Genomic DNA, 55482 nt, shown 5'->3' on the forward strand with positions numbered 1-55482 from the left:
TAAACACTGGTTATGCGACAGGAAATCATCAAAACGGGGTGTTACTGTCGCAAAAGTGCGGCTATGCGACAGTAATGCTTCAAAATCCAGGTTTCTTGTCGCATAAGTGCCGGCTATGCGACAGTAAAGTTTCAAAACCAAAGCTTATTGTCGCATAAGATAGGATATACGACAGTAACGCACAAAATCCGCAACTGAAACGATACCGTTAAAAAAGTTGACCAATGCATTCCCTCGTTTTGTTTCGCCTCCCGAATGAGGCACTGGAACCGTCCCCCTGCCTCAAAAAGTATTTCCTGGGTAGACATACACCGAATTGGGTTTTTGTACATAGACTAGGAAGAGTAGGTGCCTGATGATTATTCGGATTATTGTATACAATTATGGTTTTCGGGCACACTAGGGGTATGGAGGTGGGAGTTGTGGAATCTCAGCCAGTACAACATGAGGAAACGTGTGTTGTATGTGAAGGATTGAAAAAGAGAGGAATACATTTATATACTTCGTTTATTTGCTCGGATTGTGAAAGGGATATGATTTCCACGGAAACAAGTGACCCTAAATATACTTATTATCTGAGGCAGCTTAAAAAAGTGGCTGCGCCAGGAATCTTTTCGTGAAAAGTCCGTAAAGGGCTTTATTTTTTTGCCTAAATTACAAAGAGCAAAGGGATTCTGATAAAATGGATAAGACTCTATTTTTTAAGGGGAAAAAATGAAGCAAAAAATAATTCCTTTATATGATGCATTGATAAACCATTTAGAACATAGACCAATTTCTTTTCACGTTCCGGGTCATAAATACGGAACACTACTGAATCAAGATACAGGAGCTTATTTTGCAAATATAATGAAGTTGGATGCAACGGAGCTTTCTGGCCTTGATGATCTCCATTCACCAGAAGGGCCGATAGCGGAGGCGGAACAGCTTCTCACTGAGCTTTATCAAGTGGAAAAAAGCTTTTTTCTCGTTAATGGCTCTACGGTGGGCAATCTTGCCATGGTATTAGCAACAAGTTCGGAAGGCGGACGGTTTCTTGTTCAGCGGAACTGCCATAAGTCGATTGTAAATGCGCTGCGTTTAGCTAATGCAGAGCCTGTTTTCATAGAGCCTGAATATAACGGTGAATGGAAAGTTGCAGCGGGGCTGACATTGGAAGCTGTACAAGATGCGATAACTGCCTGTCGGGGTGCAAGTGGACTTATCCTTACATATCCAAACTATTATGGAATGGCAGATTCTATTAAAGAAATCATTCAGATAGCTCATGCAAACGGAATTCCAGTCCTGGTGGACGAGGCCCACGGTGCCCACTTTATCGCCGGGCAACCTTTCCCACCTTCAGCAATAACACTCGGGGCGGATCTTGTTGTCCAATCTGCCCATAAAACGCTTCCTGCCATGACGATGGGCTCTTTCCTCCATTTCAATAGTAAGCTTGTTAAGCTTAGTCGGGTAAAAGATAATTTACAGATGCTGCAGTCAAGCAGCCCGTCCTATCCGATTATGGCCTCGCTGGATTTGGCAAGGAGTTATTTAGGGACTTTTTGCAAAAAGGATGTGGATTTCCTTACTGGGCAGATTGACCGTTTCAGGGCAGCGCTTGCACATATTCCCCAGATTCGTGTACTGGAGTATAAAGGAGTCAACGACCCATTAAAAGTAACAATTCAATCAGCGTGTCATTTGAATGGCTTTGAAATTCAGCAGTTGTTGGAGCAGGAAGGAATTTTTTCGGAGCTGGCTGATCCACATAATGTATTGTTTGTTCTCCCGCTACTAAAAGAGGGAATGTCTTACCCATTCAGTGAAGCCGCAGAAAAAATAGCTGCTGCTTTGAAAAAATATCCAGTAAGAGAGACCGACTGTACAGTTTCTTCATCTGGAGGAGGAAGATCGAAGCTTGCCCTTTCCTATCAGGAAATGGATAAGCTTAAGCCAGGCCGGGTACTGGTTGAAAAGGCAGAAGGCTCCATTGCTGCAGAAACAATTATTCCCTATCCGCCTGGGATACCACTTGTGTTAAAAGGAGAGCTTATAACAGCTGAAATGGCTGAAAGCCTAGCAAATTTAAGGAACGCAGGGGCACGCTTTCAGGGCGGAGAGCGGCTTGAAAATGGTGAAATACTTATATACAAAAGAGGCTGATAGCTTCTTCAGGATTTTTTGGAGGTTAGGATGAAAAAGGGACTGTTTATTACAATTGAAGGGCCTGAGGGGGCAGGGAAATCGACCGCTGCCACTCTGATAGCCGAGAAATTAAGGATAGAAGGGTACGATACAATCATTACACGCGAGCCAGGGGGAATTGACATCGCGGAGCAAATCAGAAGAGTGATTCTTGAACCTGGCAATACTGCAATGGACCCTCGTACGGAAGCACTGCTGTACGCAGCAGCCAGGAGGCAGCATCTTGTTGAAAAGGTTAGGCCGGCACTGAAGGACGGCAGCATTGTTCTGTGCGACCGTTTTGTGGACAGTTCACTTGCCTATCAAGGCTATGCTCGGGGACTCGGGATCGATGAAGTGTATAAAATAAATGAATTTGCGATTGAAACGATGATGCCCGACTTAACGATTTATTTTGATATCGCTCCTGAGGAAGGGCTAGCCAGGATAGAAAAGCATCAGGGACGGGAAATCAACCGGCTCGATTTAGAAGAGCTTGATTTTCATCACCGGGTTAGAGAAGGCTACCAGCTTTTGCTTGGCCGTTTTCCCAATCGAATTCAAAAAATTGATGCTTCCCTGGATCTTAAAGAGGTGGTAGAAGAGGCTTTTTCCAAGATCAAGAAACTCTTGGTATCCAACTAGATGGTTCATTACTGGCACTTATATCAATCTTTTTTCTTTTACAGTAAATTTCCAACTCCTTCGGGCATGTGCGATGGGGGATTTCCTGTTATAATGAGATAAAGTTAGAAGCCGGCTAACGAATAGAGGAGGTTGCGTGATGAAGTTAATCATTGCGGTCGTTCAGGATCAGGACAGCACCAGGCTTTCGAATGCGCTCGTTGAACATAATTTCAGGGCAACAAAGCTTGCGACAACAGGGGGCTTTCTTAAGTCGGGCAATACAACCTTTATGATTGGTACGGAAGATGCGCGGGTTGAAAAGGCCTTGGAGGTCATTAGAATCAACTGCAAATCCAGGAATCAGCTAGTTGCGCCAGTATCTCCAATGGGAGGAAATGCAGACTCTTATGTTCCTTACCCTGTTGAAGTTGAAGTAGGGGGAGCAACGGTATTTGTTTTGCCAATCGAACAGTTTTCGCAATTTTAAAGGATTTCGGTAAACAGGATGGCCCTACCATAAAAGGGCCTTCCCTATATTTTTTTAGAGTGAGAAAAAAGGCAGGTGAGCGTATTTGCCGAAAAAGTGGGACGAGCTTGAAGAGATACAGCCTGCGGCATTGAAAATGATAAAAAACAGCATAGTTAAAGGCCGTGTGGCGCATGCTTATTTGTTTGAAGGCATGCGTGGAACTGGGAAAAGAGATGCAGCCATCCTCCTTTCAAAAGCACTCTTTTGTGAAAGCCCGGTTGATGGGTATAAACCTTGTGAAACGTGTCTGAACTGCAAAAGGATTAACAGCGGCAATCATCCTGATCTTCATGTGGTTGAGCCGGATGGCCTTTCCATAAAGAAACAGCAAATCAAGGATCTCCAGGAAGAGTTCTCCAAGAAAGGGATGGAGTCATCCCGAAAGATTTATGTGATTGTCGATGCGGAAAAAATGTCTACGGGAGCATCAAATTCACTGCTAAAATTTCTTGAGGAACCGGGGGCCCAGACAGTTGCATTGCTGCTGACTGAGAATCCCCAAAAAATGCTTCCGACCATCCTCTCACGATGTCAAATGATTATGTTCAGGCCCTTAGCGCCTGATATTTTTATAAAAAAACTTGTCGAAAATGGGGTTGATCCGGATTCGGCTCCTCTCCTAGCCCAATTGACAAATAATGTTCATGAGGCGTTGGACCTAAATAACCAGGATTGGTTTGCACAAGCCCAAAAAATAGTGGTAAAATTATATGAAGTGCTGAAAAAAGATCCGCTCGAAGCAATGGTTGCTCTTCAAGGGGAATGGTTCACGCACTTTAAGGAAAAAGATCAGATTGACCGCGGATTGGATCTACTGTTACTCGTATTCAAGGACTTATTATATATACAATTGGGTAAACAGGAGCAAATTGTTTTCATAAAGGAAGCCGGACGGCTGCAGCAATTTGCCTTGCAAACCCGAACACGTAGCCTGGCCGGTCAGATGGCTGCGGTACTCGAAGCTAAACGGAGGCTTCATGCGAACATGAATCCTCAGCTCCTGATGGAACAGCTCGTGTTAAAAATGCAGGAGGGATCAGCATTTGTATGATGTAGTTGGGGTCCGCTTTAAAAAAGCGGGAAAGATCTATTACTTTGATCCCGGCGATCTGCCTATAGAAAAAGGTGACTATGCCATTGTCGAAACCGTACGCGGAGTGGAATTCGGCAAGGTGGTCATTGCCCGTAAACAAGTGGACGAACATGATGTTGTCCTTCCTTTAAAAAAGGTTGTACGGATAGCAGATCATAAGGATAAACTTATTGTGGAAGAGAATAAGCTTGCTGCAAGAGAAGCATATGAAGTGTGCTGCGAGAAGGTAAGCGGCCATCAGCTTGATATGAAGCTTGTAGATGTTGAATATACATTTGACAGGAATAAAGTCATTTTTTATTTCACTGCCGATGGACGTGTAGATTTCAGGGAACTTGTAAAAGATCTGGCATCCATATTTAGGACAAGGATTGAATTGAGGCAAATTGGGGTCAGGGATGAAGCGAAGATGCTCGGGGGCATCGGACCGTGCGGCAGAATGCTGTGTTGTTCCACTTTCCTTGGCGACTTTGACCCTGTATCAATTAAAATGGCAAAGGACCAAAACCTATCATTAAATCCTACTAAGATATCCGGTCTTTGCGGGCGCCTGATGTGTTGCCTTAAGTATGAAAATGATGAATATGAGACAGCAAAAGACCTACTTCCAGACCTTGGTGAAATTATTTCCACACCGTTAGGCAGGGGTAAGGTAGTTGGCTTAAACATCCTTGAGCGAATCCTCCAGGTTGATATAAAGGAGCAAGAAAGAGTCCTCGAGTTTACCCTTGATGAAATTCTAAACGAAGGAGCTTTTTCTGTACCATCCACAGATTAATGAGGTGGAAAAAGTGGATAAAAAAGAGATTTTTGAGTCGATCGATACAATGGAAACACAAATCGGCAGTCTTTACCAGCAGCTTGGTGCATTAAAACAGTACCTTACAGAAATACTGGAAGAGAATCATTCTCTTAAGCTCGAAAATAATCTTCTCAGACGCCGCCTTGACGGGGTGGCGGACGAGAAGGACACAGCAGGGAAAAAGGGAAAGAAGACAGGGGCTACCGATACAAAGTCATTTGACATCGGGGAAGGCTATGACAATTTGGCCCGCCTTTACCAGGAAGGTTTCCATATATGCAATTTGCATTTTGGCAGCCTGCGCAAAGAAGGCGATTGTTTATTTTGCCTGTCATTTCTTAATAAAAAATAATGCCTTCCCCAGCCGGGAAGGCATTTTTTCGCTGATTTATGAGAAGCTGCAGAAACCGGAGGAATTTGATAGTGAATTTAATAGGAGATGAACGGCTGGATTATTTACTGGCTGAGAATTTGCGGATTATCCAGAGTCCGTCAGTATTCGCTTTTTCACTTGATGCTGTTTTGTTAGCGAGATTTGTATATGTACCAATCCAAAAGGGCAATATGATTGATTTGTGCAGCGGCAACGGTGTTGTCCCGTTGTTCCTTAGTACTAGAACGAAGGGAACGATTACGGGGGTAGAAATTCAAGAACGGCTTTATGATATGGCTGTGAGGAGCATTGCCTATAATGGCCTTGAAGACCGGCTGGAGATGATTCAGGGGGATATAAAAGAGATGCCTTCTAGGCTCGGCTATGGAAAATTTGATGTCGTCACTTGCAACCCGCCGTATTTTAAAACGCCGCCAACGAGTGAAATAAACGAAAATGAACATCTGGCGATTGCAAGACACGAGATTTTGTGTACGCTTGAGGATGCAATTCGCGTTTCGAGCGCACTAGTGAGGGCAGGTGGAAAGGTCGCTTTCGTACACAGGCCTGACAGGTTGAATGATATGATTGAACTGATGAGAAAATACCGGCTGGAGCCAAAGAGGATAAAATTTGTTCATTCAAAAGAAGGGAAAGAGGCAAATACAATGCTTGTGGAAGCTGCGAAAAACGGACAGCCCGGGCTGAAAATTCTCCCTCCTCTTGTTGTTTACGACGGGAATAATGAGTATACTCCGGAAGTTAGAGAGATATTATATGGAAACGATTAACCATTATTTTTATGTATTATTATGCGGGGATGGAAGTTATTATGGAGGTTATACAACTGATCTCAAGCGGCGCGTCAGGCTTCATGATGAAGGAAAAGGCGCGAAGTACACGAGGGGGCGTGGGCCGGTGAAACTCATTTTTTCTAGGGCCTATTCGACCAAGACGGAGGCCATGCAGGCGGAGTATCGGTTTAAACAGCTTCCACGCCTGAAGAAGGATGCATTTTTGGCAAGGGAAAGAGGTGAGGGGATTGCAGCAACAGAAAAGTTTTGAAAATGAAGATTGTAAGGGAATTCTCTATCTTGTCCCGACCCCGATCGGCAATTTGGAAGATATGACTTTCCGTGCGATTCGGATTCTGAAGGAAGCGGATTTCATTGCAGCTGAGGATACAAGAAATACGAAAAAACTTAGCAATTATTTTGAAATAGAAACCCCTATTGTCAGTTATCATGAACATAATAAGGAAGCAAGTGGCATGAAGCTCCTGGAAAAGATGAAAGAAGGGGCGAGAATTGCCCTTGTGAGCGATGCTGGCATGCCAGCCATATCAGACCCTGGCTATGAGCTTGTTGTAGAAGCAATAGAGGCTGACATAGCTGTTGTGCCGCTTCCGGGTGCCAATGCAGCCCTCACTGCACTGATTGCGTCTGGACTTCCCTCCCAGCCGTTTTATTTTTATGGATTTTTAAACCGCCAGAAAAAAGACAAAAAGTTAGAGTTGGAATTATTAAAAAAACAATCAGATACGATCATTTTATATGAATCGCCTCACCGGCTTAAAGAAACACTCGGCCTGATACAGGATATTTTGGGAGACCGGAAAATTGTCCTTTGCAGGGAACTGACAAAAAGGTATGAGGAGTTTATACGCGGTACTATTTCAGAGGCAATTGCCTGGTGCAATAGCGGAGAAATTCGTGGAGAGTTCTGCCTCATTCTTGAGGGCCGGGAGGATCAACGTGCGGAAGGACGTCCATGGTGGGAAGAGATGGGTATACATGAACATGTTAACCATTATATTTCAAATGAAGAGCTTTCCTCCAAGGAGGCTATTAAAAAAGTTGCCGCTGACCGCAGCGTGAGCAAACGGGAAATATACCGGGAATACCATGTGGACTAGAAGAATAAAGGCTTCCCCTCGTCGGGGAAGCCTTTGTTGGTTGCTTATTTGCTGAATGCTGCCTGAATTTCTTTAATAAGTTGTTCAGCACCTTCACGGCTGAGGATTAGCTTGCCTTCTGCAAGGGAAATGTTGTCATCGGAAACTTCACCTGTCACCTGGCAAGTCATGTTTGGTTTGTATTTTTTTAGAATGATGCGCTCGTCGTCCACATAGATTTCCAGAGCATCTTTTTCAGCGATGCCAAGTGTGCGTCTTAATTCGATTGGAATAACCACCCGGCCGAGTTCATCAACTTTACGGACAATACCTGTAGATTTCATTACAAAATTTCTCCTCTCATATTGAAAAGTAGTACAATTTTCGTCATTATTCGACAAATTTTTAATAACTTTATAATACCAGTGTTTCCCAAATTCGTCAATCCATTTTTCGTTAAAAAAGGTTAAAAAAGTTTTGTTACTCTGACAAACCTTATCATACCAGTCATTCAAGAGCTATATGATGTTTACTGGCAATAAAGGGAGCCTATGCCAATTGTTTTACTAGAATAATAAATCATCAACTATTTTACGTAATTCGACAAAAGCAGACGTATAGAGTGCCGGCGAACACAACTATATTATACGGCAAAGGTTTTTGTTTTGTAGGGATAGAAATAAAACAAACTCACCAGTCAGGAGCATTATATTGCAGAATAGTTGGTTTTTCGGTATATTTTGGTGATAGAAGCTGAAAAGAAAAGGCAATAATGACGATATCAGCCTTTATGAATAAGCATTAATTAAGGAGGGATCTGGATGGGAAATAAAGAAAAAACATTTTATCTGACAACCCCTATTTACTACCCGAGTGGAAATTTGCATATAGGGCATGCATATACGACAGTGGCGGGTGACGCGATGGCCCGGTATAAACGCCTTCGCGGATACGATGTGATGTATTTGACTGGAACGGATGAACATGGCCAGAAAATTCAGCGAAAAGCAGCTGAGGAAGGCTTGACTCCACAGCAATATGTAGATGGCATTGTAGAAGGAATCAAGGAACTTTGGGAAAAATTAGATATTTCCTATGATGATTTTATCAGAACTACCGAGGACAGGCACAAAAAATCGGTCGACAAGCTTTTTGCACAGCTTGTCGAACAGGGGGATATTTACCTTGACCTGTATGAGGGCTGGTATTGTACCCCTTGTGAATCCTTTTATACGGACAGACAGCTTGTCGAAGGAAATTGTCCCGATTGTCACCGTCCCGTTGAAAAAGTGAAGGAAGAGTCTTATTTTTTCAAGATGAGCAAATATGCTGACAGGCTATTGGCTTTTTATGAAGAAAACCCTGAATTCATCCAACCTGAATCTCGGAAAAATGAAATGATTAATAATTTTATTAAGCCGGGGCTTGAGGATCTTGCTGTCTCCAGAACGACATTTGATTGGGGAATTAAGGTTCCTGGCAATCCGAAACACGTGATCTATGTGTGGATCGATGCATTGTCGAACTATATTACTGCACTTGGATACGGAAGCGATGATGATTCAAAGTACCAGAAATATTGGCCTGCTGATGTCCATCTTGTAGGAAAGGAAATTGTCCGCTTCCATACGATTTACTGGCCAATCATGTTAATGGCGCTGGGGCTCCCTTTACCTAAAAAGGTTTTTGCACACGGCTGGCTTTTGATGAAGGACGGTAAGATGTCCAAGTCAAAAGGGAATGTTGTCAATCCGGTAACGCTTATTGACAGGTACGGCCTTGACGCCCTTCGTTATTATTTGCTCAGGGAAGTGCCTTTTGGGTCGGACGGTGTCTTTACTCCAGAAGGATTTGTCGAACGAATTAATTTTGATTTGGCCAATGACCTCGGAAACCTGCTGAATCGTACTGTTGCAATGATTGACAGGTACTTCGATGGAGAGATTCCAGTTTATAGCGGTTCCGTTACTGAATTTGATGATTCCCTCTTGAACATGAATAAAGATACCGTTGCAAAATATGAGAATGCAATGGAAAAGATGGAGTTTTCGGTCGCGCTTTCGAGTGTTTGGCAGCTTGTCAGCCGGTCAAATAAGTATATTGATGAAACGCAGCCCTGGGTACTTGCAAAAGATGAAGAACGGAGAGCTGAGCTCGGATCCGTCATGGCTCACCTTGCTGAATCGCTCCGCATGATTGCTGTCCTTCTTCAGCCATTCCTGACCCGCTCGCCACAAAAGATTTTTACGCAGCTTGGCGTTGAGAGCAGCTCTTTAAGGGCTTGGGAAAGCCTGGAGGAATTTGGCGTGATTCCTGAGGGGACAAAAGTATCCAAGGGTGATCCGTTGTTCCCGCGTCTTGAAATTGCTGAAGAAGTAGAGTTCATTAAAGGGGAAATGCAAGGAACGGCTGTACCCGCTGCAGACACAAAGCAGGAAGAAAAACAAGCAGAAAAACCCGAAACCGAAGAGATTTCCATTGATGAATTCATGAAAGTTGATTTGCGGATTGCGGAAGTACTTCATGCCGAGCCAGTTAAGAAGGCAGATAAGCTTTTGAAGCTCCAACTTGACCTCGGGTATGAAAAGCGTCAGGTTGTCTCTGGCATTGCCGAATATTACAAGCCTGAGGAACTCATTGGCCGAAAGGTTATTTGTGTAACAAATCTGAAACCGGTAAAATTGCGCGGCGAGCTTTCCCAAGGAATGATTCTAGCCGGGAAGGCTGAAGGGACCTTGTCACTTGCGTCTGTTGATCAAACCTTGCCAAATGGTACGCAAATTAAATAAAGATGAATCAGGAAGGAGGAGGGAATGCCCGCAGCACAACAATCTGCGGCGCATTCCTTTTTCCGTACTAAGACGAAGGGAAGTGGTAATCATGCTGATTGATACACATGCGCATTTAAACGCGGAGCAATATAGTGAAGATGTGGAAGAAGTCATGGCCCGGGCAAAGGAAAATGGAGTGGAAACCATCGTCGTGGTTGGATTTGACCGCCCGACAATTGAAAAGGCAATGGAGCTGGCAAAAGCTAATGATTTCATCTATGCCTGTATTGGCTGGCATCCAGTAGATGCCATTGATATGACGGATGAAGATCTTGCCTGGATAGAGGAGCTGTCCGCCCATCCAAAGGTTGTCGCGCTTGGAGAAATGGGACTTGATTACCATTGGGACAAATCACCCAAGGAAATCCAAAAAGAGGTATTCAGGAAGCAAATCAGGCTGGCAAAAAAAATTAAGCTGCCAATCGTGATTCATAATCGGGAAGCAACAGCTGATATCGTTGAGATATTGAAAGAGGAAAATGCATCTGAAGTTGGGGGAATCATGCACTGCTTTAGTGGGAGTGTTGAAACTGCTAAGCAATGTATAGATATGAACTTTTATATTTCTCTAGGAGGGCCAGTCACTTTTAAGAATGCAAAAAAGCCAAAGGAAGTGGCAGTCGAGATTCCACTCGAATGGCTGCTGGTGGAGACGGATTGTCCTTATCTAACTCCCCATCCTCATAGGGGAAAGCGGAATGAACCAGGCTATGTAAGGCTGGTGGCCGAGGAGATTGCCATTATTAAAGGGGTTTCTTTTGAAGAAGTGGCAAATGTGACAACCGCAAATGCAAAAAAATTATTCGGCATAAGCTGATACGGAAACCTGTCGAATAAGCAGACAAGTTGTCCACTTTTTTCCTAAAAACAAAAAGTTCTACAAGTCTCCTTTTCTTCATAGGATAACCATGTCGATAAGTTATTCTTTGCAATTCAGGGAGGGATGTGCATAATTAGAACTACCGTCGGAAAAGTACCTAAGTTGACAGTCGGCAATATAGTTCTATATAATCACTCCAAGAAAAGGAGGCGTTTTTCATCGGGTCTATTCACATGAAAAGCCTGTTTCCAACGTCTTTGAGTAAAAAGCAATATATTATTTTTTTTGCCAGTTTCCTAGTTTTCGCAACTACTCTTGGAATCCTCTTTTATGAAGGGACCAAAAAAACGGTCGCCTTGACCCTAGATGGCAAGGAAAAGGTGGTCGAGACCAGGGCAGAAACTGTTGAAGATCTATTAATGGAACAGCAAATCACTGTAAACTCAAATGACTATTTGTTTCCCAAGATCAACACCAAAGTGAAAAATAACCTGGAAGTCGTCTGGGAGAAAGCTAGACAGGTTGAAATTGTAAAAGATGGCGAGAAGAAAACGATATGGACAACTGCTGATACGGTTGCGGAGCTCCTTCATGAGCAGAAGATCACTCTGATTGAACATGATCATATCTCTGCCCGGCCAAAGACTCCAATTAGCGACAACATGCGTTTAGAAATTAAAAAAGCATTGAATGTAAGTTATATCGACGGTACGAAGAATGAACAAAAAGCGTGGTCCACTTCGGCTACGGTCGCTGACTTTTTGACACAACAAGGCATTGTATTGAACACATTGGACCGAGTTGAGCCTTCCCTCAATGAAAATATTCAGGAGGATGGCGTGATAAAAATCATTCGGGTAGAAAAAGTCACCGATGTAGTGGAAGAACCAATCAATTTTGCCGTAGTAACAAAGAAGGATGCAAAGCTGGACAAAGGAAAACAGAAAGTTGTGACCGAAGGGAAAGAAGGGCTACTTTCTAGGAAGTTTGAAGTAATCCGGGAAAATGGCACAGAGGTTTCACGGAAATTAATCAGTGAGAAAACGGTTAGTGCAAAACAGGATAAGGTTGTTGCTGTAGGCACCAAAGTCCTCGTGGCACAGGTATCGCGCGGCGCGGCTCCTGCAGGCGGCAAGGAATTCTACGTTTCCTCAACTGCCTACACGGCCGGATGCAATGGCTGTTCTGGTACAACAGCCACAGGAATCAATTTGCGCGCAAACCCTAATGTAAAGGTTATTGCTGTAGACCCAAGGGTTATTCCGCTTGGATCGAAGGTATATGTTGAAGGATATGGATACGCAATAGCAGCCGATAAAGGGTCTGCAATCAAAGGATATAAAATAGACGTCTTTTTTCCCAATTTGTCGGATGCATACAGATGGGGGACGAAGAGAGTAAAAATTAAGGTATTAAACTAGCTGTCTGATGCAGAGGAGTGATCCTCTGCATTTTGTTTTGCCCGCTTTTTCCCCTATACTAATATTTATCCTTGTTATCTACTATTTAGACGGATAACATTACAAAAAGGTTTCAAAACTTTTGCAAAAAGATTAATTTTTAATTTTGTGTTTTTCATTGGAGGAAATATGAAGATAAAAGAAATCATCGTCGTTGAAGGAAAAGATGATACAACCGCCATCAAAAGGGCAATTGATGCAGACACAATCGAAACAAACGGTTCTGCTCTTAATGAGGAAACGATTGGAAAAATCATTCTGGCAAAAGAAAAACGAGGGGTCATCATTTTTACCGACCCTGATTTCCCTGGGGAAAAAATCCGCAGTGAAATAACCAGGAGAGTTCCGGGCTGCAAGCATGCCTTTTTGCCGAAAGAAGCGGCCATGGAAAAGCTGGGTCGTGGTCTAGGTGTCGAGCATGCTCATCCGGAGGCTATTCGAGCGGCATTGAAAGATGCCCAGTTTATGAATGAAGAAGCAGCCGAGGAAATTACGCAGGATGATCTCATTGACGCGGGACTAATCGGCGGCCATGGCTCGAGTGAAAAAAGGGCCAGGTTAGGGAAGATATTAAAAATTGGCTATACAAATGGCAAGCAGCTTCATAAACGGCTGAAAATGTTCCAAATCAGCAGCCGGCAATTTGCCGAGGCCTTAAATGCCATTCAGCAGGAGGATCAAAATGAATAAAGAAATCGCAACACCTATACGGACGAAAGCAATTCTTGACAAATACGGCTTTTCATTTAAAAAAAGCCTGGGGCAAAATTTCCTAATTGATACGAACATATTAAGAAAGATCGTTGAGGCGGCCGGCATCACTGGCGAAACAGGCACAATCGAAATAGGGCCAGGTATTGGGGCGCTGACAGAACAGCTCGCGAAGGTGAGCAGGAAGACGGTGGCCTTTGAAATCGACCAGCGCCTTCTGCCGATTCTTGCCGATACTCTTTCACCCTACCAGAACGTAAAGGTCATTCATCATGATTTTTTAAAAGCCAATGTACCGGCGGTCATTGAGGAGGAGTTCGGGCCGGATACAGATCTCGTTGTTGCGGCCAACTTGCCTTACTATATCACCACGCCCATTATTATGAAAATCCTTGAAGAACGCCTTCCTGTCAGGGCGATTGTTGTCATGCTGCAAAAAGAAGTCGCAGACCGGATATCGGCAAAACCCGGATCCAAGGATTATGGCTCCTTGTCGATTGCCATTCAATATTATACGAGGGCAGAAACGGTCATGATTGTCCCGAAAACAGTTTTTGTTCCACAACCGAACGTTGATTCAGCTGTCATCCGCCTATCTGTACGAAAGGAGCCGGCTGTCAGTGTCATGGATGAGCAATTTTTCTTTGAAGTGACCCGGGCGAGTTTTGCACAGCGACGTAAAACGATTCTCAATAACCTGACAAGCCAATTGGCAGGCGGAAAGGAAAAGAAGGACAAAATACTGGCAGCGCTAAGAACAGCGGAAATTGAACCGTCAAGAAGGGGAGAAACGCTATCTTTAGAGGAATTCGCTCGCTTGAGTAATGCACTCATGCCTTCCTTTCGTTAACCTTGGATTTACCGGCTCCTGTCACCTGTTTTCGTAAACCCGCATAGCTTATGGAAGAAACCTATTGGGGTGAATTCTGTGGCTATAAAAAAGATGGATATCGTCGGCAGGCGTTCGTATAACTGTGATATTCTTTTCAGAGTTATTGACATCATTGAAAAGGATGGGCAGCAAATAGCCTATCTTTATGGAGAGTACATCCGGCTCGCGGCAGATGCTCCTTGTGATGACCTCGTCATCATGGGCAAGGCAGAGAGGCAAAAGCTGACAAATGAATACCGCTCAAAGGAAGAGCAATCACTTGAGCTATTCCGCCAAGATGTATCCTTATTAAAGCAGCGTCAGGAATACGATGCGACAGGCGGATATGCAAAACAGGCCAATTTTTTTCAAATACCCGGCAAGGTTCTCCATCTTGACGGAGATCAATCCTATTTAAAAAAGTGTCTCGCACTTTATGAGAAAATCGGCATCCCTGTCTACGGAATTCATTGCAATGAAAAGGAAATGCCAGGAAAAATAGGTGGGCTTCTAGACTATTACCGCCCGGATATCCTCGTTGTTACCGGGCATGATGCTTATTCAAAATCAAAAGGTAAAATGAGTGATGTGAATGCGTACCGGCATTCAAGGCATTTTGCCCAGACGGTTAGGGAAGCCAGGAAAAAGGTTCCTCACCTCGACCAGCTTGTCATTTTTGCTGGAGCATGCCAGTCACATTTTGAGTCGCTCATCACGGCGGGAGCGAATTTTGCGAGCTCACCCTCGAGAATTAACATTCACGCACTCGATCCTGTTTATATCGTGGCAAAAATAAGCTTCACTCCCTTCATGGAACGAATTCATGTCTGGGATGTTCTGAGAAATACGTTAACAGGTGAAAAAGGTCTTGGAGGCATTGAAACAAGGGGTGTGCTGCGGACGGGAATGCCATACAGGCCGGAATATGCAGGAGAAGGGGAATAAGCCTTTTAGACAGGGCTTATTTTTCTTTTGGCCCTCGAAAAATGCCTCTACATAGAAACGGGATGCAAGGGCATTCTAATAAATGTTGAATTTTAAAAGAAAAAGTAGAACGAAAAGGATTGACAATCTTTTTACTCGACTGATATAATTTATAGTTTTTATTTGACAGAATTATGTCAGTGTGTTATACTTTACACAGTGAGGTGGACCGAATGCCAAAAAAACTTGCCGATATTAAGAAGGCTCTAGATTCAAATTTGGGTAAAAGGCTCTTGCTTAAGGCCAATGGAGGGCGCAGGAAAACGATTGAGCGTTCAGGAATCCTAGCCGAGACATACCCATCTGTATTTGTTATTGAACTGGATCAGGAAGAAAATGCATTTGAACGTGTTTCTTACAGCTATGCAGATGTACTGACAGAAACAGTAGAAATCACCTTTTACGAAGAAGCAGCAGGACGAGCAGCATTAAGTTAGATACAATATGCAGGGCAGCGGCCATAGGGTCCGCTGTTTTTGCGTTTATAGGACTTCCTTCTCCTCCTAACGATAACTCAACCTCGAATCACTTCGTTCATCGTATTTCCTTTATCTCGTTCAGAGCCCTCCAGTCCATACGACGCTAAACGGCCGCTTCCGCTTTTCTAGTGTCCAGCTGCAGCGGCTAGGGGCTCGGGTCTTAAGTCAATCCGTCAAGAAGGCAAAGAACGCCTTCTGGCCGACTTGTCTTAAGCCTGTCGCCCCTGAACGAGCCGCTTCCGCTTTTCTGTCAGGATTTAGGCATTATCAAAAGTAGGCGTTACTTGCATACTAAGAATGCCGCGTCCGCAAAAAGGGGTTGTTTTAACTTGGCAAGGAGACGGGGTATTATGTCGGACCGTTTTAAAGAAGAACTTGCAAAGGATCTTGGTTTCTATGATGTCGTCGAGAGAGAAGGATGGGGCGGCATCAAGGCTAGGGATGCGGGGAATATGGTGAAACGCGCCATCGAGCTTGCCGAACAGCAGCTCTTACAGGGACGAAAAGAGTGAAACCGCTTCAATTGCGCAGGTTGGGAATTGTCCTTCTTGCGAGCGGTTTTGTCTATAAAAAAATTAGCAGGCTTGCTGCGGGGGACGCTTTTTCTCTGAAAAAGGAAGAGCACCTTGAAGAGCCGGGGACAGCCTGGTTTTTGATACAATCAGCGCGGCACTGAACGGCAAACCATTCCAATAAAATAACACAAGCGGCGCGGCAGGGCGGGGATTTCCCCGCCCTTTTGGTTTAGCTGTTATAGATACACCTAAATTTTTGTGCATAGTTCAATAAACAGGAGTCTTATCCTTTTCGATTTGTGGTAAAATAGGACAAAACTGGCCAACCCGGCCGAGAAAACCATCCGGGCCATGGCAACGTTAATTAACTTAGAAAGCGCGTCTTGCGTTTTTTATATACAAAAGTAGGTGTACCTCAGTGAAGCTTTTAGTAAAAGCCCCAGCAAAGATAAATCTGTCGCTTGATGTACTGCATAAACGGCCCGATGGCTATCATGAAGTTGAGATGATCATGACGACTATTGACTTGGCCGACCGCCTTGAACTGTCACACTCGGATGATGGGCAAATTAGGATCGTTTCCCAGAACCGTTACGTTCCAGATGATCAGCGCAATCTTGCCTATCAAGCTGCACAGTTATTAAAGGACCGTTTTCAAGTCAAAGAGGGCGTAACGATTGCAATTGAGAAGACGATTCCCGTTGCCGCCGGCCTTGCTGGTGGAAGCAGTGATGCGGCAGCCGCGTTGAGGGGGTTGAATAAATTATGGAACCTTGGTCTTTCCCTTGATGAGCTTGCCGGTTTGGGAGCTGAAATTGGCTCCGATGTCTCTTTTTGCGTGTATGGCGGCACAGCCCTTGCAACAGGAAGGGGAGAACAGATTGAGAAACTGCCGGCACCTCCTACATGTTGGGTCATATTGGCCAAGCCTTTTATTGGCGTCTCAACAGCAGATGTCTATCGGAAACTAGAGCTGCCAGCAGCCAATCGCCCAGATATCCAAAGAATGATTGAAGCGATCAGCAGCAATGACTATCATGCTGTTTGCAGGAATGTAGGCAATGTACTGGAGGATGTGACGCTGAAACATCATCCAGAAGTTGCCCAAATTAAGGACCAAATGAAAAGGTTCGGTGCTGATGCTGTTTTGATGAGCGGCAGCGGTCCGACGGTTTTCGGGCTGGTCAGGCATGATTCGCGGCTAAACAGGATATACAATGGATTAAGAGGCTTCTGCGACCAGGTTTTCGCTGTCAGGATGCTTGGAGAACGCCACCTTGAATAAAACCGTACAATTATGATACATTAAAGGAAAATATTCGGCATTTGGAGGTTTCCATGAAATTTCGGCGCAGCGAACGCTTAATTGATATGACCAATTATTTGCTTGAACGGCCCCGAGAACTGATCCCGCTCACATTTTTTGCGGACAGATATTCTTCTGCCAAATCATCGATTAGCGAAGATCTTGGGATTATTAAAGAAATATTCGAAAATAGAGGAGTCGGAACCTTGCAGACAGTACCAGGAGCAGCAGGCGGGGTCAGATACCTTGTTAAAATTGGCGACGAACAAGCAAAGGCTTATATCCAAAAACTTTGTGAGCTTATTGCAAGGCCGGACAGGCTGCTCCCTGGAGGCTATTTGTATTTGGCTGATATCCTCGGAGATCCTTCCATTGTCCAGACAGCGGGGAAAATCATTGCTTCTTCCTATGCTTCGGCAAAAATTGATGTGGTCATGACGATTGCAACGAAAGGCATTCCGTTAGCCTATGCGGTCGCTGCTCATCTCAATGTCCCTGTTGTTATTGTTAGACGGGACAACAAAGTAACCGAAGGCCCGCAAGTAAGCATTAATTACGTTTCGGGATCGGCAAAAAGGATTCAGACAATGGTCCTATCGAAACGGAGCCTTGCTGAAGGTTCCAAAGTTCTGATCGTCGATGACTTCATGAAGGCTGGTGGGACAGTAACTGGAATGGTCAGCCTGCTTGAAGAATTTAATGCGACAGTTGCCGGAATAGCTGTACTGGTCGAATCGGAAGAAATAGAAGAACGACTCGTTGATGAGTATATCTCGCTTGTCAAGCTGGCAGATGTCGATGTCAAGGAGAAGCAGATAAAAGTTCTAGAAGGAAATTATTTCAGCAAAAAATGAACAGAGGGGGGACCAACTTGAAAAGCGTCCATACAGACAATGCGCCTGCGGCAATCGGGCCATATTCGCAGGGTATTATTGTGAATAATATGTTTTACAGCTCGGGGCAGATTCCATTGACGCCTGATGGAACCTTAGTTAAAGGGGGCATCGCGGTGCAGGCTCGCCAGGTTTTTAAAAACCTTGATGCAGTCCTGCAGGCGGCGGGCGCCTCTTTTGAAACCGTGGTCAAAACGGTCGTTTTCGTTAAAAACATGGACGACTTCGCTGTCTTGAATGAAGTGTACGCAGAATACTTCCCAGTACATAAACCGGCACGGTCAACAGTCGAAGTTTCCAGACTGCCAAAAGACGTTTTGGTCGAAATAGAAGTGATTGCTCTTGTTAAGTGAATGGTTCTCCGCTGAATGGATTGATGCGGAAATCTGACAGCTAGAGTAATCGTTTCTTGCAAAATAATATCAATCTAATTTATTCCATTTTTATCAAAAGTTCACTATTTTGCCCTAATTTTTCAAAAAAGTCTCAAAATGAAGAAGGAAAAACAAAACTTGTGACGAATATAGTACTAAGCATTTATAATTTTCACGAGAAAAGGGTGTGAACAAATGGAAGTGACAGACGTAAGATTGCGCCGCGTAAACACAGAAGGAAGAATGAGAGCGATTGCATCGATTACGCTTGACAATGAATTTGTCGTCCACGATATCCGTGTGATCGATGGAAACAATGGCTTGTTTGTTGCAATGCCAAGCAAGCGGACTCCGGATGGGGAATTCCGGGACATTGCCCATCCCATCAATTCCGGTACCCGAGGAAAAATTCAGGATGCAGTTCTGGCTGAGTACCACCGCCTTGGGGAATTAGAAGTTGAATTTGAAGAAGCCGGAGCTTCCTAGGAATATCGCATCAAGGGCCTACTTCGAAAGTCAGGCTCTTTTTTTGTTTCTAGGGAAATTTCCTTTATGCACCGCGTAAATCCTCCGTCTGCCTCCTAATAATTCGAACAAATCTTTACCAATAGCCCGTATCCTTGAAAAAGAAGCCCATTTACGTTATTATTTTTAATTGGGTATAGTTTAGTCGCTTTCAGTTTGGGTATGATCGCTTGAAGCAGATAACCATTCTGTAAGATATAAGGATTTGGAGGCATGGCCATGTCAAACCGTTTTGCTATCATCCTGGCCGCGGGCCAAGGAACACGTATGAAATCAAAGCTATATAAAGTGCTGCATCCCGTTTGCGGCAAGCCGATGGTACAGCACGTAGTCGATGAGATTTCGAAACTTTCCATCAGTGACATTGTAACAATCGTCGGCCATGGAGCTGAAAAAGTACAGGCGCACCTTGGTGAAAAAAGCAAATATGCTCTTCAGGAGCAGCAGCTTGGAACCGCGCATGCCGTCATGCAGGCGGCTGGTGAGCTCGCTGGCTTAGAAGGCGTCACCCTTGTGGTGTGCGGCGACACCCCGCTTATTAAAGCCGAAACAATGGAGGCACTGTTCCGGCACCATTCCGAACAATCTGCAAAAGCAACAATCCTCACCGCCCGAATGGATAACCCCGCCGGTTACGGGCGTGTTGTCCGCGATTCAGCAGGGCACGTTGAAAAAATCGTAGAACACAAAGATGCCAGTGATGCAGAACGGGCCATAACTGAAATAAATACCGGCACATACTGTTTCGATAACAAGGCACTTTTCTCCGCGCTTAAAAACGTCTCCAATGAAAACTCGCAGGGTGAATATTATCTTCCTGATGTAATCGAGATTCTGAAGAGCCAGGGTGAAGTTGTAACAGCTTACCTTACTGATGATGCAGAGGAAACACTCGGGGTAAACGACCGTGTCGCTCTTTCTGAAGCAGAGCGGATTATGAGAAAGCGGATTAATGAAATGCATATGCGAAACGGCGTTTCATTCATCGATTCCGCCTCAACCTATATTGGCCCTGATGTAGTGATTGGACAGGATACGGTCATTTATCCTGGGACAATCATTAGCGGCACGACTGTTATTGGCGAAGAATGCAAGATAGGGCCGAATACGGAAATTGATTCTTGTGAAGTTGGCAATCATACGGTTATCAGGCAATCAGCAGCTTTTAAAAGTTCAATTGGTTCCCATGTCAAGATTGGGCCGTTCGCGCATATCCGTCCGGACTCTACTCTCGGAGACGATGTAAAAATCGGTAACTTCGTTGAAATCAAAAAAACTGTTATGGGTCATTCGAGCAAGGCATCACACCTAAGCTACATCGGTGATGCTGAAGTAGGCCGTGATGTGAATATCGGCTGTGGTTCCATAACAGTCAACTATGATGGCAAAAACAAGTTTTTAACTAAAATCGAGGATGGGGTATTTATCGGCTGCAACTCAAACCTTGTTGCACCTGTCACGATTGGAAAAGGCGCCTACGTTGCCGCAGGTTCAACCATTACCGAAAACGTCCCTCCAGAGGCATTGTCCCTTGCAAGGGCCCGTCAAGTAAATAAAGAGAATTACGTTCAAAAACTTAACACAAAGAAATAACCGTATAATTGGAGGCCATCATGTCAAATCAATATCTAGACCCGAAATTAAAGGTGTTCAGTCTGAACTCGAATTTCCCGCTTGCCGCTGAAATTGCCAAATTCATCGGTGTCGAGCTTGGTAAATGTTCGGTCACACGCTTTAGTGACGGCGAAATTCAAATCAATATTGAAGAAAGCATCCGTGGCTGCGATGTCTATATCATCCAGTCGACCGGTGCTCCTGTGAATGAAAATATCATGGAGCTGCTGATCATGATTGATGCATTGAAACGGGCATCTGCTAAGACAATTAATATCGTTATGCCTTACTATGGATACGCCCGCCAGGATCGGAAAGCGCGTGCCCGCGAGCCGATCACAGCAAAGCTCGTCGCAAACCTGCTGGAGACAGCCGGCGCGACTCGCGTCATCACGCTTGATTTGCATGCGCCTCAAATCCAGGGATTCTTTGATATTCCTATTGATCACCTGATGGGTGTGCCGATCCTGTCGGAACATTTCCGGAATAGGGACTTAAATGGCGATATCGTCATTGTTTCCCCTGATCATGGTGGTGTCACACGCGCCCGTAGAATGGCTGAGCGCCTGAAAGCGCCGATTGCCATAATCGACAAGCGCAGGCCTAGGCCGAATGTCGCCGAGGTTATGAATATCGTTGGACACATTGAAGGCAAGGTTGCCATTTTAATTGATGATATTATTGACACTGCAGGCACAATCACCCTAGCTGCGAACGCACTTGCAGAAAACGGCGCTTCGGCAGTCTATGCGTGCTGCACACATCCGGTTTTGTCAGGGCCGGCCATTGAACGCATCCAGAACTCAAATATTAAAGAGCTTGTTGTAACGAACACGATTGAGTTAAAAGATGAAAAGAAAATAGATAAAATCACTGCGCTTTCAGTCGCCCCTCTTATTGGCGAAGCCATCATAAGAGTACATGAGGAACAATCTGTAAGTACATTGTTTGACTAAAAATCTGTTTGTGAGGGTCTCTCTTAAGGGCAGGGCCTTTTCCTCACGTTTTAGCAGGTTTCCGCCTCTTAGATTCATCTAATGCGTTTAGACCTACCTCTTTTAGGGCACTTTTTTATAGAGAACCAAAGAAGAAACAGGAAGGGGATAAATACATGAGTACAGTTTTGCAGGCAAAAAACCGCAGCGGAGAGAAAAAGATTTCTGTGAGGAAGTTACGGAGGGAGGGCAATATCCCAGCTGTCGTGTACGGATCTGATGTTGAAAGTACAGCAATCTATGTCAGCGAGGCTGATTTTGCCAGAACGATCAAGCAAGTCGGAAGGAACGGCGTCATTTCCCTCGATGTAGACGGGAAAAAGTGGGATGTTGTCTTATCCGACTATCAACAAGATGTCATTAAAAATAATATTGTTCACGCAGACTTTCTTGCAGTGGACAAGTCGACGAAGATTAATGCGGACGTTAACATTACGCTAGTTGGAGATGCTTCGGGAGTTAGGGATGGCGGTATTTTGCAGCAGCCGCTGTTTGCAGTCTCCATCACAAGCACCCCGGGCAATATCCCTCCGGTACTTGAAATTGATATTACTTCCATGCAAGTAGGAGATGTTCTTACGGTTGCCGACTTGAACGCGGAAGGCAAATTTGAGATTAACAATGATCCGGACGAGGTTATTGCATCCATCCTGCCGCCGACAGTTGAAGAGGAAATAGATACGGGTGAGCAGCAGGACGGAGGAGTTCCTGAAAATGAAGAAGGCAGGGAAACAAAGCCTTCCGAAGGATAATAAAACCAGACGTAGCCTTAGAAATAAGGTTACGTCTTTTATCATTTATGAACGGGGGAATTAGGAGTGAAGTTGATTGTCGGTTTAGGGAATCCTGGCAGGCAGTATGCGGGTACAAGACATAATATCGGCTTTGCCGTCATTGAACGTCTTGCGGACAAGTTTGGCATTCCGCTTGATCAGGCGAAACATAAAGGGCTATTTGGGTCCGGTTTTTATAAAAGTGAAAAGGTTGCTTTGCTCATGCCCCTTACATATATGAATTTATCGGGTGAATCAATTCGGGCTGCAATGGATTTTTATAAAATGGAGCCTGAGGATATTGTTGTTATTTATGATGATCTTGATTTGCCGGTCGGGAAAATCCGCCTCCGCCAAAAGGGAAGTCCAGGCGGGCATAATGGGATGAAATCAACTATTGCCCATCTTGGAACATCAGAGTTCAACCGGGTGAGGATTGGCATCAGCAGGCCACCGGCCGGGATGGCGGTGACAGATTATGTACTGGGGCGTTTTTGGAAGGAAGAAGAACCGTTGATGGCGGAAGCGGTTGAAAAAAGTGCCGAAGCCTGTGAGGCGTGGCTTGAAAAGCCGTTTTTGCAAGTCATGAATGAATTCAACCAACAGAATTCATAAATGCTTTGTGGATGCCATATGATGAATAAATCATTCCCTGAAAGTCCATACTAGAAATACTGATATTATAGGGAGGGAATGGCGTGGCTATCCGTTATATATGCCGCCATTGCGGCACCAGGATTGGCTCAATTGACATGCTATCAGCCGATTCGGTCATGATGGGTCTGAATTTGCTAAGCGGTGAGGATCGCGCATCGATGGTTTCATATGAGCAAAATGGTGATATACAAATAAAGTCCATATGTGAAGATTGCCAGGAATCGCTTGAAAAGAACCCTAATCTTCATCAATATGATTACTTGATTCATTAAGTAGGCTTTGGAGAGGTCCAAAGCGTTTTTCTGTTTCTATAGGATGGGAGTAACGTCATGAGTGTAAGAGAAAGAGTAAGAACAGACTTGAGAAGCGCAGGAAAGGAGGACATGAAATGGAAGGCCTGACGACATTGTTCCTTAAGCACGAAGACATTCAATCGGTCATTAGCGGAATGGAAGGCGGCTTAAAGGAACAGCTGATTGCAGGATTGTCCGGCTCATCAAGGACGGTACTAGCAGCATCTATTTATAAACAAACGGACAGGCCAATCCTCCTCATTACCCATAACCTGCTGCAGGCGCAAAAGCTTTATGAGGACCTGGCGAGCCTTGTCAACGAAAAAGAAGTTTACTTGTTTCCGGCAAATGAATTAATTGCAGCCGAAATGAGCATTGCGAGTCCCGAACTTAGGGGCCAAAGAATTGAAGTGCTAAATGAATGGAGCAGGAATGGAAAAGGTATATTGATAGCGCCAGTTTCGGGTCTGCGAAAAATTTTGCCGCCAAAAGAAATCTGGGGACGCTATCAGCATTCCATTGAAAAGGATCAGGACATAGACATAGAAGGCACGCTTGAAACCTTAGTGCAAATGGGCTATGTCCGCTCTGAGATGGTGTCGACTCCTGGTGAATTCAGTGTCAGAGGTGGAATTCTAGATATTTTTCCACTCACAGAGGCAAATCCGTTCAGAATTGAACTGTTTGACACTGAAGTTGAATCAATTAGAAGTTTTTCAATTGAGGACCAACGTTCAAAGGAGAGAATCCCGAAAGCGATTATTGGCCCTGCCACTGAAATGCCGCTCGGGGAGGATGATTTTTCACGCCTATCCTCTAATCTCAAGGTGGGGCTAGCGGCCAGCTTGAAGAAAATCAAGGATGAAAAAGCGAAAATGCTCCTCTCCCAAAATATGTCGTTTGAATTGGAGCAACTAAACAATAGGCAACGGCCTGACCAGATTTTCAAGTACGCGTCGATTGCATATGAACATCCCGCTAGTTTGCTAGATTATTTGCCCGAAAACGGCCTTCTTATGATAGATGAAATCAGCAGGGTGCTGGAAATGAGCGAGGCGCTAGATAAGGAAGAGGCAGAATGGTATGCGTCTCTTTTAAGTGAGGGGAAAATCATCCATGGGCTATCACTGTCGCACCATGTACTCGATCTCTTTCAGAAAAGGCGGGTACCGGTATTGTACTTGTCGCTTTTCCTTCGCCATGTTGCCAATACAAACCCGCAAAATATTATCAACATTTCTTCTCGGCAAATGCAGAATTTCCATGGCCAGATGCACCTTCTTAAGGTTGAGATGGATAGATGGAAAAAAGGCGGCTTTACTGTCCTGTTCCTTGGAGCGGATCACGATAGAGTAGAAAAGCTTCAGCGTGTATTAGAAGACTATGACATTGAGGCCGGAGTGACAAAAGAAATTTCCCATCTTGTACCGGGAAAGGCTCAAATCACTCTAGGCACCCTTCAAAGCGGTTTTGAAATGCCAATGCAGAAAATCGCTGTCATCACAGAAGAAGAGCTGTTTAATAAACGGGTAAAAAAGTCGAGGCAGCGCCAAAAACTGTCAAATGCCGAGCGGATTAAAAGTTATTCTGAGCTGAAAATCGGCGATTATGTCGTCCATGTGAACCACGGAATCGGTAAGTACCTGGGAATTGAAACGTTGGTCATTAATGGTCTTCATAAAGATTATCTTCATATCCGCTACCAGGGGACAGATAAACTGTATGTGCCTGTTGAACAGATTGATCTCGTGCAAAAATTTGTCGGTTCTGAAGGGAAAGAGCCGAAAGTCTACAAACTTGGCGGCAGTGACTGGAAGCGGGTTAAGAAAAAAGTCCAATCTTCGGTACAGGATATTGCCGATGATTTGATAAAGCTGTATGCCGAGCGAGAAGCTGCTATTGGGTATGCCTTCAGCCCTGATGGCGAGATGCAGCGAGAGTTCGAGGCTTCCTTTCCATATCAGGAAACAGAGGATCAGCTCAGGTCCATCCATGAAATCAAACGTGATATGGAAAAGTCCCAGCCGATGGATCGCCTTCTCTGCGGCGACGTGGGCTATGGAAAGACTGAAGTCGCCATTCGTGCCGCGTTTAAAGCGATTGCAGATGGAAAACAGGTTGCCTTCCTCGTACCGACAACAATTCTCGCGCAGCAACATTATGAAACAATCCGGGAGAGGTTCCAAGATTATCCTATCAATATCGGGCTCTTAAGTCGGTTCCGTTCTAGAAAACAGCAGACAGAGACGATAAAAGGACTGAAAGCCGGAACGGTAGACATCGTCATCGGTACACATAGGCTTTTATCCAAAGATGTTGTATACCGGGATATCGGGCTGCTCATTATTGATGAGGAGCAGCGGTTTGGTGTGACGCATAAAGAAAAAATAAAGCAATTGAAAACAAATGTCGATGTCCTGACATTAACAGCGACTCCTATTCCGAGGACGCTGCATATGTCAATGCTCGGAGTCCGCGATCTATCTGTTATTGAAACCCCTCCGGAAAACAGGTTCCCAATCCAGACATATGTAATGGAATATAACGGGGTTCTTGTTAAGGAAGCAATCGAACGTGAGCTTGCCCGTGATGGGCAGGTTTATTTCCTCTATAACAGGGTTGAGGATATCGAAAGAAAGGCAGAAGAAATTTCAATGCTCGTCCCGGATGCGCGAGTCACTTTTGCACACGGCCAAATGTCAGAAAATGAACTTGAATCAGTCATGATCGGTTTTCTCGCCGGGGAATTTGATGTCCTGGTGACAACGACGATTATTGAAACAGGTGTAGACATTCCGAACGTCAATACTCTGATTGTGCATGATGCGGACCGGATGGGGCTTTCACAACTTTATCAGCTCCGTGGCCGCGTTGGCCGGTCAAACAGGATTGCCTACGCCTACTTTACGTATAGAAAAGATAAGGTGCTGACAGAGGTTGCCGAAAAACGGCTTCATGCGATTAAGGAATTTACTGAACTCGGCTCTGGATTCAAAATCGCAATGAGGGACTTGTCCATCAGGGGGGCAGGAAATCTGCTCGGTGCGCAGCAGCATGGATTTATTGATTCTGTCGGGTTTGATCTTTATTCTCAAATGCTCAAAGAAGCAATTGAAGAGCGGAGAGGTAAAGTCACGGAAGAAGAAAACCCGACAGTGGAAATCGACCTCGATTTGGATGCTTATATTCCCGATTCCTATATTCGTGATGGCCATCAAAAAATTGAAATGTACAAACGTTTCCGCGGAATTCAGGAGTTGGAGGATATTAAGGAGCTTGAAGACGAGCTGAAGGACCGGTTTGGAGAATACCCTGATGAGGTTTCTTACTTATTCAGTGTAGCTGAAATTAAAATCTATGCACTAAATGCAGGGATTGAGTCCATCAAGCAAGTAAAGAGCAAAATAACCATCCTTTTAAATGAAAAGGCCGTGACAGAAATCCCGGGTGATGCGATTGTAGATGTCACCTATCCTTTTGGTAGAATGGCTGGCTTTGGAATGGAAGGGAAGAAGTTCAAAATTACGCTCGAGGCAAAAGACGGACAAACAGCTAAGTGGCTGCACGCCATATATGAAATAGCCAAAGGGCTTGAAGCTTCCAGAAGAAAACCAAACGGCAGGCATTAAGTCCCGGATTGACCTTTTTTAAAATAAGATAGGCAGTATTTGTTTCAGGACGGAAAAAGTTGGGTAATTCATTCAATGTAGCTTGCCGTTTCAAATTGGTATGTTTATCCTGTTTTGGAAGCTTTATTTCCAGTTATAAAATAATTTCCCCCATGAATAGAACTTTCCATATGAAGGATACTAAGTTCAAACTTGGTGAAGCTATCAGCAATAGGCAGGGTTTCACTAATTTCAATCATCAGATGAAAGTGAGGCAACATTGGATGAAAGCAACTGGTATAGTTCGTCGAATCGATGATTTGGGTCGTGTTGTCATTCCAAAGGAAATCCGCAGAACCCTCCGGATAAGGGAAGGAGATCCGCTCGAAATATTTGTCGACCGTGATGGAGAAGTAATCCTTAAGAAATATTCACCAATCAGTGAATTGAGCGATTTTGCAAAAGAATATGCGGAAGCGCTTTATGACAGCCTTGGCAATCCAGTCCTGATTTGTGACAGGGATGCTTATATTGCTACAGCAGGCGGATCGAAGAAGGATTTCCTTAACAAAAACATTGGTGAGCTTGTTGAAAAAGTGATGGAAGACCGTTCTTCTGTCCTCGTTACCCAGCAGGGACAATTTGCTCTTGTTGATGGTATTGAAGAATCGATTTCTTCCTACACAATCGGTCCAATTATTGCAAATGGAGATCCGATTGGAGCAGTTATTATTTTTTCAAAAGAAGGTACTCTTGGGGAAGTTGAGCAAAAAGCAGTTGAAACGGCAGCCGGCTTCCTAGCTAGGCAAATGGAACAATAGGCCGCACCGTCGGCAAGAGAAGGCTGGCCCCCATTATCGGGACCGGCCTTTTTCTTATTCTATATAGGTAGACCATGATTTTTATCCAAGTAAGGTCAAAGAGCTAGTTGATTGGAACGGAAGGCGCGAAGACTCCTCGAAAATCGTGAATTATGCTATCGCATAATTCCTGCGGGGCCAATTCACAGAGGCTTTCCTTGTACTATCGCATTTCCTTCGTGCAAAGCCTATTCGAGGGAGCTGTTTGTCCTGCGGGATGCGGCGGCAAGGTGGAGACCCCACAGGCGCAAAAGCGCCGAGGAGGCTCCACTGACGCCCCGCGGAAAGCGAAGTGCCTCGCGACAGGCAAAAACCGCCTCGAGACAGGCACAGATCGCCTGTCTCTGCGATGCAAATTCTGGGGAGCTTTCCTTTGTGTCCCTGCGATGATTATTCTCAGAAGCTTTCCTTTGTGAAGCGCAAATCAACGACAACGTTAAAAAGTTTAGTTCGTTTTATATATGTTATAATAATTGTCGAATTCGCATTTGAAGGAGACTGCAATGGAGCCGGTAAAACAGGGGAAAAATCTTTTTAAGGGAGCTTTTATACTAACGGCTGCCGCCTTATTCACAAAATTATTAAGCGCTGGGTACCGAATCCCTTTCCAGAACATTGCCGGGGATATCGGTTTTTATATTTATCAGCAGGTTTACCCCTTTTATGGGGTAGCCATGGCACTTGCGACAACAGGATTCCCTGTTGTTCTTTCGAAATTATATGCTGAGGAAAAGAAGCGCGGGCTCCAGTTGCTCGCGGCTTCCTATTTGTTATTGCAGTTGTTTGGCCTGCTCTGTTTTGGAATCCTGTATGCCGGGTCTGATTTTATTGCCCGCTGGATGGGTGACCCGGGGCTTGCCATCTTAATGAGGACCGTCTCGGTTATTTTCCTGTTGTTTCCGGCAATTTCGGTTATGAGAGGTTACTTTCAGGGAAAGGGTGACATGATCCCAACCGCGTCTTCACAAATTGGCGAACAGTCAATCCGGGTCGTAACCATCCTTGCCATTGCACTCCTTTTTACGAGGCAAGGCTTTTCTCTTTATTATGTAGGTGCAGGCGCGATGTTTGGCTCAGTCACCGGCGGGATTGTATCGCTCATCATCCTTTTACTATTCCTGCGCCATCGGAAGCAAGAGCGAAGGGATTGGAATCCCCGTGATTTTTTCATGCCTGGATTCAAAGAGATGAAACGAATCGCAGGTATCCTCGGGCCGCAGGGGCTGGCCATTTGTATCAGTAGCCTGTTGATGGTTTTCATTCAATTGGGTGATGCCCTCAATCTCTATTCACTTCTAGTCATTAAGGGGATAGCTGCGATGGAAGCAAAGGAGCTAAAGGGAGTATTTGACCGAGGGCAGCCGATAATCCAACTCGGCCTAACGGCGGCCTCGACGATTTCTTTATCGTTAGTTCCGCTGATCGCCAGTATCCGGCTGAAAAAGAATAAACAATTCCTTATTCACAAAATTCGGCTCGCCATGAGGGTAACGGCCGTCATTGGTGCGGGGGCAGCAGTGGGGCTGTGGGCGATTGCGAGGCCGACGAATATTATGCTGTTTGAAAATGGACACGGTACTGACGTGCTGGCTATTTTAAGTGGTGGAATCTTGTTTAGTTCAATCGCCATGACAGCATCATCAATTTTGCAGGGCAGGGGAGTTCTATTTCCTCCTGCGGTAGCCATACTGGCAGCATTTCCATTAAAGTATGCTTTAAACCTCATCCTTGTTCCACGTTATGGGACCATTGGTGCGGCATGGGCAACGGCCACCACCTTGCTGCTGGTAGCCGTTGCGGTTGGCCTTATCCTTAGAAAAAATATTAATGGTAAAGTATTTGACAGGCCATTTTTGAAAAAATTACTGATAGCCGCAGTTTCGATGGTTATCTTTTTGAAACTCTTTCTTTTCGGAACGGAATTTTTATATGAACTTGGAAGCATGCGGTTGGCATCCTCTGTCCAGGCAGTAAGTTCCTGTTTTTTCGGGGCATTTTTATATCTTTTTATCATTGTCAGGGGTGGGGTATTTAAAGAGGATGAACTAGCACTCTTTCCATTCGGAAGTAAATTGGCTTATTTCCTGCCACACGATAGGAGTCGGAAAATATGACAAAAGAAATTGAAGTTGTCGGCCTGGGAGCGGGTGGGTTGGATCAATTGCCACTTGGGGTTTATAGAAAATTAATGGGCGATAGACGGGTCTTCTTAAGGACGAAGGAACACCCGGTTGTCCGGGAACTTGAAGAAGAACATTTTTCCTATACATCTTTTGATTCTATATATGAAAAGTTTGATTCGTTCGAGGCGGTTTACGAAGAGATCTGCCGCTTGCTGGTTGCCGAGGCAGCAGCAGGGCCAATCATCTATGCGGTCCCGGGCCATCCTCTTGTGGCGGAAAGGACTATCCAGCTTCTTTTGGATACTGAAACCAGGCTGGGAAAGGTCAAAATCCGTTTCGGAGGCGGGCAAAGCTTTTTAGATGCATTGTTCCAAACTTTAAAAATAGATCCTGTGGAAGGATTCCAGCTTCTCGATGGCACTGCTTTAAGATCAGAACAGCTGCAACTGGGACAGCATATGTTTATTAGCCAGGTTTACGACAGGATGATCGCATCAGACGTAAAGCTCACACTTATGGAACGACTGCCTGATGAATATGAAGTGTATATCGTAACAGCCGCGGGGAGTTCTGAAGAGAAAATAGTAAAAGTCCCATTGTATGAGCTTGACCATAAAACGGAAATACATAATCTCGTTACTCTATATGTCCCGCCGGTAAAAAAAGAAGAACTGCTCCTCGGGGAATTTTCAAAGCTCCGTGACATTATTGCTGTTCTGCGGGGGCCAGAAGGATGTCCATGGGATCAGGAACAAACCCATGAGTCACTCAAAAAGTACTTAATTGAGGAAACATATGAAGTCATTGAGGCAATTGACAGCGGAGATATCGATCATCTTATCGAGGAGCTCGGCGATGTACTGCTGCAAATCATGCTTCATGCACAAATTGGCGAGGAAGAAGGTTATTTTACAATTAACGATGTCGTTGAATCCATCGCCAGCAAAATGATTAGAAGGCATCCTCATGTTTTCGGGAATAAGAAAGCCGAGACCCCGGATGAGGTAGTCGCAAACTGGCAGGAGATTAAAGCCCGAGAAAAAGGGGCGGAAAAAAGGGATTCTAGACTTGATGGGATACCTAAATCCCTACCAGCTTTGCTGAAAGCCTTCGAATTGCAAAAAAAGGCGGCAAAAGTTGGATTTGACTGGGAGGAAATTGGCCCTGCATTCGAGAAAGTAAAAGAAGAGCTCCGAGAGTTCGAGGCTGAACTAAGTGAAGAACACCTTTCGCAGGCAAAAAAGGAATTCGGTGACCTGTTGTTCGCCTTCGTAAACGTGGCTAGATTTCTTGATATCCATCCGGAAGAGGCGTTAATCGAAACAAACGAAAAATTCATCCGGCGCTTTAAGTATATTGAAGAAAAAGTAAAAGCAAGCGGCCGACCGTTCGAAGACTATTCACTAGAACAACTTGACGATTACTGGAACGAAGCAAAAGAAGAAGGGCTATAGCTGTAAGGGAGGGGGAGAAAAATGAGACTAGATAAGTTTCTGAAAGTATCACGCATCATAAAAAGAAGAACATTGGCAAAAGAAGTATCTGACCAGGGAAGAATCCTTGTAAACGGCAAAGAAGCAAAGGCAAGCACGACCGTAAAAGAAGGCGATGAATTAACAATCCGTTTCGGCCAGCGTATTGTAACGGCAAGAATTGATCGTATCCAGGAAACATCCCGCAAGGATGAAGCCGCTGAAATGTACACAATCATGAAAGAAGAAAGAATCCAGACAGGCGAGTAAACGCAGATAGAAGGGCTTGTTCTATTTCCTGCTCCAATCACATAGTATGTACAAAAATAGTATGTACAAAGTGATTCGGGGGATGAGCGATGAACCAATATTACGATACAACTGGAAACAAAGGGACGTTACCTGAGCACGATATTATCATGAGAGGGCGAAAGCTTCTCGAGATTACAGGCGTCAAGCAAGTTGAAAGTTTCGACAATGAAGAATTCCTTTTGGAGACAACCATGGGTTTTTTATCAATAAAAGGGCAGAATTTGCAAATGAAAAACCTTGATGTCGATAAAGGGGTTGTATCCATTAAAGGAAAAGTATTTGAGCTTGTATACCTTGATGAACAGCACGGAGAAAAAGCTAAAGGATTCTTTAGCAAGTTGTTCCGATGACTCTCACAACACAGTTCATGACGATGGCGGCTATGATTGCCTCAGGTTTTTTCTTTGGGGCGATGCTGGATACGTACCAGCGGTTTTTAAACCGGCCGAAGAGAAAAAGCTGGATTGCTTTTATCAATGATATTTTGTTCTGGGCGGTACAGGCTCTATTGATTTTTTATGTACTGTATCTTGTGAATAAAGGAGAAATACGGTTTTATATCTTTATCGCTTTGCTCTGCGGATTTGCCGCTTACCAGGCATTATTTAAGAAAATCTATCTCTGGATGCTTGAAAAGGTGATCCGGGCGGGGCGTTGGTTGGGCCGTATTTTTGCAAAAACGGTCCGGCTTCTTATTTTTAAGCCGGTAACCGGTCTGATTCAACTGGCAATCATCATTGTTCTGTTTATGGCCAAAGGAGTTCTCGCGCTATTGGCGTTTGCCGGGAAGTCGGTTCTGTTTATAGTACAAATCATTCTTTTTACTCCATTGAAAAAAATATTTTTAATTGTTTGGAAAGTTTTGCCGAAAGGGATTAAAAAAACAGCAGAGAAGTTATATAATAGTGGGACAGGACTTCTGATGAGAATCAGGACCAGTTTGAAGCGGTTATTGAATAGAAAAAAAGAGTAAGGGGGATCAGCCAGTGGGAGCACCGAAAAAACGGAATGTAGCACGAATCCACAATGAATATACAGAATCGAAATATTATACGGAAGAAGCAGCTTCCATCAAACGTAGCCTTTTGGTAAGACGCCTTGCTGCTTTTTCATTATTGGCGGTCCTCTTTGCATTCTTTACGATATCTTCTATCTATTCACGAGCCGAAGTACTGGAAGAGAAGAGAGAGGAAAAGAAAATGCTCGAGCAGAAATTGTCCGGGCTGAACCGCGAACAGGATATTCTAAAAGAAGAAATCCTTAAATTGAATGATGATGAATATATTGTAAAACTTGCGAGAAAAGAATATTTTCTTTCAGATAAGGGAGAAATAATCTTCTCTCTTCCGGAAGACAATAAAAAGGGAAAATGAAACAGTTACAGTCTTATTGCACTCATTCTCAATTTTAGGTATAATATACAGTAAGACTGATTTTTTTTATATTCTTAAGGAGGAAATTTCTTTTTATGTCAATCGAAGTAGGCAGCAAGTTACAAGGAAAGGTAACAGGGATCACTAATTTCGGCGCATTCGTGGAATTGCCGGAAGGCTCAACAGGCCTTGTCCATATCAGTGAGGTAGCTGATAACTATGTAAAGGATATCAATGACCACCTTAAAGTGGGCGATATGGTAGAGGTTAAAGTTATCAATGTTGAAAAAGACGGGAAAATTGGCCTGTCCATCAAAAAAGCTAAGGACAGACCTGAGCCACAAAGATCCTATACACCGCGTCCCCGCCAGGGAAGAGCAAATGATCGGAATGCCAGACCGGAAAATTTTGAAACAAAAATGGCCAAATTTCTAAAAGACAGCGAAGACCGTTTATCCTCCCTGAAGCGAAACACAGAATCAAAACGTGGCGGCCGAGGGGCTAGAAGAGGTTAAACTTGCTGCTGCTTAACAACTGAACTTTCTTTTAACTATACCAGGCAGGCCCCGATTGGCTCTGCCTGTTTTGTTCGCTCTGCATGGCCACATACCATGGTTTATAGACAAGCAAAAAAGAGGTTTTCCCCGAAATGGGAAAGCCTCTTTTGGTTTTTGTCTAGCTCTATCGCCCAGCGCCTAGTGTACTTCGGTCCCCTCGCTACGATAAGTCAACATCGATTCGCTATCGCTCATCGTGTTTCCTTTATCTCCATCGGGGCCCTCCAGTCCTGTCGAGCGCTAAACGGGCGATTCCGCTTTTCTTATATAGCGGCGGAGGGGATCGAACCCCCGACCTTACGGGTATGAACCGTACGCTCTAGCCAGCTGAGCTACACCGCCATTTGAAACACAAACTCTATAATACAGAGTTTTAAAAAGCCTGTCAATACATTTTGTTTATTTATATTGGTTATCTTTTGCACCTTTTGCATTTCTGTGGCGCTTGAGGTGAAATGCGTCGAAGAAATCCAATAATTCGCCGCTTGATTTTGACAATCTTTGGATGCCTTTCCACTTATAATGAGCACTATGATTAATCGACGGGGGAGTGTTTATACTTGGAAAGAGCTGAGCAAAGTATGGTGGAGCCGATGCCGGGCAGGGGGAACAGCGTGAAATGGGATATATCACTGTTTAAAAAGATGCAAGCTCGGGTCGGGGAATTGTTTGTGAAAAAGGGATATTTCCTTTTTTTAGTAGGATTTTTACTTGGACGGGCACTCATATTGTCTAAGCTTACTCCTTTTGGGCTTCCCTTTTTTGCGGCAGTGTTTTTTATCAAAAGGGACCGGGCGCCGCTAGCGCTACTTGGCCTTGTCGCTGGAGCGGCTACTGTATCGATGGGACATGCAGCTTCAACATTTGCGATTGCGTTCCTCTTCCTCGCTATATTCAAAGTGACAAAGCAATGGGTTGGAAATCCGGTTAAGGCGCTCCCATATTATACTGGACTCATTCTTCTTGTGGGAAAGCTTGCGGAAAGATTTATTGTAACCGGCAGCTTAACAATTTATGACGGGGCAATGGCCGGGGTAGAGGGCATTCTTGCATTTATCCTGTCTCTCATTTTTATACAGAGCGTGCCTCTGGTGACCTTAAACAAACGAAAACAGCTCCTTAAAACAGAGGAAATCGTCTCTTTGATTATCCTGCTCGCATCCATCATGACTGGCACGATCGGATGGATAGTATATGGCATCTCAATTGAGCATGTTATGTCCAGGTACCTTGTCCTGCTTTTCTCTCTCATGGCCGGCGCAGCAGTCGGCTCCACAGTCGGTGTCGTTACCGGACTCATATTCAGCCTCGCAAATGTGTCGAGTTTTACCCACATGAGCCTGCTTGCTTTTTCGGGCGTGCTGGGGGGTCTTCTGAAGGAAGGTAAAAAGGCAGGTGTTTCCATTGGCCTGATGGTTGCCACACTACTAATCGGAATGTACGGTGAAACAGGTACTCCCTTGCAGACAACAATGATGGAAACCGCGGCGGCAATCCTCCTGTTGGTGATGACTCCAACCTCTTTAACTGCCAAAATAGCAAAATATATACCAGGTACTCCTGAGCATACAGCAGAACAGCAAAAATATATGAGGAAAATGAGGGATGTTACGGCGAAAAGAGTTGCCCAATTCTCTAATGTATTCGAGGCGCTTTCGAAAAGCTTTTCTCAGCACGACAAGGAAATAGGGACAGAAGAGAAAGAACTGGACTTTTTCCTGAGCAACGTCGCTGAAAAGTCTTGCCAAACGTGTTTTAAAAAGGAACATTGCTGGACAAGGAACTTTTCTACAACATATGGATTAATGGAAGAAATTATGCTTCAAATGGATCAATCAAAGGCATCAATTCCGCCAAAACTTGCGAGGGAATGGGAAAAACACTGTTCCAGGCCCAAAAAGGTGATGGAGGCAATCCATCAGGAGCTGGCTGTGTACCAGGCCAACCAAAAGCTAAAAAAGCAGGTGCAGGAAAGCAGAAGGCTTGTGGCTGAGCAGCTACTAGGCGTTTCAGAGGTAATGGGTGATTTTGCATTGGAAATACAGCGTGAACGAGAAAATCTTCATAAACAGGAAGAGCAAATCATGGAGGCAATCCAGGAATTTGGCCTTCAGATTGAGCAGGTGGACATTTACAGCCTCGAACAAGGGAATGTCGACATCGATATGACAATACCTTTTTGCAATGGGCATGGGGAATGTGAAAAACTAATTGCACCGATGTTATCCGATATTCTTGGCGAAACAATTGTGGTAAATTCGGAAGATTGCGGTGCTTATCCTAATAGTGTCTGCCAGGCAACGTTCCGATCGGCAAAAGCATTTGCGGTTGAGAACGGGGTTGCTTATGCGGCAAAAGACGGCGGCTTCATTTCAGGAGACAGCTTCTCGACCATTGAGCTCGGAAGCGGGAAGTATGCTGTTGCGATAAGTGATGGGATGGGAAATGGTGAGCGGGCCCAGGAGGAAAGCAAGGAAACACTTCAGCTGCTCCGGCAAATTCTCCAATCGGGAATTGAAGAAAAAGTTGCAATCAAGTCGGTTAATTCCGTCCTCTCCCTAAGGACGACAGATGAAATATTCTCTACACTTGACCTGGCAGTCATCGACTTGCAGAATGCTTCGGCAAAATTCCTGAAAATTGGTTCTACCCCGAGCTTTATTAAGCGAGGGAATAAGGTTATTAAGATACAGGCCAGCAATCTGCCAATGGGGATCGTCCAGGAATTTGATATTGATGTTGTCAGTGAGCAGCTTAAAGCCGGAGATTTACTCATTATGATGAGTGATGGAGTTTTTGAAGGGCCGAAGCATGTCGGAAACTATGAAATGTGGATGAAACGCAAGATTCACGACCTTGAAACAGAAGACCCCCAAGAAGTGGCCGACCTGATTATGGAGGAAGTAATCCGTTCAAGATCAAATCAAATTGAAGATGATATGACCGTTTCGGTCACCAAAATCAAACATAATACCCCAAAATGGGCAACCATTCCAGTCCAGTCGATAAAAAAGAAACAGGCTAAGCAGGCGTAATGCTCCAAGCCAGAATGTATAAATCGCCTCCATTGCGTCAAAAATGGTAACATTTGACGATTGGAGGAGAATGGTATGCATGCAGGGAAAATCCGGCAGATGCTGATCATTACAGACGGCTGTTCCAATAAAGGTGAGGATCCTGTTGCAATGGCTGCTTTGGCGAAAGAACAGGAAATTACTGTAAATGTGATTGGTGTAATCGACCAAGACTCGATTGATGAACAAGGAATGCGGGAAATCAATGGAATTGCCATGTCCGGTGGCGGTGTCAGCCAGGTTGTTTATTCAACACAGCTTTCCCAAACAGTTCAAATGGTTACCCGAAAAGCAATGACACAAACGATTCATGCTGTTGTAAACCGGGAATTGCAACAGATTCTAGGAAATAAACTGACCTTGGAGGACCTTCCACCAGAAAAGCGCGGAGAAGTCATTGAGGTGGTAGATGAACTTGGGGAAAAAAGCGATCTTGAGGTCGTGATTCTAGTTGATGCAAGTGCAAGCATGAAGCATAAATTGCAGACGGTTAAGGAGGCACTGATTGATCTTTCAATCAGCCTGAATGCGAGGGTGGGAAAAAACCAGTTCTCTATGTTAGTATTTCCCGGGAAAAGGGACGATACCGAAATCGTACTTGATTGGACCAGTAGACTCGAATCGATTACCGGTATTTTTACAATGCTTTCCCCTGGCGGCATCACGCCTACCGGTCCTGCGATTCGTGAGGCGATTGAAATTTTTAATGAAAAAAGAAATTTAAGGAGCCTTTTACGCCACGATGATGCATCCATCGAAGAATCAATGTAACTTCAAGCCTGGTACTGTAATTGAAGGCAAGTGGCACGGACATCGCTATGTCCTTTTGAAAGAATTGGGAAAAGGCGCAAACGGAACTGTTTACTTGGTTAAAAGAGGGAATTTTAATGTTGCCTTGAAAATAAGCACAAACAGCATGTCGGTCACATCCGAAGCCAATGTATTAAAATCCTTTGCCAAGGTCCAGGGCCCTTTCCTTGGACCTTCTTTGCTTGACGTTGATGATTGGATAACGAAGGATGGACGATATAGTTTTTATGTGATGGAATATATTAAGGGGTCTGGCTTGCAGGAGTTCCTTGGGGCTAAAGGGAAGGACTGGATTCAGCCTCTGTTTCTGCAACTCCTTCATGACCTTGGCGAGCTTCATCGAAATGGCTGGATATTCGGTGACTTAAAGCCTGAAAATTTGATCGTTGCAGGCCCGCCAACCCGAATTCGCTGTATTGATGTTGGCGGTACAACCATTGAGGGAAGGTCTATTAAGGAGTTTACAGAGTTTTTCGACCGGGGATATTGGGGCTTAGGCTCAAGGAAAGCAGAGCCTTCATATGATTTGTTTGCAGTGGCAATGGTGATGATTTCAACTTCGTATCCGGGCCGCTTCCAAAAGCAGGAGGGCGGTCTTACCCAGTTGCTCGGAGCCATTTCAACAAAAGAAGCATTAAGGGATTATAAACCTGTCCTGACCAAAGCACTGCAAGGTAAATACACTGCAGCTATAGAAATGAGAAATGACTTATTAAGTTGTACAAAACAATTTGGTTTTTCGGAAAAAACGCCTCACAGGACAAGGATGGCATTAAGGCAGGCCGTACATCAGACGCAACTAGCCAGGGCTCGAGGAAAAAAAGCGGGCATAGGGGAAACCTTTTATATTGTATCTGTTATGGCAATTCTTTATATTGTATATATTGTGATGTCTGTAACGTAATGATATAGTCCAAATGAGACATGACCAAAAATCTTTTTTAAAAATGAAACCTTTTTAAAATATAGTCGTATAAAGACGGGGAGCAAGATGGACTCACCAAACAGAAATTACTATTTAAGGAAGACTAAAATGCTTGAAGTAAAAGTTGAAGCACTCTTAAAACGGAAATCCACCTCTCTTGAAGGTACAAGCATTCTCGTAGGTGTATCGGGTGGCCCCGATTCAATGGCTCTTCTCCATTATTTGCAGGAGAATAAGGAGAATTGGGGAATAAGGCTCACTGCAGCCCACGTGGACCATATGTTCAGAGGAGAACAATCGCTTCATGATGCACTGTTTGTGAAGGGATACTGCGACAAACATTCCATTCCCTTTGAAATGGCGAGAATTAACGTACCGGACATCATTAAGCGGACCGGAAAAAACGGCCAGGCAGCATCACGCGAAGCCCGATATGATTTTTTTGGGAAGCTGATGGGTAAGTATGGATTTACGTATCTGGCTCTCGCCCACCATGCCGATGATCAAATTGAAACAATCCTTATGCGCCTGACAAGAGGGAGCGCTGGAAAGGGCCGGGCAGGCATTCCTTTCATGAGGCGATTCCACAGCGGCATAATCATCCGCCCTTTTTTGGAGGCAACGAAAGAGGAACTAATCGATTATTGCAAAAGAAAAGGAATCGAGCCGAGGATTGACCCGAGCAACGAGAAAGAAATCTACAGCCGAAACCGGTTCAGAAAAACGGTGCTTCCATTTTTGAAAAATGAAAATCCAAACATTCATGCGCATTTTCAACGCTATAGTGAGGATTTAATCATAGATGAAGAGTATCTCGAGGAATTGGCAGCCGAGAGAATGGTTACAGTAATGAAGAGCAGGGAAAAAGGGAAAATAGAGATCGATATTCTGGCTTTTCTTGGAATGCCAATGCCTTTACAAAGAAGAGGGATTCAACTAATATTAAACTATCTTTACGAAGAAACACCTGATTCTCTTGGAGCTATACATATTGATCAAGTTATTTCCCTGCTAAATCGTCCTCATCCGTCAGGAAGCCTTGATCTGCCGGGGGGACTGACTGTCATCCGTTCCTACCTCCAATGTATTTTCCAATTTGGGCACTCTGAAAAAAAACCGTTCAGAATTGAAGTGTGGGACACCGGGAAAGTTGCATTGCCTAACGGCCGTGTAATCTTGGTGGAGGCTAGCGGACGCCCTGTGGCTGGAGCCGGACCGGATTGTACATATTTAGCGGTTTCCCAAGCGGATTTGCCGCTCATTATCCGGACAAGGGAAAACGGTGACAGAATGTCGCTAAAGGGGATGCATGGCTCGAGAAAGCTGAAGGATATTTTTATTGATCATAAGGTACCGGTTCCTGAGCGTGAATCTTGGCCTGTTGTAACAGATAGCCGAGGGAGGATTCTCTGGCTGCCGGGGCTGAAAAAATCAGCCTTTGATTCTTCTGTTGATTCGGAGGAATCAGTTTGGAGGCTGGTATATAGTAAGGAACCAACATCAGGGGGGCACATGGAAAATGAGAAATGATATTAAGGAAATCCTGATTTCCGAAGAGGAAATCCAAGAGAAAATCAAGGAGCTTGGAAACCGTCTGACTGAGGACTACCAGGACAAATACCCTCTGGCAATCGGCGTTCTAAAAGGAGCAATGCCGTTCATGGGCGATCTTCTTAAAAAGATGGATTGCTACTTGGAAATGGACTTTATGGACGTATCGAGCTATGGGAACAAAATGGTTTCTTCCGGAGAGGTCAAGATTTTGAAAGACCTGGACACGTCAGTGGAAGGACGCAATATTTTAATCATTGAGGACATTATTGACAGTGGTCTGACACTCAGCTATCTCGTTGAACTATTCCGTTACAGAAAAGCAAAGTCGATTAAAATCGTTACTCTGCTTGATAAGCCGACAGGAAGAAAGGTAGATATTGCAGCCGATTACATAGGATTTATAGTACCGGATGCTTTTGTCGTTGGTTATGGCCTGGATTACTTGGAGAAGTACCGGAACCTTCCTTACATTGGTGTTCTGAAGCCTGAGGTTTACAGCGAGGAGGAATAACAGAAAAATATTGTCAATAAATCGGGCTTTCTTAATGCACTTTTGTTGAAGCACTATCATCATCTATGCTACTATTTTATATACTGTTTTCCACCGTGGGAGGAGGTAAGGGATGAATCGGATCTTCCGTAATACCATCTTTTATTTATTAATATTTTTAGTCATCATTGGCGTCGTCAGCTTCTTTAATGGGAACAACGAGCCAACCGATAATATAAGGTACGATGAGTTTATTTCCCATCTTGAGAACAAGGAAATAAAATCTGTTACCCTGCAGCCTGAACGAGGCGTTTTTGAAGTCCGCGGCCAGCTGAAAAATGCGGCGAAGGACAAATTCTTCCTGACATATGTCCCTAACAGTGAGAGGATGCTTGACCGTATTGACGATGCGGTCGGCCAGGCGAATGTTGAAACAATGCCAGCGAAGGAAACAAGCGGCTGGGTAACCTTCTTTACATCGATCATCCCATTTGTCATCATTTTTATTCTGTTTTTCTTCCTTCTTAACCAGGCTCAGGGCGGCGGCAGCCGTGTCATGAACTTCGGGAAGAGCAAGGCAAGATTGTACAGCGAGGATAAGAAAAAAGTCCGTTTTAAAGATGTGGCAGGTGCAGATGAAGAAAAGCAGGAGCTTATTGAAGTAGTTGAATTCCTGAAAGACCCACGGAAGTTTTCCGAGCTTGGGGCGCGTATTCCAAAAGGTGTCCTCCTTGTAGGGCCTCCAGGAACAGGTAAAACACTTCTTGCACGCGCTGTGGCCGGGGAAGCGGGAGTTCCGTTTTTCTCAATCAGCGGTTCCGATTTCGTTGAAATGTTCGTTGGGGTGGGTGCATCCCGTGTACGTGATCTTTTTGAAACAGCAAAGAAAAATGCCCCGTGTATTATTTTCATAGATGAAATTGATGCGGTAGGGCGCCAGCGAGGTGCCGGCCTTGGCGGCGGACACGATGAGCGCGAGCAGACTCTGAACCAGCTTCTTGTGGAAATGGACGGGTTCGGGGCAAATGAAGGAATCATCATAATTGCGGCTACAAACCGCCCTGATATTCTGGATCCGGCTCTTCTCCGCCCGGGACGTTTCGACCGTCAGATTACGGTTGACCGCCCGGATGTAAGGGGACGAGAGGCCGTGCTGAAAGTCCATGCACGCAACAAACCGCTTGATGAATCTGTTAATCTTAAGGCGATTGCCATGAGGACCCCAGGGTTTTCAGGCGCCGACCTTGAGAACCTTTTGAACGAAGCAGCCCTTGTGGCTGCCCGCCGTGACAAGAAGAAAATCGAGATGACGGATATCGATGAAGCAACAGACCGTGTCATTGCAGGCCCGGCGAAGAAAAGTCGAGTCATTTCCGAAAAAGAACGCCGGATTGTCGCATTCCATGAAGCCGGCCATACAGTGATCGGCGTTATGCTTGATGAAGCTGAAATGGTGCATAAGGTTACGATTGTTCCACGAGGACAGGCTGGCGGCTACGCTGTCATGCTGCCTAAGGAAGACCGTTACTTTATGACAAAGCCTGAATTGCTCGATAAGATCACAGGCTTGCTCGGCGGTCGGGTAGCGGAGGAGGTTGTCTTCGGTGAAGTGAGTACCGGAGCGCATAATGACTTCCAAAGAGCAACCGGCATTGCCAGGAAAATGGTCACTGAGTTCGGAATGAGCGACAAGCTCGGCCCGCTTCAGTTCGGCCAGCCGCAGGGAGGCCAGGTTTTCCTTGGACGCGACCTGCACAATGAACAGAATTATTCTGACAAGATCGCTTATGAAATCGACCTTGAAATTCAGAACTTCATTAAGCAATCGTATGAACGGGCTAGGGAGATTCTCACTAAACACCGGGATAAGCTCGATCTGATCGCGAACACGCTTCTTGAAGTAGAAACACTTGATGCCGAAGATATCAAGCACCTCGTTGATCACGGAAGGCTTCCGGATGGCAAGGTCCCAGCCAACTCGACGCCAGAAGAAATCAAGAGTACGCTCGATGATGTCATTATTAACATCTCCGGCAAAAAGGAAGGCGAAAACCATTCCGGATCTTCTGCATCTGATTTGCTAAAGCCTGAAGAAAATCAGGATGAACAAAAATAAGCTAAACTTTTATAAGGGCGCTGCATCCTATGCGGTGCCCTTTTTGCTGTCCAATTCATGAAATTCCTGTTCCTAGAGCACTTGTCTTTTATTTCGGGAAACGGTTTGTGATATGATGTTTTAAGTGAAATAACAGCTGCAATGAGCGGCAGGCTATTGGCAAATTTAAATCTCCGTAAAGTGGTGAGACAATTGATTTTCGTATTTGACGTAGGAAATACTAATATTGTTTTAGGGGTATACAAAGGAGAAGAGCTTCTCCATCATTGGAGGATTGAAACAAACAGAAATAGGTCTGAGGATGAATATGGGATGATCATTAAATCCCTATTCGAGCATTCAGGTCTTTCTTTTGCCGATATTGAAGGAATTATTATCTCTTCCGTCGTTCCGCCAATCATGTTTTCCTTGGAAAAAATGTGTGAGAAGTACTTTGGAGTCAAACCGCTAATTGTCGGCCCTGGCATTAAGACTGGACTGGACATAAAATATGAAAATCCGAGGGAAGTGGGGGCTGACAGAATTGTCAATGCGGTTGCCGCTATCCATGAATATGGGAGCCCGCTTGTGATTGTCGATTTCGGGACTGCCACAACATACTGTTACGTGAATGACCAAAAGCAGTACATGGGCGGGGCGATTGCTCCGGGAGTGGGAATTTCGACTGAGGCGCTTTACTCGAGGGCGGCGAAGCTACCGAGGATTGAGATTGTCCGTCCGGAAGGGGTTATTGGGAAAAACACTGTGGCAGCGATGCAGGCTGGAATCGTATATGGGTATGTCGGCATGGTGGAAGGGATTGTCAAAAGAATGCTCACTATCGGCCAGAAGACCCCTACTGTCATTGCCACGGGCGGTCTTTCCAGCTTAATTGCCGAGGAATCTAAAATCATTGACATAGTTGATCCTTTCCTGACATTAAAAGGGCTCCGGCTGATTTATCGTCGCAATATGGATAACAAACAAGAGTCTTAAATTGAATGAACATCTAGAAAGGAGCGTCACGATGAGTGATTATCTTATAAAGGCAATTGCCTATAACGGCCAAATTAGGGCCTATGCAGTAAAGAGCACAGAAACGACTGCTGAGGCACAGCGGCGCCATTATACATGGCCAACCGCTTCAGCGGCCCTCGGACGGGCAATGACGGGCGGCTTGATGATGGGCGCCATGCTAAAAGGTGATGAAAAGTTAACGATAAAAATCGAAGGGGGAGGGCCGATTGGCAATATTCTTGTCGACAGTAATGCAAAAGGAACTGTCAGGGGATATGTATCCAATCCGCATACCCATTTTGAATTGAATGAAAATGGAAAGCTTGATGTAAGGCGGGCGGTTGGCACAGACGGTACGCTGACTGTTGTTAAAGATCTTGGCCTTCGTGACTTCTTCAGCGGCTCCGTCCCATTAGTCTCCGGGGAATTAGGGGAGGACTTCACTTATTATTTTGCCTCATCTGAACAGGTAAATTCTTCAGTAGGTGTTGGAGTGCTGGTGAACCCGGATAATAGTATCAAAGCGGCTGGCGGCTTTATTCTTCAGTTATTGCCAGGAACAACAGAGGAGACCATCACACGTCTCGAGAGTCGTCTGAAAACGATTGAACCGATTTCGAAGATGATTGAGCGTGGATTGACGCCGGAAGAAATACTAGAGGAGCTATTTGGGAAAGGTGAGGTTACGTTCCTTGAAAAGATGCCGGTTCAGTTTGAATGCACATGTTCAAAAGAACGATTTGCAAATGCGATTGTATCTTTAGGCCAGGAGGAAATTGCCGGAATGATTGAGGAAGATGGAAAAGCTGAGGCCCATTGCCACTTTTGCAATGAGAAATATCAATATTCAATAGAAGAGCTCGAGGAGTTAAAGAAAGAAGCGAAATAAGCTTCATCCGGGAGAGGGAAAATGAAAACGAGGGAATTGTGGTATGTAATCGTCGCGCTTGTGGCATTGAATATTCTTACTGCTCTTTATTTTATGACGAAAAGCGGTACGGCTTCCGGGTTCCCTGTAGACGAAGAAACCGTAGCGACAGTGGGAAAGAGTACCATTACAAGGGAAGAATGGCTGAAGGTATTGGAGTCCCGTTATGGAGAAGATACACTAAGGGAACTGGTTAACCAGGAAGTTATCAGTCATTTGGCAAAAAAGTACGACGTAAAAGTGCCAAAAACAGATGTAGAGCGCGAATTAAGGATTTTCCAGACTACCTATGGCGGTTCGGCGCCTGATCAGCAGAATATGAAGAGCTGGAAAAAGCAAATCGAACTGTCGCTTCTGCTTGAAGAGCTTTTGACAAAAGATGCGGTTGTATCAGAGGCAGAATTAAAAAGTTTTTATGGAAAGAATAAATCGATGTATGAGGTTCCAGCAGCGGTTCACTTGTCCCATATTATCGTAAAAACAAGTGCTGAAGCCAAACGGGCCATCAAGGAACTGAAGGAAGGCTCCGATTTTGCCACTTTGGCGCGGGAACGATCAATAGATGAGTTCACTGCAGCGGAGGGCGGGGAACTCGGGTTTATTCAGGATGGCGATGAGCGGTTTCCGGAGGCATACATCACTGCAGCAGCGAAACTAAAAACGGGCGAGTGGAGCAGTCCGATTGAAACAGAAGAAGGTTATGCTATTATTAAACTTCATGACAGGCTGAATGAAAAAAAATATACCTTCAAGGAAGTAAAACGTGAAATCAGAAGGCAAATTGCGCTAGCGCAGCTTGGGATGCCGCCTACTGCGAGTACCCTTTGGGACGAGGCTGGAGTCGAGTGGTTTTACGGAAAATAAAAGTATCGGCATAATGAAGCACAAATAACATACTTTAAAAGGTCCCGCATACATATAAAGCGGGGCCTTTTCTGTTAATCCAGCTACACAAAGGGAAGCCTCGGAAGCATAAGCATCGCACGAAGGAAAAGCGTTAGCTTTTTCGAGGAGCGCCTAGCCCCTCGAGGTCTTAAGCCGGTTCCCTCCGGAGGGCAGGCCCATCCTCATAAATGCTCGCATTTCCTTCGTGCGCGGGCGAATTCAGGGATGCCATTCAGTGTCCTGCGGGCCCCGTCTTAAGCTTGGCTACGCTTCGCTCGCATTAAGGGCGACTAAGGTTTTGCTAGGGCAAAACCAAGTCTTCCTATATCGGGGCTGACCAGGCGCTTTCGCATTTTGGTTGTTAAAATTTGTTTTTTGTCCGCGGTTAATGGGGAAAGTAATTATATTGACAGTTTTGCTTAAAATTGATAAATTTATATTAAACCAATAAAAATACTCGGAATAAGGAGTGGGACGGATGGTACGCGTCGCAAATTCAATTGCAGACTTAGTTGGCAATACCCCGATTGTAAAATTAAACCGCCTTGTAGATGAAAATAGTGCAGAAGTTTACTTGAAGCTTGAATATATGAACCCCGGCAGCAGTGTAAAGGACCGAATCGCCCTTGCGATGATTGAGGCTGCTGAGGAAAGCGGCAGCTTGAAGAAGGGTGATACAATCATTGAGCCGACAAGCGGAAATACCGGGATCGGTCTTGCGATGGTTGCGGCGGCCAAAGGCTACAAGACTCTTTTAGTCATGCCTGAAACGATGAGCGTGGAACGGCGCAACCTCCTACGAGCCTATGGAGCCGAACTTGTGTTGACTCCCGGACCCGAAGGCATGGGAGGCGCGATTCGCAAAGCGGAAGAGCTGGCAAAGGAAAATGGCTATTTCATGCCGCAGCAATTTAAGAACGAAGCGAATCCGGAAGTACACAGAAGGACAACCGGAAGAGAAATCGTTGAGCAGATGGGCGATCAGCTAGATGGATTTATATCTGGTATTGGAACAGGCGGAACTATCACAGGGGCAGGCGAGGTCTTGCGTGAAGTGTACCCAACGATTAAAATTTATGCAGTCGAGCCATCTGACTCTCCAGTCCTATCAGGCGGAAAACCAGGTCCACATAAAATACAGGGCATTGGGGCCGGGTTCGTACCAGATATCCTTGATACAAAAATGTATGATGAAGTGATTCAGGTCGAAAACGAGCAGGCATTTGAATATGCTCGCCGTGCTGCGAAGGAGGAGGGCATTCTTGGCGGAATCTCCTCTGGGGCAGCCATTTATGCTGCACTTAAGGTTGCGAAGGAGCTCGGAAAAGGGAAGAAGGTCCTTGCAATTATCCCTAGCAACGGTGAACGTTACTTAAGTACCCCGCTTTACCAATTTGAAGATTAGAAAATGTTCTTAAAGCATGAGCTGCAATTTGCGGATCATGCTTTTTTCATTTCCAAACTTCTTGTATGATGGAGAAGATACGGAAAATGGGAGTGAGCTTTTTGGGGGAAAACATTTATAATAAAAAAATCGGCTTATCAGCCGAAACGTTTTTTCAGCAGTATAAAAAGATTGCCGCCACTAGCGGTCATCATGTTCTTCTTGAAAGTGGCCGCGGCGGCAGATATAACCTTGCTGCCTTTGAGCCGCATGCTTTTATTAAATCTGCCGGTGCCAATCGGTTCGAGTTGATTGAAAATGGTGAGCGCTCCGTTATGGAGGGGAACCCGCTTCATGGCCTAAAGAAGTACATGGCAAATTTCAGTAACGAAGCCGGCTCCCCTATTCCTTTAGCTGCAGGCGGGGCAATCGGATACATTAACTATGACTATGCAAGGTATATTGAGTCCCTTCCGGAGCTGGCAACGGATGAACTAAACGTTCCGGATGTTTATTTTATGTTTCATAAAGAATGGTTTGTCTTTGATTTAAAAGAAGAAGTCATGACGATGTTCTTTCGCTTCAGTGAAGAGGAAGAATTGGCTGTGCGTGTCCGTCAATGGGAAGGGCGCTGGACGGATTCAGAACCGGTTCGTGCAGAAAGCCCAGTCACATCGGCCGCTCATCATGAGAGGGAAGTGTCGATCGGGGAAAAGGAGTTTACGGAGGCGGTCGAAAAGGTTCGGGAATACATTGCGGAGGGTGATGTTTTTCAGGTGAACCTATCTGTCAGGCAGACGAAGCCGATTGATGTGTCAGCGTTGGCTGTTTATGAAAAGCTGCGTGCAGTAAATCCATCCCCTTATATGGGCTATTTTCATACCCCGGAATTCCAGCTAGTCAGTGGGTCGCCTGAGTTGCTTGTCAAAAAGTTCGGCCGGGAAATTAGTACAAGGCCGATTGCGGGCACGAGGTCCCGGGGCAGGAATGAAGAAGAGGATTTTAGGCTAGCGAGTGAATTAATTGAAAGCGAGAAAGAACGAGCGGAACATGTGATGCTTGTCGACTTGGAACGAAATGATCTAGGGAAGGTCAGTGCATACGGTACGGTCCAGGTAAATGAATTCATGGCGATTGAAAAATACTCGCATGTGATGCATATTGTTTCAAATATACGTGGTGAGATTTCCCCGGAGAAGGATGGCTTTGATTTAATTGATGCCGTATTTCCTGGAGGTACGATTACAGGCGCCCCGAAAGTCAGGACAATGGAAATCATTGAGGAACTCGAACCTTCAAGAAGAGGTCCGTATACAGGGTCGCTTGGATGGATCGGATTTAACGGTGATTTGGAACTGAACATCATGATCAGAACAATGCTTGTAAAAGATGGACAAGCTCATGTCCAGGCAGGGGCGGGAATCGTCATTGATTCCAATCCGAAACACGAATATGAGGAATCGTTGAAAAAAGCAAGGGCACTCTGGAAGGCGAAAGAGCTTGCGGAAGCGGGTGAGAACGAATGATTTATATGATTGATAACTATGATTCTTTCACCTACAACCTTGTTCAGTATTTGGGGGAAATTGGTGAGGATTTGATTGTAAAACGAAATGATGAGGTTACGCTCGAAGACATTGAAAAGGCGAACCCAACCGTGCTGATGATATCTCCTGGTCCGTGCAGCCCGAATGAAGCGGGAATCAGCCTTGAGGCAATTTCTTATTTTGCTGGTAAGGTCCCAATCTTCGGGGTTTGCCTTGGCCACCAAGCGATTGCCCAAGTGTTTGGCGGAGATGTGGTGCGTGCTGAACGATTGATGCATGGCAAAACATCTCTAATCCATCATGATGGCAAAACGATTTTTAAGAATATTTTCAATCCTTTTGCGGCAGCTCGTTACCATTCACTTATCGTGAAACGTGAAACACTTCCTGATTGCCTGGAAGTGTCTGGCTGGACGGAGCGGGGAGAGATTATGGCGATCCGCCATAAAACGATGGCGATTGAAGGAGTGCAATTCCATCCCGAGTCTATATTGACCGGACCTGGAAAAGAGTTGCTTGCTAATTTTCTCCACATCCATTCGCCTTCTGGGAAAGGGAAGAAACATGTTTATTTGGCAGAACGGTAAACTTCTCAAAAAAGAAGAGGCAGCTATCAGCCCGTTCGACCACGGTTATCTATATGGGGTGGGGCTGTTTGAAACATTCAGGGTTTATCATGGGCACTGCTTTTTGCTCGATGACCATCTCCAAAGATTGAATGCGGGACTTGAACTCTTGGAAATTAAGAAGAGGATTTGCCGCCCCGAAGCGGAGGAGGCAGTTGCGGCCCTTTTAGAGGCGAATGGCAGCAGTGATGCTTACATTCGTTTCAACGTCTCCGCGGGAGCCGGAGAAGTTGGCCTTCGTTCCGAACCATACACGGACCCTGAAATCATCATTTTTTCAAAACCTCTTCCTCCCGCAGGAATTTTGCAGGAAAAGCGGGGGAAGATCCTTTCTTTGAACCGGAATACCCCGGAAGGAGTGGAACGGCTGAAGTCGCACCACTATTTAAATAATATCCTTGCATATCGGGAACTCCGCGATGTTCCCGGAACAGAAGGAATTTTTTTGACCAAGGATGGCCATGTAGCTGAAGGGATTGTTTCGAATGTATTCTGGGCAAGGGGAGGGACTCTTTTTACCCCTTCGCTGGAAACGGGAATCTTAAATGGTATAACGCGCCAGTTTGTCATTGAACTTGCTCTGAGTGCGGGTTTTGAAGTTAGGGAAGGCTTTTTTTCCTCAGAAGAACTTCTTGGTGCGGAGGAAGTCTTATTCACGAACTCCATCCAGGAAATTGTGGTCTGTCCGCAAATTGGAGATACTACGTTTGCAGGCAGGGAAGGGCGTCTGGGGCAGCTTTTGCACGAACAATATGCTGCCTGCCGCAAGAAATATTACAGCAGGAATGAACTCAAAACGGAGGATTTCTCATGAGCAGTGATAATAAAAAAATAACATGTGGCCAATATGTTCTTGATTATGGCAAAAAAACAATTGTGATGGGAATTTTAAATGTCACGCCTGATTCATTTTCAGATGGAGGAAGATTCAATGCGGCCGACCGTGCGGTTGCCCGCGCGAAGGAAATGGTCGAACAAGGTGCAGACATTATTGACATCGGCGGCGAATCGACCAGGCCTGGGCATGCGCCGGTTTCGGTTGAAGAAGAACTTCGGAGGGTTATACCGATCGTTGAGGTGCTGGCAAAGGAAGTGGATGCCCCAATTTCGGTCGATACGTATAAAGCCGAGGTGGCCAGACGGGCTCTAGAGGCGGGCGCGCACATTATCAACGATGTTTGGGGTGCCAAGGCAGAGCCGGCAATTGCCTCGGTTGCCGCAGAGTTTAATGCCCCGATTATTTTGATGCACAACCGGGATAACCGCAATTATGATATGTTTACGAGAGACGTGTTTGCTGACCTGTATGAAAGCATCATAATTGCAAAAAAAGCAGGAGTAGAGGATTCGCAAATTATCCTCGATCCGGGGATTGGTTTTGCGAAGGACTTCAAAGAAAACATTGAAATGATGCAAAATCTTGAAACACTAGTTGCTCTTGGTTATCCGGTCCTATTGGGCACATCGAGGAAAACGTTCATTGGCCGGGTCCTTGACTTGCCGCCAGAGGAAAGGATGGAGGGAACAGGCGCCACTGTCTGTTACGGAATACAGAAAGGATGCCAAATGATTCGTATCCATGATGTGAAGGAAATGGCGAGAATGGCGAAGATGATGGATGCGCTAATGGGCAGGGGGTAAGGAAATGGATAAAATTTATGTCAACCAAATGGAGTTCTATGGGTACCATGGCGTTTTTCCTGAGGAAACGAGGTTGGGGCAGCGGTTTATCATTGATCTCGCTGTCAGCCTCGATTTGAAAGAGGCGGGTCAGACAGATAATCTTGACGCATCAGTGAATTATGCAGAATTATACAATGTTTGCAAAGAAGTCGTTGAAGGGGAACCTTTTAAACTGATTGAATCGGTTGCTGAGAAAATTGCTTTGCGGCTCCTTGCTGAGTTTCCGCTGATTGAAGAAACATCAGTAAAAGTCATTAAACCGGATCCCCCAATCCCGGGCCATTATAAGTTTGTCGCGGCTAAAATCACAAGGAGAAGATAAACGTGGAGAATCGTGCTTTTCTTTCGCTTGGTTCCAATATGGGCGATCGCTATCAACATTTGCAAGCGGCTGTTCAATTGCTAGACGGCCATCCGTCCATTAAAATGGTAAATTATTCCTCCGTTTATGAAACTGATCCAGTTGGCTATGAAGACCAGGACCTTTTTTTAAATATGGTTATTGAAATAAATACAGACTTGCCGCCATTTGAACTGCTGGAAGTATGCCTTAAGAACGAGTTTTTACTTGGGAGAAAAAGGGAAATAAAATGGGGTCCGCGCACAATAGACCTTGACATCCTACTCTATAACCAAGAAAATATTGAAACGGAGAAGCTTTACATTCCGCATTCCAGGATGGCGGAACGTGCATTTGTGCTAGTGCCTTTGTATGAAGTTGCCGGAAATATTCACCTTCCTGGCAATCGTGAACCTCTTGCGCTATTGATCAATCGTTTACCTGATAAAGAAGGAGTACGAATATGGAAGCGGAAAAATGGGGAAGACGGATTCGGGCATTCAGGAAATTAAAAGGATATACCCAAGACAGCTTTTCAAAAGAGCTCGGAGTTTCAGTCTCCATTCTTGGAGAAATTGAGCGGGGCAACCGGATGCCGCCTGCTGACCTTTTGCGAAGAGCTTCGGAAGTTTTGCACATAAGCATCGAAGATATGGCTCCTCCCAAGGAGTAAAAATACATTTTGAAAAAAGGAAGGCCGTTACAATGTTAAAAATTGGCAATATTGTCATGAAGAATCCCGTTGTCCTGGCGCCCATGGCAGGTGTTTGCAACTCGGCTTTCCGGCTGACCGTAAAAGAATTTGGCGCCGGCCTTGTTTGCGCTGAAATGGTTAGTGACAAGGGAATTCTCTTCAAGAACGAAAAGACGATGAACATGCTATATATAGATGAGCGCGAGAAGCCGCTAAGCCTGCAAATTTTTGGAGGCGAAAGAAAAACACTCGTCGAGGCAGCGAGATTTGTTGACCAGAACACAAATGCGGATATTATCGATATCAACATGGGTTGTCCGGTCCCTAAAATTACGAAGTGTGATGCCGGTGCACGCTGGCTTCTGGATTCGGATAAAATTTATGAAATGGTTTCGGCTGTTGTGGAAGCGGTTGAAAAGCCGGTTACAGTTAAAATGCGGATGGGCTGGGATGAAGAGCATATTTATGCTGTCAAAAACGCCCTTGCTGTAGAACGCGCCGGAGGTAAAGCTATTGCGCTACATGGCCGTACCCGTGTTCAGATGTATGAAGGAAAAGCGAATTGGGATATTATCCGTGAAGTAAAACAAGCGGTTTCTATTCCAGTCATCGGAAATGGCGATGTCCAGACGCCTCAGGATGCCAAGCGCATGCTTGAAGAAACAGGTGTGGATGGCGTCATGATCGGACGCGCCGCTCTCGGAAATCCATGGATGATTTATAGGACAGTAAAATATCTTGAAACAGGCGAATTAATGAGTGAGCCATCTGTACGCGAAAAAATGGATGTATGTATCCTTCACCTTGACCGCCTGATTGCCCTTAAGAATGAAAATATCGCTGTAAGGGAAATGCGCAAGCACGTCGCATGGTATTTGAAAGGCGTAAAAGGAAACGCAAAAGTGCGAAATGCAATCAATGAGTGCAGCACTAGAGAAGAGCTTGTTACCCTGTTGAACGGTCTGGCTATTGAGGCGGCAGAAAGGGAAAGCCAGGCAATCGTTAGTTAATTTTTTTCGTGGGATATTGCCCGGCGATTTAGCCAAAATCTTTGCTTGATGATATACTATGAAGGCTGCCAGAAAAAAACTGGCAGTCTTTGTTGTATTTTTTGTTTTTTTATTATGTGCCAGGATGAAAGTTTGTGTACAATGTACGTAATGTCTCTTTTTATGGATTATTGTCTAAACTGCAAATGGGCACTTTAACAGGCCAATTAGCGTGCGACTACATACCGCACTATATAAATGGGGAGTTGAAAATAAATGAGTCATGAGGAATTAAATGACCAGCTGCTGGTCAGACGGGAAAAAATGAATGAAATGCGCCAAAAGGGCATTGACCCATTTGGTAAAAAATTCACCCGCAATGCGAATGCAAAAGAGTTGATTGGAAAATACAACGGGCTTGAAAAAGAGGAGCTTGAGGCGAAAGAGGTTTCCGTTTCTCTAGCAGGCCGGATTATGACAAAACGCGGAAAAGGAAAAGCCGGTTTTGCCCATATCAAAGATCTCACTGGTCAAATTCAAATTTATGTTCGAAAAGATGAAGTCGGCGAAGAACAGTACGACTTGTTCACTTCTTCAGATCTTGGCGATATCGTCGGGGTAACTGGGACACTTTTCAAAACACAAGTCGGAGAGCTTTCAATTAAGGTAACGGAATATACTTTCCTAACAAAAGCCTTGCGTCCGCTTCCTGATAAATTCCATGGCCTGAAGGATGTAGAGCAGCGTTACCGCCAGCGCTATCTCGACCTCATTATGAGTGACGAGAGCAAGGCCACATTTATCATGCGCAGCCTGATTCTTCAATCCATGCGCCGTTATTTGGATGAGCATGGTTTCCTTGAAGTAGAAACGCCAATGATGCACTCTATCCCGGGCGGTGCATCAGCAAGACCTTTCGTTACGCATCATAATGCGCTTGATATGGAACTGTTCATGCGGATTGCCATCGAGCTCCATTTGAAGCGCCTGATTGTGGGCGGGCTTGAAAAGGTGTATGAAATCGGCCGCGTTTTCCGGAACGAAGGAGTTTCCACTAGGCATAATCCTGAATTCACAATGATTGAGCTATATGAAGCTTACGCTGATTACGAGGACATCATGAGTCTAACTGAAAATCTCGTCGCGCATATTGCCCGTGAGGTTCTTGGGACAACTGTCGTCCAATATGGAGAGTATGAAATCAACCTCGAGCCGGAATGGAAGAGGCTTCATATGGTAGATGCGGTTAAGGAGCATACCGGCGTTGACTTCTGGAAAGAGATGACGGACGACGAAGCTCGTGCCCTTGCGAAAGAACATGGGATTGAGATTACCGAGCATATGGCATACGGCCATATCCTCAATGAATTCTTCGAGCAAAAAGTGGAGGAAAAACTGATTCAGCCAACCTTTATTTATGGCCATCCAGTGGATATCTCCCCGCTTGCAAAAAAGAACGATAAAGATCCACGCTTTACAGATCGTTTCGAATTATTCATCGTTGCACGTGAACATGCCAATGCCTTCACGGAGCTGAATGACCCAATCGACCAGCGGGAGCGTTTCGAAGCGCAGTTGAAGGAACGTGAGCAAGGAAACGATGAGGCGCATGAAATGGATGAGGATTTCATCGAAGCGCTTGAATACGGGATGCCGCCAACCGGCGGACTTGGAATCGGGATTGACAGACTTGTCATGCTGTTGACCAACTCTCCTTCAATCCGGGATGTTCTATTGTTTCCTTTAATGAGGCATAAATAATAATAGAGACGCCAGTTTCCTTTTGAGGAATCTGGCGTTTTGACTTTTAATAAGAGGATTTTAGATGGGCGAAGGTTTTGTGCATTCTATATAATGTAAAGCTTAAAGTCAGTGGCGGTTCGCTGCAGCCAGCAAAGATGTTAGCGGTGCTTCAGCTATTTTTTGTGAGGGTGAATTCCGACCAGCCGGATAGATGTTTCTATATGATGTAGATTGACTAGCCTTAATGAAGCTATCAAAACATATTTCATCAATCACCCGCCTGTTTTCTAGGTCAGATCAGACTCTCCGAGGTGATGCCTGCTGCCCTATAATGGGGGTTAACCGGGTCAGTCGTTCTATTTCAAATGGTTTTGGGTAAATAGATGATATATCTTTCGTTTTTAAATAAAAAAGTATTGCATAGCTCATTTAATGGTGTTATATTAGTTAATGTTGCTGCGAGGCAACTGGTCAACGAGAAAAAAACTTTTAAAAAACTGTTGACTTCAGTATGGTAATTTGGTAATATAGAAAAGTCGCCTTTGAGCGATGTTCACTCTTGCATCGGAGACTTTTGAGAGAGAAATGCTCAGAACGTAGCAAGGTCGCAAGAGAAGTTACTAGCGGATATATTGCTCTTTGAAAACTAAACAAACAAGCGTCAACAAACAATAATACAGTGATCTTCGGATCACTAGCCAACGTAACTTTATGAGCTAAACTCATACTCTTTCTTGGAGAGTTTGATCCTGGCTCAGGACGAACGCTGGCGGCGTGCCTAATACATGCAAGTCGAGCGAAAGTT

General features: G+C 44.9%; 57 protein-coding genes, 1 tRNA gene and 1 rRNA gene. 57 read left to right on the forward strand and 2 right to left on the reverse strand.

The genetic code is table 11. The features are described from left to right. The first annotated feature begins 407 nt into the window (after positions 1-407). From D1B31_RS21640 to rsmI, 10 genes are all read left to right on the forward strand, one after another. Positions 408-620, forward strand: a complete 213-nt coding sequence (locus D1B31_RS21640) for a sigma factor G inhibitor Gin (protein ID WP_118924403.1) — start codon at positions 408-410, stop codon at positions 618-620. Positions 621-714: 94 nt separating this feature from the next. Then, positions 715-2148 (forward strand): aminotransferase class I/II-fold pyridoxal phosphate-dependent enzyme, encoded by a 1434-nt coding sequence (locus tag D1B31_RS21645; protein ID WP_118924405.1) that lies wholly within the window; start codon positions 715-717, stop codon positions 2146-2148. Between the two features lie 30 nt (positions 2149-2178). Further along, a complete protein-coding gene (gene tmk, locus D1B31_RS21650; protein ID WP_118924407.1) occupies positions 2179-2814 on the forward strand; it encodes a dTMP kinase in 636 nt (211 codons plus the stop codon). A gap of 139 nt (positions 2815-2953) precedes the next feature. After that, a complete protein-coding gene (locus D1B31_RS21655; RefSeq protein WP_118924409.1) occupies positions 2954-3283 on the forward strand; it encodes a cyclic-di-AMP receptor in 330 nt (109 codons plus the stop codon). Positions 3284-3368: 85 nt separating this feature from the next. Further along, positions 3369-4376 (forward strand): DNA polymerase III subunit delta', encoded by a 1008-nt coding sequence (gene holB, locus D1B31_RS21660; RefSeq protein WP_118924411.1) that lies wholly within the window; start codon positions 3369-3371, stop codon positions 4374-4376. Further along, positions 4369-5196, forward strand: coding sequence for a PSP1 domain-containing protein (locus D1B31_RS21665; protein ID WP_118924413.1), 828 nt, complete (start codon positions 4369-4371; stop codon positions 5194-5196). Before holB ends, D1B31_RS21665 begins: the two co-directional genes overlap by 8 nt. Before the next feature lie 13 nt (positions 5197-5209). Beyond that, on the forward strand, positions 5210-5572 hold the full coding sequence (gene yabA, locus D1B31_RS21670) for a DNA replication initiation control protein YabA (RefSeq protein WP_118924415.1): 363 nt from the start codon (positions 5210-5212) through the stop codon (positions 5570-5572). 38 nt (positions 5573-5610) lie between these two features. Continuing rightward, positions 5611-6384 carry a tRNA1(Val) (adenine(37)-N6)-methyltransferase gene (locus tag D1B31_RS21675; protein WP_118924417.1) on the forward strand — a complete coding sequence of 258 codons (774 nt, stop codon included), beginning with the start codon at positions 5611-5613 and terminating at the stop codon, positions 6382-6384. Then, on the forward strand, positions 6371-6658 hold the full coding sequence (locus D1B31_RS21680; protein WP_118924419.1) for a GIY-YIG nuclease family protein: 288 nt from the start codon (positions 6371-6373) through the stop codon (positions 6656-6658). The genes D1B31_RS21675 and D1B31_RS21680 overlap by 14 nt, the downstream gene beginning before the upstream one ends. Continuing rightward, complete coding sequence (gene rsmI, locus D1B31_RS21685; RefSeq protein WP_118924421.1) at positions 6636-7508, forward strand: 16S rRNA (cytidine(1402)-2'-O)-methyltransferase; 873 nt, start codon at positions 6636-6638, stop codon at positions 7506-7508. The genes D1B31_RS21680 and rsmI overlap by 23 nt, the downstream gene beginning before the upstream one ends. Before the next feature lie 44 nt (positions 7509-7552). Here the strand turns inward: rsmI and D1B31_RS21690 are convergent, their stop codons facing one another. Beyond that, on the reverse strand, positions 7553-7831 hold the full coding sequence (locus D1B31_RS21690) for an AbrB/MazE/SpoVT family DNA-binding domain-containing protein (protein ID WP_118924423.1): 279 nt from the start codon (positions 7829-7831) through the stop codon (positions 7553-7555). Positions 7832-8308: 477 nt separating this feature from the next. Here D1B31_RS21690 and metG point away from each other — a divergent pair, with 477 nt between their 5' ends. From metG to D1B31_RS21820, 27 genes are all read left to right on the forward strand, one after another. After that, a complete protein-coding gene (gene metG / locus D1B31_RS21695; RefSeq protein WP_118924425.1) occupies positions 8309-10276 on the forward strand; it encodes a methionine--tRNA ligase in 1968 nt (655 codons plus the stop codon). Positions 10277-10367: 91 nt separating this feature from the next. Then, positions 10368-11135, forward strand: a complete 768-nt coding sequence (locus tag D1B31_RS21700) for a TatD family hydrolase (protein WP_118924427.1) — start codon at positions 10368-10370, stop codon at positions 11133-11135. 236 nt (positions 11136-11371) lie between these two features. Beyond that, positions 11372-12559, forward strand: a complete 1188-nt coding sequence (locus D1B31_RS21705) for a G5 and 3D domain-containing protein (protein ID WP_118924429.1) — start codon at positions 11372-11374, stop codon at positions 12557-12559. A gap of 168 nt (positions 12560-12727) precedes the next feature. Beyond that, a complete protein-coding gene (gene rnmV, locus D1B31_RS21710; RefSeq protein WP_118924431.1) occupies positions 12728-13288 on the forward strand; it encodes a ribonuclease M5 in 561 nt (186 codons plus the stop codon). Beyond that, positions 13281-14159 carry a 16S rRNA (adenine(1518)-N(6)/adenine(1519)-N(6))-dimethyltransferase RsmA gene (rsmA, locus tag D1B31_RS21715; RefSeq protein WP_118924433.1) on the forward strand — a complete coding sequence of 293 codons (879 nt, stop codon included), beginning with the start codon at positions 13281-13283 and terminating at the stop codon, positions 14157-14159. The genes rnmV and rsmA overlap by 8 nt, the downstream gene beginning before the upstream one ends. Before the next feature lie 78 nt (positions 14160-14237). Continuing rightward, the gene (yabG, locus tag D1B31_RS21720) at positions 14238-15125 is read left to right on the forward strand and encodes a sporulation peptidase YabG (protein ID WP_118924435.1); all 888 of its coding nucleotides are present in this window, start codon (positions 14238-14240) and stop codon (positions 15123-15125) included. 212 nt (positions 15126-15337) lie between these two features. Further along, positions 15338-15601 (forward strand): biofilm formation stimulator Veg, encoded by a 264-nt coding sequence (gene veg / locus D1B31_RS21725; RefSeq protein WP_118924437.1) that lies wholly within the window; start codon positions 15338-15340, stop codon positions 15599-15601. A gap of 371 nt (positions 15602-15972) precedes the next feature. Beyond that, a complete protein-coding gene (locus D1B31_RS21730; RefSeq protein ID WP_118924439.1) occupies positions 15973-16155 on the forward strand; it encodes a small, acid-soluble spore protein, alpha/beta type in 183 nt (60 codons plus the stop codon). After that, the gene (locus tag D1B31_RS24510; protein WP_158587650.1) at positions 16152-16319 is read left to right on the forward strand and encodes a hypothetical protein; all 168 of its coding nucleotides are present in this window, start codon (positions 16152-16154) and stop codon (positions 16317-16319) included. The genes D1B31_RS21730 and D1B31_RS24510 overlap by 4 nt, the downstream gene beginning before the upstream one ends. Before the next feature lie 257 nt (positions 16320-16576). Beyond that, on the forward strand, positions 16577-17443 hold the full coding sequence (ispE, locus tag D1B31_RS21735; RefSeq protein WP_118924441.1) for a 4-(cytidine 5'-diphospho)-2-C-methyl-D-erythritol kinase: 867 nt from the start codon (positions 16577-16579) through the stop codon (positions 17441-17443). Between the two features lie 53 nt (positions 17444-17496). Next, positions 17497-18318, forward strand: a complete 822-nt coding sequence (gene purR, locus D1B31_RS21740; protein WP_118924443.1) for a pur operon repressor — start codon at positions 17497-17499, stop codon at positions 18316-18318. A gap of 17 nt (positions 18319-18335) precedes the next feature. Then, positions 18336-18710 carry a RidA family protein gene (locus D1B31_RS21745; RefSeq protein WP_118924445.1) on the forward strand — a complete coding sequence of 125 codons (375 nt, stop codon included), beginning with the start codon at positions 18336-18338 and terminating at the stop codon, positions 18708-18710. A gap of 216 nt (positions 18711-18926) precedes the next feature. Beyond that, positions 18927-19217, forward strand: a complete 291-nt coding sequence (spoVG, locus tag D1B31_RS21750) for a septation regulator SpoVG (protein WP_110114672.1) — start codon at positions 18927-18929, stop codon at positions 19215-19217. 258 nt (positions 19218-19475) lie between these two features. Next, positions 19476-20849 carry a bifunctional UDP-N-acetylglucosamine diphosphorylase/glucosamine-1-phosphate N-acetyltransferase GlmU gene (glmU, locus tag D1B31_RS21755; protein WP_118924447.1) on the forward strand — a complete coding sequence of 458 codons (1374 nt, stop codon included), beginning with the start codon at positions 19476-19478 and terminating at the stop codon, positions 20847-20849. 20 nt (positions 20850-20869) lie between these two features. After that, positions 20870-21826: a ribose-phosphate diphosphokinase gene (locus D1B31_RS21760; RefSeq protein WP_118924449.1), complete on the forward strand. Its 957-nt coding sequence runs from the start codon at positions 20870-20872 to the stop codon at positions 21824-21826. Between the two features lie 155 nt (positions 21827-21981). Then, on the forward strand, positions 21982-22617 hold the full coding sequence (locus D1B31_RS21765; protein ID WP_118924451.1) for a 50S ribosomal protein L25/general stress protein Ctc: 636 nt from the start codon (positions 21982-21984) through the stop codon (positions 22615-22617). A 66-nt stretch (positions 22618-22683) separates the two neighbouring features. Beyond that, positions 22684-23253, forward strand: coding sequence for an aminoacyl-tRNA hydrolase (gene pth / locus D1B31_RS21770; RefSeq protein ID WP_118924453.1), 570 nt, complete (start codon positions 22684-22686; stop codon positions 23251-23253). A gap of 83 nt (positions 23254-23336) precedes the next feature. Continuing rightward, complete coding sequence (locus D1B31_RS21775; RefSeq protein ID WP_118924455.1) at positions 23337-23567, forward strand: anti-sigma-F factor Fin; 231 nt, start codon at positions 23337-23339, stop codon at positions 23565-23567. 116 nt (positions 23568-23683) lie between these two features. Beyond that, complete coding sequence (gene mfd / locus D1B31_RS21780; RefSeq protein ID WP_118924457.1) at positions 23684-27217, forward strand: transcription-repair coupling factor; 3534 nt, start codon at positions 23684-23686, stop codon at positions 27215-27217. Between the two features lie 263 nt (positions 27218-27480). Beyond that, the gene (spoVT, locus tag D1B31_RS21785; protein ID WP_118924459.1) at positions 27481-28017 is read left to right on the forward strand and encodes a stage V sporulation protein T; all 537 of its coding nucleotides are present in this window, start codon (positions 27481-27483) and stop codon (positions 28015-28017) included. A 542-nt stretch (positions 28018-28559) separates the two neighbouring features. Next, positions 28560-30170 (forward strand): putative polysaccharide biosynthesis protein, encoded by a 1611-nt coding sequence (locus D1B31_RS21790; RefSeq protein ID WP_118924461.1) that lies wholly within the window; start codon positions 28560-28562, stop codon positions 30168-30170. Further along, on the forward strand, positions 30167-31633 hold the full coding sequence (yabN, locus tag D1B31_RS21795) for a bifunctional methyltransferase/pyrophosphohydrolase YabN (protein ID WP_118924463.1): 1467 nt from the start codon (positions 30167-30169) through the stop codon (positions 31631-31633). The genes D1B31_RS21790 and yabN overlap by 4 nt, the downstream gene beginning before the upstream one ends. Positions 31634-31654: 21 nt before the next feature. After that, a complete protein-coding gene (locus tag D1B31_RS21800) occupies positions 31655-31921 on the forward strand; it encodes an RNA-binding S4 domain-containing protein (RefSeq protein WP_118924465.1) in 267 nt (88 codons plus the stop codon). Positions 31922-32010: 89 nt separating this feature from the next. Beyond that, positions 32011-32313, forward strand: coding sequence for a sporulation protein YabP (yabP, locus tag D1B31_RS21805; RefSeq protein ID WP_118924467.1), 303 nt, complete (start codon positions 32011-32013; stop codon positions 32311-32313). Beyond that, complete coding sequence (yabQ, locus tag D1B31_RS21810) at positions 32310-32936, forward strand: spore cortex biosynthesis protein YabQ (protein WP_118924469.1); 627 nt, start codon at positions 32310-32312, stop codon at positions 32934-32936. The genes yabP and yabQ overlap by 4 nt, the downstream gene beginning before the upstream one ends. A 13-nt stretch (positions 32937-32949) precedes the next feature. Then, positions 32950-33336 carry an FtsB family cell division protein gene (locus D1B31_RS21815; RefSeq protein WP_118924471.1) on the forward strand — a complete coding sequence of 129 codons (387 nt, stop codon included), beginning with the start codon at positions 32950-32952 and terminating at the stop codon, positions 33334-33336. Between the two features lie 95 nt (positions 33337-33431). Next, positions 33432-33851, forward strand: a complete 420-nt coding sequence (locus tag D1B31_RS21820) for a S1 domain-containing RNA-binding protein (protein ID WP_048827619.1) — start codon at positions 33432-33434, stop codon at positions 33849-33851. A 310-nt stretch (positions 33852-34161) separates the two neighbouring features. On the opposite strand, the gene D1B31_RS21825 is transcribed toward D1B31_RS21820, so the two are convergent. Further along, positions 34162-34235: transfer RNA gene (locus D1B31_RS21825), tRNA-Met, on the reverse strand. A 218-nt stretch (positions 34236-34453) separates the two neighbouring features. Between D1B31_RS21825 and spoIIE the strand changes: the two genes are divergently transcribed. From spoIIE to D1B31_RS21925, 20 genes are all read left to right on the forward strand, one after another. Then, a complete protein-coding gene (spoIIE, locus tag D1B31_RS21830; RefSeq protein WP_118924473.1) occupies positions 34454-36928 on the forward strand; it encodes a stage II sporulation protein E in 2475 nt (824 codons plus the stop codon). Between the two features lie 75 nt (positions 36929-37003). Continuing rightward, complete coding sequence (locus tag D1B31_RS21835; RefSeq protein ID WP_118924475.1) at positions 37004-37738, forward strand: vWA domain-containing protein; 735 nt, start codon at positions 37004-37006, stop codon at positions 37736-37738. Further along, entirely contained in the window at positions 37710-38681 is a 972-nt protein-coding gene (locus D1B31_RS21840; protein WP_118924477.1) for a serine/threonine protein kinase, read from the forward strand. Before D1B31_RS21835 ends, D1B31_RS21840 begins: the two co-directional genes overlap by 29 nt. 129 nt (positions 38682-38810) lie before the next feature. Further along, the gene (tilS, locus tag D1B31_RS21845) at positions 38811-40232 is read left to right on the forward strand and encodes a tRNA lysidine(34) synthetase TilS (protein WP_118924479.1); all 1422 of its coding nucleotides are present in this window, start codon (positions 38811-38813) and stop codon (positions 40230-40232) included. Then, positions 40222-40767, forward strand: coding sequence for a hypoxanthine phosphoribosyltransferase (gene hpt / locus D1B31_RS21850; protein ID WP_118924481.1), 546 nt, complete (start codon positions 40222-40224; stop codon positions 40765-40767). Before tilS ends, hpt begins: the two co-directional genes overlap by 11 nt. Before the next feature lie 112 nt (positions 40768-40879). After that, entirely contained in the window at positions 40880-42862 is a 1983-nt protein-coding gene (gene ftsH / locus D1B31_RS21855; protein ID WP_118924483.1) for an ATP-dependent zinc metalloprotease FtsH, read from the forward strand. Positions 42863-43054: 192 nt separating this feature from the next. After that, positions 43055-43837 (forward strand): type III pantothenate kinase, encoded by a 783-nt coding sequence (locus D1B31_RS21860; protein ID WP_192894816.1) that lies wholly within the window; start codon positions 43055-43057, stop codon positions 43835-43837. 31 nt (positions 43838-43868) lie between these two features. Continuing rightward, entirely contained in the window at positions 43869-44747 is an 879-nt protein-coding gene (hslO, locus tag D1B31_RS21865; RefSeq protein ID WP_118924487.1) for an Hsp33 family molecular chaperone HslO, read from the forward strand. Between the two features lie 21 nt (positions 44748-44768). Beyond that, positions 44769-45650, forward strand: coding sequence for a peptidyl-prolyl cis-trans isomerase (locus D1B31_RS21870; protein ID WP_118924489.1), 882 nt, complete (start codon positions 44769-44771; stop codon positions 45648-45650). Between the two features lie 499 nt (positions 45651-46149). Next, on the forward strand, positions 46150-47076 hold the full coding sequence (gene cysK / locus D1B31_RS21875) for a cysteine synthase A (protein WP_118924491.1): 927 nt from the start codon (positions 46150-46152) through the stop codon (positions 47074-47076). A gap of 86 nt (positions 47077-47162) precedes the next feature. After that, entirely contained in the window at positions 47163-48581 is a 1419-nt protein-coding gene (locus D1B31_RS21880; RefSeq protein ID WP_118924493.1) for an anthranilate synthase component I family protein, read from the forward strand. Beyond that, entirely contained in the window at positions 48578-49189 is a 612-nt protein-coding gene (gene pabA, locus D1B31_RS21885; RefSeq protein ID WP_118924495.1) for an aminodeoxychorismate/anthranilate synthase component II, read from the forward strand. Before D1B31_RS21880 ends, pabA begins: the two co-directional genes overlap by 4 nt. Next, entirely contained in the window at positions 49167-50042 is an 876-nt protein-coding gene (gene pabC / locus D1B31_RS21890; protein ID WP_118924498.1) for an aminodeoxychorismate lyase, read from the forward strand. The genes pabA and pabC overlap by 23 nt, the downstream gene beginning before the upstream one ends. Continuing rightward, positions 50039-50869: a dihydropteroate synthase gene (gene folP / locus D1B31_RS21895; protein ID WP_118924500.1), complete on the forward strand. Its 831-nt coding sequence runs from the start codon at positions 50039-50041 to the stop codon at positions 50867-50869. The genes pabC and folP overlap by 4 nt, the downstream gene beginning before the upstream one ends. Positions 50870-50873: 4 nt before the next feature. Next, complete coding sequence (gene folB / locus D1B31_RS21900; RefSeq protein WP_118924502.1) at positions 50874-51233, forward strand: dihydroneopterin aldolase; 360 nt, start codon at positions 50874-50876, stop codon at positions 51231-51233. Between the two features lie 2 nt (positions 51234-51235). Continuing rightward, positions 51236-51763 (forward strand): 2-amino-4-hydroxy-6-hydroxymethyldihydropteridine diphosphokinase, encoded by a 528-nt coding sequence (gene folK / locus D1B31_RS21905; RefSeq protein ID WP_118924504.1) that lies wholly within the window; start codon positions 51236-51238, stop codon positions 51761-51763. Continuing rightward, positions 51715-51924 (forward strand): helix-turn-helix domain-containing protein, encoded by a 210-nt coding sequence (locus D1B31_RS21910; RefSeq protein ID WP_118924506.1) that lies wholly within the window; start codon positions 51715-51717, stop codon positions 51922-51924. The genes folK and D1B31_RS21910 overlap by 49 nt, the downstream gene beginning before the upstream one ends. Before the next feature lie 32 nt (positions 51925-51956). Further along, positions 51957-52955 carry a tRNA dihydrouridine synthase DusB gene (gene dusB, locus D1B31_RS21915; RefSeq protein WP_118924508.1) on the forward strand — a complete coding sequence of 333 codons (999 nt, stop codon included), beginning with the start codon at positions 51957-51959 and terminating at the stop codon, positions 52953-52955. Positions 52956-53210: 255 nt separating this feature from the next. Then, positions 53211-54695: a lysine--tRNA ligase gene (gene lysS / locus D1B31_RS21920; RefSeq protein WP_118924510.1), complete on the forward strand. Its 1485-nt coding sequence runs from the start codon at positions 53211-53213 to the stop codon at positions 54693-54695. A 713-nt stretch (positions 54696-55408) separates the two neighbouring features. Continuing rightward, a 16S ribosomal RNA gene (locus D1B31_RS21925) occupies positions 55409-55482 on the forward strand; the annotation flags it as partial.

Source organism: Neobacillus notoginsengisoli (assembly GCF_003515685.1).
Lineage (GTDB): Bacteria > Bacillota > Bacilli > Bacillales > Cytobacillaceae > Bacillus_D > Bacillus_D notoginsengisoli.

Excerpts from the sequence above, each read along its gene's own strand:
- D1B31_RS21640 (WP_118924403.1), top strand. The coding sequence starts at position 408 with ATGGAGGTGGGAGTTGTGGAATCTCAGCCAGTACAACATGAGGAAACG.
- D1B31_RS21645 (WP_118924405.1), top strand. The coding sequence starts at position 715 with ATGAAGCAAAAAATAATTCCTTTATATGATGCATTGATAAACCATTTA.
- tmk (WP_118924407.1), top strand. The coding sequence starts at position 2,179 with ATGAAAAAGGGACTGTTTATTACAATTGAAGGGCCTGAGGGGGCAGGG.
- D1B31_RS21655 (WP_118924409.1), top strand. The coding sequence starts at position 2,954 with ATGAAGTTAATCATTGCGGTCGTTCAGGATCAGGACAGCACCAGGCTT.
- D1B31_RS21675 (WP_118924417.1), top strand. The coding sequence starts at position 5,611 with ATGAGAAGCTGCAGAAACCGGAGGAATTTGATAGTGAATTTAATAGGA.
- D1B31_RS21680 (WP_118924419.1), top strand. The coding sequence starts at position 6,371 with ATGGAAACGATTAACCATTATTTTTATGTATTATTATGCGGGGATGGA.
- D1B31_RS21690 (WP_118924423.1), bottom strand. The coding sequence starts at position 7,831 with ATGAAATCTACAGGTATTGTCCGTAAAGTTGATGAACTCGGCCGGGTG.
- metG (WP_118924425.1), top strand. The coding sequence starts at position 8,309 with ATGGGAAATAAAGAAAAAACATTTTATCTGACAACCCCTATTTACTAC.
- D1B31_RS21700 (WP_118924427.1), top strand. The coding sequence starts at position 10,368 with ATGCTGATTGATACACATGCGCATTTAAACGCGGAGCAATATAGTGAA.
- D1B31_RS21705 (WP_118924429.1), top strand. The coding sequence starts at position 11,372 with ATGAAAAGCCTGTTTCCAACGTCTTTGAGTAAAAAGCAATATATTATT.
- rnmV (WP_118924431.1), top strand. The coding sequence starts at position 12,728 with ATGAAGATAAAAGAAATCATCGTCGTTGAAGGAAAAGATGATACAACC.
- rsmA (WP_118924433.1), top strand. The coding sequence starts at position 13,281 with ATGAATAAAGAAATCGCAACACCTATACGGACGAAAGCAATTCTTGAC.
- veg (WP_118924437.1), top strand. The coding sequence starts at position 15,338 with ATGCCAAAAAAACTTGCCGATATTAAGAAGGCTCTAGATTCAAATTTG.
- purR (WP_118924443.1), top strand. The coding sequence starts at position 17,497 with ATGAAATTTCGGCGCAGCGAACGCTTAATTGATATGACCAATTATTTG.
- spoVG (WP_110114672.1), top strand. The coding sequence starts at position 18,927 with ATGGAAGTGACAGACGTAAGATTGCGCCGCGTAAACACAGAAGGAAGA.
- glmU (WP_118924447.1), top strand. The coding sequence starts at position 19,476 with ATGTCAAACCGTTTTGCTATCATCCTGGCCGCGGGCCAAGGAACACGT.
- D1B31_RS21760 (WP_118924449.1), top strand. The coding sequence starts at position 20,870 with ATGTCAAATCAATATCTAGACCCGAAATTAAAGGTGTTCAGTCTGAAC.
- D1B31_RS21765 (WP_118924451.1), top strand. The coding sequence starts at position 21,982 with ATGAGTACAGTTTTGCAGGCAAAAAACCGCAGCGGAGAGAAAAAGATT.
- mfd (WP_118924457.1), top strand. The coding sequence starts at position 23,684 with ATGGAAGGCCTGACGACATTGTTCCTTAAGCACGAAGACATTCAATCG.
- spoVT (WP_118924459.1), top strand. The coding sequence starts at position 27,481 with ATGAAAGCAACTGGTATAGTTCGTCGAATCGATGATTTGGGTCGTGTT.
- D1B31_RS21790 (WP_118924461.1), top strand. The coding sequence starts at position 28,560 with ATGGAGCCGGTAAAACAGGGGAAAAATCTTTTTAAGGGAGCTTTTATA.
- yabN (WP_118924463.1), top strand. The coding sequence starts at position 30,167 with ATGACAAAAGAAATTGAAGTTGTCGGCCTGGGAGCGGGTGGGTTGGAT.
- D1B31_RS21800 (WP_118924465.1), top strand. The coding sequence starts at position 31,655 with ATGAGACTAGATAAGTTTCTGAAAGTATCACGCATCATAAAAAGAAGA.
- yabP (WP_118924467.1), top strand. The coding sequence starts at position 32,011 with ATGAACCAATATTACGATACAACTGGAAACAAAGGGACGTTACCTGAG.
- yabQ (WP_118924469.1), top strand. The coding sequence starts at position 32,310 with ATGACTCTCACAACACAGTTCATGACGATGGCGGCTATGATTGCCTCA.
- D1B31_RS21820 (WP_048827619.1), top strand. The coding sequence starts at position 33,432 with ATGTCAATCGAAGTAGGCAGCAAGTTACAAGGAAAGGTAACAGGGATC.
- D1B31_RS21835 (WP_118924475.1), top strand. The coding sequence starts at position 37,004 with ATGCATGCAGGGAAAATCCGGCAGATGCTGATCATTACAGACGGCTGT.
- D1B31_RS21840 (WP_118924477.1), top strand. The coding sequence starts at position 37,710 with ATGATGCATCCATCGAAGAATCAATGTAACTTCAAGCCTGGTACTGTA.
- tilS (WP_118924479.1), top strand. The coding sequence starts at position 38,811 with ATGCTTGAAGTAAAAGTTGAAGCACTCTTAAAACGGAAATCCACCTCT.
- hpt (WP_118924481.1), top strand. The coding sequence starts at position 40,222 with ATGAGAAATGATATTAAGGAAATCCTGATTTCCGAAGAGGAAATCCAA.
- ftsH (WP_118924483.1), top strand. The coding sequence starts at position 40,880 with ATGAATCGGATCTTCCGTAATACCATCTTTTATTTATTAATATTTTTA.
- hslO (WP_118924487.1), top strand. The coding sequence starts at position 43,869 with ATGAGTGATTATCTTATAAAGGCAATTGCCTATAACGGCCAAATTAGG.
- D1B31_RS21870 (WP_118924489.1), top strand. The coding sequence starts at position 44,769 with ATGAAAACGAGGGAATTGTGGTATGTAATCGTCGCGCTTGTGGCATTG.
- cysK (WP_118924491.1), top strand. The coding sequence starts at position 46,150 with ATGGTACGCGTCGCAAATTCAATTGCAGACTTAGTTGGCAATACCCCG.
- D1B31_RS21880 (WP_118924493.1), top strand. The coding sequence starts at position 47,163 with ATGGGAGTGAGCTTTTTGGGGGAAAACATTTATAATAAAAAAATCGGC.
- pabA (WP_118924495.1), top strand. The coding sequence starts at position 48,578 with ATGATTTATATGATTGATAACTATGATTCTTTCACCTACAACCTTGTT.
- pabC (WP_118924498.1), top strand. The coding sequence starts at position 49,167 with ATGTTTATTTGGCAGAACGGTAAACTTCTCAAAAAAGAAGAGGCAGCT.
- folP (WP_118924500.1), top strand. The coding sequence starts at position 50,039 with ATGAGCAGTGATAATAAAAAAATAACATGTGGCCAATATGTTCTTGAT.
- folB (WP_118924502.1), top strand. The coding sequence starts at position 50,874 with ATGGATAAAATTTATGTCAACCAAATGGAGTTCTATGGGTACCATGGC.
- D1B31_RS21910 (WP_118924506.1), top strand. The coding sequence starts at position 51,715 with ATGGAAGCGGAAAAATGGGGAAGACGGATTCGGGCATTCAGGAAATTA.
- dusB (WP_118924508.1), top strand. The coding sequence starts at position 51,957 with ATGTTAAAAATTGGCAATATTGTCATGAAGAATCCCGTTGTCCTGGCG.
- lysS (WP_118924510.1), top strand. The coding sequence starts at position 53,211 with ATGAGTCATGAGGAATTAAATGACCAGCTGCTGGTCAGACGGGAAAAA.